The 57,056-nt window shown below is 39.7% G+C and carries 64 protein-coding genes, 1 tRNA gene, 1 pseudogene and 1 riboswitch (2 of these 67 running past the window's edge); of the genes and pseudogenes, 50 read left to right on the plus strand and 16 right to left on the minus strand.

The genetic code is table 11. The annotated features are described in order from the left end of the window. A protein-coding gene (gene prpE / locus J7E81_RS01300; RefSeq protein ID WP_215040255.1) for a bis(5'-nucleosyl)-tetraphosphatase PrpE crosses the window boundary here: on the minus strand, nucleotides 1-413 show its 5' portion. The gene continues 328 nt to the left of window position 1, outside the view; only the first 413 of its 741 coding nucleotides appear in the window; the start codon lies at nucleotides 411-413; its stop codon lies beyond the left edge, outside the window. A gap of 89 nt (nucleotides 414-502) precedes the next feature. Between prpE and J7E81_RS01305 the strand changes: the two genes are divergently transcribed. The 8 genes from J7E81_RS01305 to spoVIF all read left to right on the plus strand — a co-directional run bounded on the left by J7E81_RS01305 (nucleotide 503) and on the right by spoVIF (nucleotide 6,455). Next, the gene (locus tag J7E81_RS01305) at nucleotides 503-2,362 is read left to right on the plus strand and encodes a monovalent cation:proton antiporter family protein (RefSeq protein WP_215040257.1); all 1,860 of its coding nucleotides are present in this window, start codon (nucleotides 503-505) and stop codon (nucleotides 2,360-2,362) included. A gap of 108 nt (nucleotides 2,363-2,470) precedes the next feature. Continuing rightward, the gene (gene fabI, locus J7E81_RS01310; protein WP_215040259.1) at nucleotides 2,471-3,235 is read left to right on the plus strand and encodes an enoyl-ACP reductase FabI; all 765 of its coding nucleotides are present in this window, start codon (nucleotides 2,471-2,473) and stop codon (nucleotides 3,233-3,235) included. Between the two features lie 253 nt (nucleotides 3,236-3,488). Beyond that, on the plus strand, nucleotides 3,489-3,953 hold the full coding sequence (locus J7E81_RS01315) for a YhcN/YlaJ family sporulation lipoprotein (RefSeq protein WP_215040261.1): 465 nt from the start codon (nucleotides 3,489-3,491) through the stop codon (nucleotides 3,951-3,953). 16 nt (nucleotides 3,954-3,969) lie between these two features. Continuing rightward, nucleotides 3,970-4,446, plus strand: coding sequence for a stage V sporulation protein AC (gene spoVAC / locus J7E81_RS01320; protein WP_215040263.1), 477 nt, complete (start codon nucleotides 3,970-3,972; stop codon nucleotides 4,444-4,446). Continuing rightward, complete coding sequence (gene spoVAD, locus J7E81_RS01325) at nucleotides 4,447-5,472, plus strand: stage V sporulation protein AD (protein ID WP_215040264.1); 1,026 nt, start codon at nucleotides 4,447-4,449, stop codon at nucleotides 5,470-5,472. It abuts the gene before it with no gap. 4 nt (nucleotides 5,473-5,476) lie between these two features. Beyond that, nucleotides 5,477-5,833 (plus strand): stage V sporulation protein AE, encoded by a 357-nt coding sequence (gene spoVAE, locus J7E81_RS01330; protein ID WP_215040265.1) that lies wholly within the window; start codon nucleotides 5,477-5,479, stop codon nucleotides 5,831-5,833. Between the two features lie 108 nt (nucleotides 5,834-5,941). Further along, nucleotides 5,942-6,061, plus strand: a complete 120-nt coding sequence (locus J7E81_RS01335; RefSeq protein ID WP_215040266.1) for a YjcZ family sporulation protein — start codon at nucleotides 5,942-5,944, stop codon at nucleotides 6,059-6,061. 139 nt (nucleotides 6,062-6,200) lie between these two features. Further along, the gene (gene spoVIF / locus J7E81_RS01340) at nucleotides 6,201-6,455 is read left to right on the plus strand and encodes a sporulation-specific transcription regulator SpoVIF (protein ID WP_215040267.1); all 255 of its coding nucleotides are present in this window, start codon (nucleotides 6,201-6,203) and stop codon (nucleotides 6,453-6,455) included. A 302-nt stretch (nucleotides 6,456-6,757) separates the two neighbouring features. Here spoVIF and J7E81_RS01345 read toward each other — a convergent pair whose 3' ends face one another. The 5 genes from J7E81_RS01345 to J7E81_RS01365 all read right to left on the minus strand — a co-directional run bounded on the left by J7E81_RS01345 (nucleotide 6,758) and on the right by J7E81_RS01365 (nucleotide 11,287). Then, nucleotides 6,758-9,055, minus strand: coding sequence for a UvrD-helicase domain-containing protein (locus J7E81_RS01345; RefSeq protein WP_215040268.1), 2,298 nt, complete (start codon nucleotides 9,053-9,055; stop codon nucleotides 6,758-6,760). A gap of 108 nt (nucleotides 9,056-9,163) precedes the next feature. Next, nucleotides 9,164-9,610, minus strand: a complete 447-nt coding sequence (locus J7E81_RS01350) for a GNAT family N-acetyltransferase (RefSeq protein ID WP_215040269.1) — start codon at nucleotides 9,608-9,610, stop codon at nucleotides 9,164-9,166. Nucleotides 9,611-9,617: 7 nt separating this feature from the next. After that, nucleotides 9,618-10,130, minus strand: a complete 513-nt coding sequence (locus J7E81_RS01355) for a YjcG family protein (protein ID WP_215040271.1) — start codon at nucleotides 10,128-10,130, stop codon at nucleotides 9,618-9,620. Between the two features lie 111 nt (nucleotides 10,131-10,241). Beyond that, nucleotides 10,242-10,964: an alpha/beta hydrolase gene (locus tag J7E81_RS01360; RefSeq protein ID WP_215040273.1), complete on the minus strand. Its 723-nt coding sequence runs from the start codon at nucleotides 10,962-10,964 to the stop codon at nucleotides 10,242-10,244. 98 nt (nucleotides 10,965-11,062) lie between these two features. Continuing rightward, nucleotides 11,063-11,287, minus strand: a complete 225-nt coding sequence (locus J7E81_RS01365; protein ID WP_215040276.1) for a hypothetical protein — start codon at nucleotides 11,285-11,287, stop codon at nucleotides 11,063-11,065. A gap of 164 nt (nucleotides 11,288-11,451) precedes the next feature. Between J7E81_RS01365 and J7E81_RS01370 the strand changes: the two genes are divergently transcribed. The 4 genes from J7E81_RS01370 (at nucleotide 11,452) to J7E81_RS01385 (ending at nucleotide 13,698) form a co-directional block, all read left to right on the plus strand. Next, nucleotides 11,452-11,524 (plus strand) — tRNA-Val (locus tag J7E81_RS01370). 164 nt (nucleotides 11,525-11,688) lie between these two features. Then, a complete protein-coding gene (locus J7E81_RS01375) occupies nucleotides 11,689-12,732 on the plus strand; it encodes a tyrosine-type recombinase/integrase (RefSeq protein ID WP_251028388.1) in 1,044 nt (347 codons plus the stop codon). 99 nt (nucleotides 12,733-12,831) lie between these two features. After that, nucleotides 12,832-13,383 (plus strand): hypothetical protein, encoded by a 552-nt coding sequence (locus J7E81_RS01380; protein WP_215040277.1) that lies wholly within the window; start codon nucleotides 12,832-12,834, stop codon nucleotides 13,381-13,383. Between the two features lie 69 nt (nucleotides 13,384-13,452). Then, the gene (locus J7E81_RS01385; RefSeq protein ID WP_215040278.1) at nucleotides 13,453-13,698 is read left to right on the plus strand and encodes a hypothetical protein; all 246 of its coding nucleotides are present in this window, start codon (nucleotides 13,453-13,455) and stop codon (nucleotides 13,696-13,698) included. A 681-nt stretch (nucleotides 13,699-14,379) separates the two neighbouring features. Here J7E81_RS01385 and J7E81_RS01390 read toward each other — a convergent pair. Then, nucleotides 14,380-14,559, minus strand: coding sequence for a hypothetical protein (locus J7E81_RS01390; RefSeq protein ID WP_215040279.1), 180 nt, complete (start codon nucleotides 14,557-14,559; stop codon nucleotides 14,380-14,382). A gap of 71 nt (nucleotides 14,560-14,630) precedes the next feature. After that, nucleotides 14,631-14,831, plus strand: a riboswitch (cobalamin riboswitch). A gap of 186 nt (nucleotides 14,832-15,017) precedes the next feature. Next, entirely contained in the window at nucleotides 15,018-15,188 is a 171-nt protein-coding gene (locus J7E81_RS01395; RefSeq protein WP_215040280.1) for a hypothetical protein, read from the minus strand. Between the two features lie 277 nt (nucleotides 15,189-15,465). On the opposite strand from J7E81_RS01395, the gene J7E81_RS01400 reads away from it, so the two are divergent. Beyond that, a complete protein-coding gene (locus J7E81_RS01400) occupies nucleotides 15,466-15,753 on the plus strand; it encodes a hypothetical protein (RefSeq protein WP_215040281.1) in 288 nt (95 codons plus the stop codon). Between the two features lie 195 nt (nucleotides 15,754-15,948). Here the strand turns inward: J7E81_RS01400 and J7E81_RS01405 are convergent, their stop codons facing one another. Continuing rightward, nucleotides 15,949-16,215 (minus strand): hypothetical protein, encoded by a 267-nt coding sequence (locus J7E81_RS01405; protein WP_215040282.1) that lies wholly within the window; start codon nucleotides 16,213-16,215, stop codon nucleotides 15,949-15,951. 145 nt (nucleotides 16,216-16,360) lie between these two features. Beyond that, entirely contained in the window at nucleotides 16,361-16,621 is a 261-nt protein-coding gene (locus J7E81_RS01410; protein WP_215040284.1) for a helix-turn-helix domain-containing protein, read from the minus strand. Nucleotides 16,622-16,799: 178 nt separating this feature from the next. Between J7E81_RS01410 and J7E81_RS01415 the strand changes: the two genes are divergently transcribed. From J7E81_RS01415 to J7E81_RS01505, 20 genes are all read left to right on the plus strand, one after another. After that, nucleotides 16,800-17,102 carry a hypothetical protein gene (locus J7E81_RS01415; RefSeq protein WP_215040286.1) on the plus strand — a complete coding sequence of 101 codons (303 nt, stop codon included), beginning with the start codon at nucleotides 16,800-16,802 and terminating at the stop codon, nucleotides 17,100-17,102. Beyond that, complete coding sequence (locus J7E81_RS01420; protein WP_215040288.1) at nucleotides 17,087-17,305, plus strand: hypothetical protein; 219 nt, start codon at nucleotides 17,087-17,089, stop codon at nucleotides 17,303-17,305. The genes J7E81_RS01415 and J7E81_RS01420 overlap by 16 nt, the downstream gene beginning before the upstream one ends. A gap of 55 nt (nucleotides 17,306-17,360) precedes the next feature. Then, nucleotides 17,361-17,573 carry a hypothetical protein gene (locus J7E81_RS01425; RefSeq protein ID WP_215040290.1) on the plus strand — a complete coding sequence of 71 codons (213 nt, stop codon included), beginning with the start codon at nucleotides 17,361-17,363 and terminating at the stop codon, nucleotides 17,571-17,573. After that, nucleotides 17,573-17,860: a hypothetical protein gene (locus J7E81_RS01430; protein ID WP_215040292.1), complete on the plus strand. Its 288-nt coding sequence runs from the start codon at nucleotides 17,573-17,575 to the stop codon at nucleotides 17,858-17,860. The genes J7E81_RS01425 and J7E81_RS01430 overlap by 1 nt, the downstream gene beginning before the upstream one ends. 65 nt (nucleotides 17,861-17,925) lie before the next feature. Beyond that, entirely contained in the window at nucleotides 17,926-18,159 is a 234-nt protein-coding gene (locus tag J7E81_RS01435) for a hypothetical protein (protein ID WP_215040294.1), read from the plus strand. Nucleotides 18,160-18,554: 395 nt separating this feature from the next. Further along, nucleotides 18,555-19,106: a hypothetical protein gene (locus tag J7E81_RS01440; RefSeq protein ID WP_215040296.1), complete on the plus strand. Its 552-nt coding sequence runs from the start codon at nucleotides 18,555-18,557 to the stop codon at nucleotides 19,104-19,106. Nucleotides 19,107-19,440: 334 nt separating this feature from the next. Then, entirely contained in the window at nucleotides 19,441-19,914 is a 474-nt protein-coding gene (locus tag J7E81_RS01445) for a helix-turn-helix domain-containing protein (RefSeq protein ID WP_215040297.1), read from the plus strand. Nucleotides 19,915-20,178: 264 nt separating this feature from the next. After that, on the plus strand, nucleotides 20,179-21,033 hold the full coding sequence (locus tag J7E81_RS01450; RefSeq protein ID WP_215040299.1) for a hypothetical protein: 855 nt from the start codon (nucleotides 20,179-20,181) through the stop codon (nucleotides 21,031-21,033). An 89-nt stretch (nucleotides 21,034-21,122) separates the two neighbouring features. After that, nucleotides 21,123-21,338, plus strand: coding sequence for a helix-turn-helix domain-containing protein (locus tag J7E81_RS01455; protein ID WP_215040301.1), 216 nt, complete (start codon nucleotides 21,123-21,125; stop codon nucleotides 21,336-21,338). A 264-nt stretch (nucleotides 21,339-21,602) separates the two neighbouring features. After that, a complete protein-coding gene (locus J7E81_RS31225; protein ID WP_374103983.1) occupies nucleotides 21,603-21,941 on the plus strand; it encodes an HNH endonuclease in 339 nt (112 codons plus the stop codon). Continuing rightward, nucleotides 21,934-22,158: a hypothetical protein gene (locus J7E81_RS01465; protein ID WP_215040305.1), complete on the plus strand. Its 225-nt coding sequence runs from the start codon at nucleotides 21,934-21,936 to the stop codon at nucleotides 22,156-22,158. Before J7E81_RS31225 ends, J7E81_RS01465 begins: the two co-directional genes overlap by 8 nt. Before the next feature lie 114 nt (nucleotides 22,159-22,272). After that, nucleotides 22,273-22,407, plus strand: coding sequence for a hypothetical protein (locus J7E81_RS30800; RefSeq protein ID WP_285291979.1), 135 nt, complete (start codon nucleotides 22,273-22,275; stop codon nucleotides 22,405-22,407). Then, entirely contained in the window at nucleotides 22,408-22,575 is a 168-nt protein-coding gene (locus J7E81_RS01470) for a hypothetical protein (protein WP_215040307.1), read from the plus strand. It begins immediately after the preceding gene. Then, on the plus strand, nucleotides 22,562-22,921 hold the full coding sequence (locus J7E81_RS01475) for a hypothetical protein (RefSeq protein WP_215040309.1): 360 nt from the start codon (nucleotides 22,562-22,564) through the stop codon (nucleotides 22,919-22,921). The genes J7E81_RS01470 and J7E81_RS01475 overlap by 14 nt, the downstream gene beginning before the upstream one ends. A gap of 15 nt (nucleotides 22,922-22,936) precedes the next feature. Beyond that, nucleotides 22,937-23,794, plus strand: a complete 858-nt coding sequence (locus J7E81_RS01480) for a hypothetical protein (protein WP_215040311.1) — start codon at nucleotides 22,937-22,939, stop codon at nucleotides 23,792-23,794. Next, nucleotides 23,794-24,261, plus strand: coding sequence for a hypothetical protein (locus tag J7E81_RS01485; RefSeq protein ID WP_215040313.1), 468 nt, complete (start codon nucleotides 23,794-23,796; stop codon nucleotides 24,259-24,261). Before J7E81_RS01480 ends, J7E81_RS01485 begins: the two co-directional genes overlap by 1 nt. Nucleotides 24,262-24,327: 66 nt before the next feature. Further along, nucleotides 24,328-24,540 (plus strand): hypothetical protein, encoded by a 213-nt coding sequence (locus J7E81_RS01490; protein WP_215040316.1) that lies wholly within the window; start codon nucleotides 24,328-24,330, stop codon nucleotides 24,538-24,540. Between the two features lie 84 nt (nucleotides 24,541-24,624). Further along, nucleotides 24,625-27,318 carry a phage tail tape measure protein gene (locus J7E81_RS01495; protein ID WP_215040318.1) on the plus strand — a complete coding sequence of 898 codons (2,694 nt, stop codon included), beginning with the start codon at nucleotides 24,625-24,627 and terminating at the stop codon, nucleotides 27,316-27,318. A 294-nt stretch (nucleotides 27,319-27,612) separates the two neighbouring features. Then, entirely contained in the window at nucleotides 27,613-27,831 is a 219-nt protein-coding gene (locus J7E81_RS01500) for a hypothetical protein (protein WP_215040320.1), read from the plus strand. A 499-nt stretch (nucleotides 27,832-28,330) separates the two neighbouring features. After that, the gene (locus J7E81_RS01505) at nucleotides 28,331-28,549 is read left to right on the plus strand and encodes a hypothetical protein (protein ID WP_215040322.1); all 219 of its coding nucleotides are present in this window, start codon (nucleotides 28,331-28,333) and stop codon (nucleotides 28,547-28,549) included. A 245-nt stretch (nucleotides 28,550-28,794) separates the two neighbouring features. Here J7E81_RS01505 and J7E81_RS01510 read toward each other — a convergent pair whose 3' ends face one another. From J7E81_RS01510 to J7E81_RS01535, 6 genes are all read right to left on the minus strand, one after another. Next, nucleotides 28,795-29,934, minus strand: a complete 1,140-nt coding sequence (locus J7E81_RS01510) for a GerAB/ArcD/ProY family transporter (protein ID WP_215040323.1) — start codon at nucleotides 29,932-29,934, stop codon at nucleotides 28,795-28,797. Between the two features lies 1 nt (nucleotide 29,935). Then, nucleotides 29,936-31,057: a GerAB/ArcD/ProY family transporter gene (locus J7E81_RS01515; protein WP_215040324.1), complete on the minus strand. Its 1,122-nt coding sequence runs from the start codon at nucleotides 31,055-31,057 to the stop codon at nucleotides 29,936-29,938. A gap of 12 nt (nucleotides 31,058-31,069) precedes the next feature. Continuing rightward, nucleotides 31,070-31,303 (minus strand): hypothetical protein, encoded by a 234-nt coding sequence (locus J7E81_RS01520; protein ID WP_215040325.1) that lies wholly within the window; start codon nucleotides 31,301-31,303, stop codon nucleotides 31,070-31,072. Between the two features lie 6 nt (nucleotides 31,304-31,309). Continuing rightward, a complete protein-coding gene (locus tag J7E81_RS01525) occupies nucleotides 31,310-32,503 on the minus strand; it encodes a Ger(x)C family spore germination protein (protein ID WP_308162113.1) in 1,194 nt (397 codons plus the stop codon). 22 nt (nucleotides 32,504-32,525) lie between these two features. Further along, complete coding sequence (locus J7E81_RS01530) at nucleotides 32,526-34,106, minus strand: spore germination protein (RefSeq protein ID WP_215040327.1); 1,581 nt, start codon at nucleotides 34,104-34,106, stop codon at nucleotides 32,526-32,528. Between the two features lie 573 nt (nucleotides 34,107-34,679). Continuing rightward, on the minus strand, nucleotides 34,680-35,528 hold the full coding sequence (locus J7E81_RS01535) for a DNA-3-methyladenine glycosylase family protein (RefSeq protein ID WP_215041171.1): 849 nt from the start codon (nucleotides 35,526-35,528) through the stop codon (nucleotides 34,680-34,682). A 198-nt stretch (nucleotides 35,529-35,726) separates the two neighbouring features. Here J7E81_RS01535 and J7E81_RS01540 point away from each other — a divergent pair, with 198 nt between their 5' ends. The 17 genes and pseudogenes from J7E81_RS01540 to J7E81_RS01620 form a co-directional block, all read left to right on the plus strand. Next, entirely contained in the window at nucleotides 35,727-36,332 is a 606-nt protein-coding gene (locus J7E81_RS01540) for a bifunctional transcriptional activator/DNA repair enzyme AdaA (protein WP_215040329.1), read from the plus strand. Further along, the gene (locus J7E81_RS01545; RefSeq protein ID WP_215040331.1) at nucleotides 36,316-36,843 is read left to right on the plus strand and encodes a methylated-DNA--[protein]-cysteine S-methyltransferase; all 528 of its coding nucleotides are present in this window, start codon (nucleotides 36,316-36,318) and stop codon (nucleotides 36,841-36,843) included. Before J7E81_RS01540 ends, J7E81_RS01545 begins: the two co-directional genes overlap by 17 nt. Before the next feature lie 409 nt (nucleotides 36,844-37,252). Next, nucleotides 37,253-37,921, plus strand: coding sequence for a rhamnogalacturonan acetylesterase (locus tag J7E81_RS01550; RefSeq protein WP_251028389.1), 669 nt, complete (start codon nucleotides 37,253-37,255; stop codon nucleotides 37,919-37,921). Nucleotides 37,922-38,069: 148 nt separating this feature from the next. After that, nucleotides 38,070-39,155: a beta-galactosidase BglB gene (bglB, locus tag J7E81_RS01555; protein ID WP_251028390.1), complete on the plus strand. Its 1,086-nt coding sequence runs from the start codon at nucleotides 38,070-38,072 to the stop codon at nucleotides 39,153-39,155. 106 nt (nucleotides 39,156-39,261) lie between these two features. Next, the gene (kduI, locus tag J7E81_RS01560) at nucleotides 39,262-40,092 is read left to right on the plus strand and encodes a 5-dehydro-4-deoxy-D-glucuronate isomerase (protein ID WP_215040333.1); all 831 of its coding nucleotides are present in this window, start codon (nucleotides 39,262-39,264) and stop codon (nucleotides 40,090-40,092) included. 55 nt (nucleotides 40,093-40,147) lie between these two features. Next, the gene (locus J7E81_RS01565; RefSeq protein WP_215040335.1) at nucleotides 40,148-40,990 is read left to right on the plus strand and encodes a sugar phosphate isomerase/epimerase family protein; all 843 of its coding nucleotides are present in this window, start codon (nucleotides 40,148-40,150) and stop codon (nucleotides 40,988-40,990) included. A gap of 24 nt (nucleotides 40,991-41,014) precedes the next feature. Continuing rightward, nucleotides 41,015-41,770 (plus strand): 2-dehydro-3-deoxy-D-gluconate 5-dehydrogenase KduD, encoded by a 756-nt coding sequence (gene kduD / locus J7E81_RS01570; RefSeq protein ID WP_215040337.1) that lies wholly within the window; start codon nucleotides 41,015-41,017, stop codon nucleotides 41,768-41,770. A gap of 117 nt (nucleotides 41,771-41,887) precedes the next feature. Next, nucleotides 41,888-43,195 carry a Gfo/Idh/MocA family protein gene (locus tag J7E81_RS01575; RefSeq protein WP_215040339.1) on the plus strand — a complete coding sequence of 436 codons (1,308 nt, stop codon included), beginning with the start codon at nucleotides 41,888-41,890 and terminating at the stop codon, nucleotides 43,193-43,195. A gap of 202 nt (nucleotides 43,196-43,397) precedes the next feature. Then, nucleotides 43,398-44,426, plus strand: coding sequence for a glycoside hydrolase family 88/105 protein (locus J7E81_RS01580; protein WP_215040340.1), 1,029 nt, complete (start codon nucleotides 43,398-43,400; stop codon nucleotides 44,424-44,426). Nucleotides 44,427-44,500: 74 nt separating this feature from the next. Further along, nucleotides 44,501-46,588, plus strand: a complete 2,088-nt coding sequence (locus tag J7E81_RS01585; RefSeq protein ID WP_215040342.1) for a glycosyl hydrolase 115 family protein — start codon at nucleotides 44,501-44,503, stop codon at nucleotides 46,586-46,588. 170 nt (nucleotides 46,589-46,758) lie between these two features. Further along, nucleotides 46,759-48,621, plus strand: a complete 1,863-nt coding sequence (locus tag J7E81_RS01590) for a rhamnogalacturonan lyase (protein WP_251028391.1) — start codon at nucleotides 46,759-46,761, stop codon at nucleotides 48,619-48,621. A 16-nt stretch (nucleotides 48,622-48,637) separates the two neighbouring features. Continuing rightward, nucleotides 48,638-49,318 carry a rhamnogalacturonan acetylesterase gene (locus tag J7E81_RS01595; RefSeq protein WP_215040344.1) on the plus strand — a complete coding sequence of 227 codons (681 nt, stop codon included), beginning with the start codon at nucleotides 48,638-48,640 and terminating at the stop codon, nucleotides 49,316-49,318. 47 nt (nucleotides 49,319-49,365) lie between these two features. Further along, nucleotides 49,366-51,368: pseudogene (locus tag J7E81_RS01600) on the plus strand (beta-galactosidase). Then, on the plus strand, nucleotides 51,365-51,679 hold the full coding sequence (gene rhaM / locus J7E81_RS01605) for an L-rhamnose mutarotase (RefSeq protein ID WP_215040345.1): 315 nt from the start codon (nucleotides 51,365-51,367) through the stop codon (nucleotides 51,677-51,679). The pseudogene J7E81_RS01600 and the gene rhaM overlap by 4 nt, the downstream one beginning before the upstream one ends. Nucleotides 51,680-51,697: 18 nt before the next feature. Further along, nucleotides 51,698-52,894, plus strand: a complete 1,197-nt coding sequence (locus J7E81_RS01610) for an oligogalacturonate lyase family protein (protein WP_215040346.1) — start codon at nucleotides 51,698-51,700, stop codon at nucleotides 52,892-52,894. Nucleotides 52,895-53,076: 182 nt separating this feature from the next. Next, on the plus strand, nucleotides 53,077-55,659 hold the full coding sequence (locus J7E81_RS01615; protein ID WP_215040347.1) for an exo-rhamnogalacturonan lyase family protein: 2,583 nt from the start codon (nucleotides 53,077-53,079) through the stop codon (nucleotides 55,657-55,659). Between the two features lie 188 nt (nucleotides 55,660-55,847). Further along, nucleotides 55,848-57,056 carry the 5' portion of an extracellular solute-binding protein gene (locus tag J7E81_RS01620; protein ID WP_215040348.1) on the plus strand. The gene runs 312 nt beyond the window's last position, so 1,209 of the gene's 1,521 nt are visible here — the first part of the coding sequence; it begins with the start codon at nucleotides 55,848-55,850; its stop codon lies off the right edge, out of view.

Raw genomic sequence — 57,056 nt, forward strand, 5'->3', positions numbered from 1 at the left:
ATAACAAGCTTTCCATTGTCTAATACTAAATAAAGCGGGGCTTTTTCATACAGCTCGATAAATTTTTTACGAATGGAATGCTGATCTTTTTTATATAATGATTCATATTCTGCCACTGTTGTTTCAAGTCCGTGCGTCACCTGTACTTTATTGCCGAGAAAATAGCGATACAGTTTATTGCAATGATTACCTGGTGTGTAATGGGCGTTTTGCTGTTTTATTACGAGCTGCCAAATGGTGTCAATAACCTGAAGGGATTTTGGACCTCTGTCAGTTAAGTCGCCAACAAAGCCTAGCGTCCTCCCGTCGTAATGAACGGGCAGCCCAGTCTCCCAACTATAACCGAGCTGTGAAGTTAATTCTTTAAATTCATCTAAACAACCATGAATGTCACCGATTATATCAATTTTCATAGGATTTCCTCCTTTTAGTTGTATTTATCTTTAGTTTAATCGTTTGCTTTTATAAGAAAGAAATCTAAGTTTGAAAGGTGGTAAACACAATGGAACAACACGTTTCTGTTCTTTCACTGCTTGTTGTTGTGACAACCGCATTTTTAACGCCCATTATCTTACATCGATTTAAATTGAATGTTATCCCCGTTGTGGTGGCTGAAATTATTATGGGTCTGATTATTGGAAAATCTGGCTTTGATATAGTCCATCAAGATGTCTGGCTGTCCACTCTCTCGACCCTTGGCTTCATTTTCCTTATGTTTTTAAGCGGATTGGAAATTGATTTTACAGCCTTCAGCGGCAGCAAAAAAAGGGAAGTACTTGCGAATGGAAAAAAGGAGCCCAATACCTTTGTTGTTGCAACAACCATTTTTGCGGGAATTTTTATATTTTCCTTAATTCTCTCCTATTTATTTGTTTTGGCAGGATTTATTGACAATGCCTTCTTGATGACCTTAATTATCTCAACCATTTCGTTAGGAGTAGTGGTACCAACCTTAAAAGAGGCCCACTTGATGAAAACCGTCATCGGTCAAATTATCTTGCTTGTTGCAGTATTAGCCGATTTAGTGACGATGGTTTTATTAGCCGTTTTTGTTTCCCTAAATGAGGCGGGGCATGGAAATACATGGCTTCTCTTGATTTTATTTGGGGCTGGGATTGTTCTTTATTTTATTGGTAAGAAATTTAAAACACGTACCTTTATTGAAACATTATCGACCGGAACCGTGCAAATTGGGACTAGAGCGGTTTTTACACTGATCATTGTATTGGTAGGTTTATCGGAGACAGTAGGTGCGGAAAATATCCTGGGAGCCTTTTTAGCAGGTGTTTTAGTTTCCTTACTATCCCCCAATCAAGAACTGGTCCATAAGCTGGATTCCTTTGGCTATGGATTTTTAATCCCTATTTTTTTCGTGATGATCGGAGTAAATCTAGATGTTTGGTCACTTTTCAGCGAAAAGAAGCTCCTTCTGCTCATACCGCTTTTATTAATTGGGCTGCTGTTATCAAAGCTTGTTCCAGTTTATCTATTAAAAATTTGGTATGATACCAAAACGGTTCTATCTTCGGGCTTTTTGCTTACCTCTACCCTCTCACTCGTGATTGCTGCAGCAACGATTGGAGAAAGGATGGAAGTGATCACTTCACAAATGAGTGGTACTTTAATTTTGGTTGCTGTGATCACGTCAATTTTTACACCAATTGTGTTTAAGAAGCTCTTCCCAATGGAAGCAACAGCGAGTAAAAAGGTTAGTGTGGCATTTTTAGGGGCGACCCAGGTAACGCTATCTTTATCGCAAGAATTAAAGTCAGGCCTGTATGATCCGATTCTTTATCATACGAAAATGGAAAAATCAGATAACCAAATTGCTACTTCACTCTTTCAAATTGTAGAAATCATCGATTATTCGAGCGAGTCTATTTCCAAAACAAATGCTTTCGAATCAGATATTGTGGTCGTTTCTACTGGGGATGAGCAATTAAACGCAAGTTTGTCACTTGAAGCAAAGGAAAATGGAGTTTCCAGGGTCATAGCCCGGATTGAGAGCACAGAGCTGGAACAAACTCTTCGTGCTGAAAATATAGAAGTGTTCTCTTCATTCATGTCGACGAAAACACTGCTCCGTGCCTTAATTGAATCTCCAACAGTTATGAATATATTAACGAATCAAGAGACAGGATTATATGAAATCAGGATGTTAAACAGCCGTTTTAGTGGAATGTCATTGCGGCAATTTCCGTTTACAGGTGATGTGATCTTTGTTCGGATTTTTAGAGGAAAGGATTCTATTGTTCCACATGGTGATACAGAATTGGAACTAGATGATCGTTTAATTGTGACTGGGTCAAAGGAGTATGTAGTTGAATTGAAACGGGAATTGGAATTTTGTGAAACGTGCTAAAGAGTTTTGGAAAGAATAGTAACCGAACCTTTTCATTTATAGTGAATTAGTGTAAAATTAGTACCAAGTACTAATATCTTGTAATTATAGTAGGAGGACTATTTTAATATGAATCTTTCTGGAAAAACTTTTGTTGTAATGGGTGTAGCCAATAAACGCAGTATCGCTTGGGGAATTGCCCGATCGCTTCACAATGCAGGCGCACGATTAATTTTTACATATGCTGGAGAAAGAATTGAAAGCAGTGTTCGTGAATTAGCCAATTCACTAGAAGCAGAGGGAACCCTTGTGCTTCCTTGCGATGTAACAAGTGACGAAGCAATTGAAACCTGCTTTGCTGAAATTAAGGAAGCAGTGGGTACCATTCACGGTCTGGCACACTGTATTGCCTTTGCAAAGACAGAGGATTTAAAAGGTGAATTTGCTAATACTTCCAGAGATGGATTCCTGCTGGCCCAAAATATCAGTTCGTATTCGTTGACTGCTGTAGCGAAAGTAGCACGCGGATTAATGACTGAAGGGGGCAGTATTGTCACTCTAACATACTTAGGCGGAGAGCGCGCGATCCCAAATTACAATGTTATGGGTGTTGCAAAAGCTTCCTTGGATGCTAGTGTCCGCTACTTGGCTGCAGATTTAGGGAAAGATGGTATTCGTGTGAACTCCATCTCAGCGGGCCCGATTCGGACCTTATCCGCAAAGGCAATTGGAGAATTCAATTCCATTTTAAGTGAGATTGAAGCAAAAGCTCCATTACGGAGAACGACTACTCCAGAAGAAGTCGGTGACACGGCCGTATTCCTATTCAGTGATTTTTCACGCGGCATAACTGGTGAAAATATCCATGTTGACTCTGGGTACCATATTCTTTAGTAAGTCCAAGCCTGCTATCTTTTTAGCAGGCTTTTTTATCGTTTTGGAAATAAAAAATCTAGGAATGTCAAAGCGTCAGCCCCAACACATAAAGAAGTTTTAAGGTGACCAAATTTTAAAGTAATGGTAAACTGCTGGTAATTCTGGCAGTTTTTTTATTTATTGAGGCTTGGTATTCAGTCATAATTTTACTGGATATCGAAGAAACTAAAGTAGCATTCAACCACTTAATGAGACAAGGAAAGTGAACTAGATGAAAGCTGCCTATCAATTGTTTGTATGGACGAGTTTGTTATTCTTAACAGCTTGTACTCAAGATCAGCCTGTTAAAGAAAGCCAAATGGCGTTGGTGAAAACGACAAACCCGACCCCGCTTAGTACCGAGAGGAAAAATAACGACCGGGTAGAGGATATTAAAAGAGATGTAAGTTCTTTACCGGAACTGTATGATGTCGCGGTCGTCAAAGGTGATAAGGATACATTAGTGGTCTATAAAGTAAAGCATATGCACAGATTTAAGATGAAGACAATCGAAAAAAATCTAAATAAGAAATTGGAAAAAGAACATCCAAAGGAAAACTTTACGGTATCAAGCGATTACAAGATTTTCTTGGAAGCGGTCAGACTGAATGAAAAAATGAAATCAGGAAAGTTATCTCATTCTAAGGCTGAAAAACGTTTAGAGGAAATTGTGAAGATGACGGAAGATATGAAGTAAGAAAGGATGTATTGGAATGGCCAGCAAGCAGAAAAAAATGACCCCTCAGCAGAAAAACTATCAAACACTTCAACAAAAGCATGAACTGAAGCGTCCAGTTTTAAAAAATTGTATTAAGGCATTTTTAGTTGGCGGGCTAATTTGCCTGATTGGCCAAGCTGTTAGTTATTTTTACATATACTATTTTAACTTCACCGAGCAGAACGTAGGAAATCCCACCGTTGCAACCATGGTCTTTTTCTCGATGCTGTTAACAGGTTTTGGTGTATATGATCACATTGGCCAATTTGCTGGAGCAGGAAGTGCGGTACCGGTAACGGGTTTCGGTAATTCGGTTATCTCTGCAGCCATTGAACATCGGACTGAAGGGTTTGTACTTGGTGTAGGCGGAAATATGTTTAAACTTGCAGGATCCGTTATTTTATTCGGAGTATTTTCGGCATTTGTTGTTGCATTAATTAAGACGCTACTTGTGATTTGGGGGGTTTTGTAATTGTTAAAGGGGCAGCAATCATGGATTTTTGGCAATCGGCCAATGATTACAGCAACAGGTGTAACAGGGGGACCATTCGAAGCAAACGGTAACCTATCAAATGACTTTGACCTGCTGTATGACGATTTATGGATGGGACAAGAATCTTACGAAAAAGCCCACCGAATATTGCTTGAAGAAGCTATGAAGGTAGCTCTGAAAAAAGGTAAAATCCAAAAAGAACAAGTTCAGTTCCTATTTGCAGGCGACTTGATTAATCAAATAACTCCAACAAGCTTCGCTGCAAGAACGATGCAGATTCCCTACTTTGGTTTGTTTGGTGCCTGCTCCACTTCTATGGAGGGATTAGCCCTTTCATCCTTTGTGGTAAATTACCAGGGAGCAAACTATGTCTTAACTGGGGCATCAAGCCATAATTCCGCCGTTGAAAAGCAATTCCGTTATCCTACTGAATATGGCGGGCAGAAACCACCTACTGCACAATGGACAATAACCGGAGCAGGCGTGGCTCTTGTGGAACAAAATAAACCTGGAATGGATCATCCGGTAACAACATCGGCAACAATTGGAAAAGTCATTGATATGGGTTTATCTGATCCTTTTAATATGGGTGGGGCGATGGCGCCTGCAGCAGCGGATACCATTATCGCTCACTTTCGAGACCTCAAATTAGATCCATCTTATTATGATTTAATTGTGACTGGTGACCTAGGGAGAATAGGTCATAATACTACGGCTGAATTGTTGAATAAAAGTGGATTGAAATTGGAACAAGGACAGTTTCAGGACTGTGGTTTATTGATGTATAAGGAAGACCAGCCGGTAATGGCTGGTGGCAGCGGAGCCGGGTGTTCGGCAACTGTATTATACGGTCATTTACTAAATGAAATGAAAAAGGGGACATATAAACGAATATTAGTCGTCGCTACAGGAGCATTATTGTCCCCGCTTAGCTTTCAGCAAAAAGATTCCATTCCATGTATTGCCCATGCGGTCTCAATCGAGATGAATGGAGAAAAGGGGTGAGTCCATGCTCGCAATGTTCTTTTGGGCTTTTGTAGTAGGCGGGTTAATCTGTGTCGTAGGGCAATTATTATTCGATGTCGCTAAACTCACACCGGGTCATACGATGAGCTTGCTGGTGGTGATTGGTGCGGTTTTAGACGGATTGGGGTTATATGAGCCACTGGTTGATTTTGCCGGTGCAGGAGCGACCATTCCGATTACCAGCTTTGGAAATTCTTTGGTTCATGGGGCACTCCAGGATGCACAGGCACACGGGATTATCGGCGTTTTAACAGGGATGTTCCAAGTAACAAGCTCCGGGATTTCTGCAGCCATTATTTTTGGGTTTATTGGCGCATTAATTTTTAAGCCAAAAGGGTGAAATACTCATTTTTATAGCCAATTTTCCCATTAGGAGTCATGCCTAGTACACATGATTAAGTAATTTCATATGTTATTAATGAGATTACCGAAAGTGAGGTGACAGTCTATGTGCTTCGGATATGGCGGCGGCTACGGCTACGGCGGCGGTTATGGCTACGGTTCCACTTTCGTGCTTATCGTAGTATTATTCATTCTTTTAATCATTGTTGGCGCAAGCTTCTATTAATCAACAATGATGGAGGGGGTTTGACCTAAAAGGGGGCCAGCCCTTTCTGTTTACATAAATTTTTTAGCTGCAGGTTAGGGACCTTTTTTTTCCTCCTTCATAGAATAAAGTAGTTTATGAAGGAGCGTGACATTAAAACATGGATAATGGATTCTTTAAGAACATTGAAAAGAAAACTGGCGTTAATATGAAAGATATTTTTGATTTGGCTAATTCTTTACAAAATGCGAATTTCAAAGATGAAAAAACAGTCCGCAATGTTATTCAGCGAGTATCGCAAATTGCGAACAAACCGGTAAGTAAAGAGATGGAAGATCAAATTGTGAAATCAATTGTTAACGATGGCAAGCAGCTTGATTTTAATACAATTGCCCAAATGATGAATAAAAAATAAAGGGTATCCGCGTGGTCATTGGTAAGGGCGGCAGTTAGGAGTCAGGATAGACGTACGTGAAGTGCGGCTGTCTTTTTTTTGTGTTGCGGGGGATTTGTTAATATATCCTGAAATTTGTTAATATCTTCTCGAATTTTGTTAATATCACTTGAAATTTGTTAATATCCTCAAATTTTTGTTAATATGGCCCTAAAATTTGTTAATAAAGCATTAAAGAATTAAAGCAATAAAGTAAAAATGGTACAAGAGAATCCTTGTACCATCCAAAACGGCAAATGCCGAAGGAAAGGAGGACCAAAGTGTTAATTGGTCTTCCTCTTTTTATTAATAGGAGCTAAAAATCTGGAGCGATTTGCTTTCTTCCCTCGTCTATTATTTGGAGTGGAGATTAACAGCTCCTCTTTTGCTCTAGTCATTGCTACATAAAATAATCTTCTTTCTTCTTCAAGCGGGTCCTGATCGCCAGCACGGTAAGATTCAAGGGCAAAATCGTGCGGTAAACTGCCGTCTACTGCACTAATCAAATAAACGGTTTTATATTCCAGCCCTTTAGCGCGGTGAATGGTACTAAGCGTAATCGCATCAGTAAAATGTCTGCTCATATTCTTTATTTCTTTATTCATGGCCGACATATGCTGTGCGTGTTCTAACAAAGTTTCAATCGTTGTAAAGCTTTTTGCTGCAACTTTAAGATCCTTTAGATCATCAGAGCCTTTTTCAATCTTACTTGATTCATTCCCACGTTTCTTTAAAAAATCAAGGAATCCAATTTCTTTTTCGATTTGTTCAATCGCAACAGAAGGAGATAAATGCTTAAGCCCACGTATGAGAGTAACAGCCTTTTTTAATTTTTTCTCTTGAAACGCGTGAGCCGTTTTCAAATGTGAAAGTGCCTCTAGAAGGCTGCAATCCTTCAGAATGCTCTCAGCCTTTAAATCCTTTAGGACCGTTTGCTTTAAAAATAATAAAGGTAAAAGATCGCCTAAGGCATTAGGGTCGTCCTCATTTAAACTGACCTTCATAAAGGCAAGAGCACTTCTAACAATAAACCGGTCGTAAAATGCTTCGGCATCTAGGTCAATCCTAAAAGGCAAGTTTGAGGCTGCTAATCGCTCAAAGATTGCACGGGAGCTGACATTTGTCCGATAAAGGATGGCAAAATCACCGGGTTTTGCACCTTGTGAAATTCTCTCCTGGATATCGGTCACAATCATCGTGGCCTCTTCTTCCTCATCATATGGAAAAAATAATTGAGGAAGGATACCCGAGGTATATTGTGCCTCCATCCGTTTTAATCGGCGTTTTTTATTTAAAGCAATCATTTGATTCGCGGCAGCGACAATCTCATGTGAGGAGCGATAATTCTGCTCAAGGGTTACTAATTTGGCATGAGGAAAGTCTTTTTCAAAATCTAAAAGATAACTAGGGTCACTGCCTCTAAAGGAGTAGATGGCCTGGTCATCATCGCCGACCGCACAGACATTTTTATGTTTGCTAGATAACAGTTTAATTAACTCATATTGAACCCTGTTTATGTCTTGAAATTCATCAATTAGAAAGTATTGGAACTTATCCTGGTAATACTCTAAGAGGGAAGGAGACGAAAGAAATAATTGATAACAGCCAATTAACATATCGTCAAAATCAAATAATCCTTCTGTTTGTTTATATTCCTCATACTTTTTATATAAAAATAGCACGCTTTCTTCCCAATCAGATGTGGGTTTGACTTCGTTCGGCATGAGAAGGGAGTTTTTCCAAAAGCCTATTTGCTGAAGAGCTAAATCATAGGCAAATTCCTTTTCTGATATTTGGAGGGCTTTCCCTGCCTCCTTAAGAATTTTATCGCGCTGCCAATCCTTCTTAAGCAGATGATTAGAGGACCAATTGGCGGCATCATGGAACATTAAGATACGATAGAAGATACTGTGAAAGGTACCGGTTACAAGCTGATTGATCTTTCCTCGCTGCATATTTGGATAGGATAGAAGGCGATTTTTCATTTCTGCAGCGGCCTTGGAGGTGAAGGTTACAAGCATAATCGAACCAGGATCTGCCTGCTTCACCTCGAGCATGTAAGCCGTTCGTGCTGTTAATACACGTGTTTTGCCACTCCCAGCCCCCGCTAGGACTAGTAACGAGCCATCTATTTGTATGACAGCCTCTACTTGGCTTTTATCGAGGACCACACCTTTTTCAGCAAGCAATCGTAAATAGGGCGGCAGTTCCTGCTCAATATGTTTCATAGGTGGTGTATAAGGAACAGAGTATTCAATCGGTTTAGCAGGTTGAAATAATTCTAGGTTTGTGTTTGTCTCGGTAATGGTCCGTCCTTGGGGGATTTTAAAACCATTCCGTTCAATATAATGTGGAGTATCATCTGAAACAATAATGGGGTCAGGGTCAAGGCATTTTTTTTCAGGTGATTGGACGTGAAAAAAATGCGGCTCCATCCCAATGCCAAGAAATAATTTTACTTTTTCATGGCAGGTCGGACAGACAAGTTCTCCATTTTTTCCTGCTAAATATATTTTTTGGTACTGATCTCGAGCCAATTGTGAGAGTCGGATAAGCTGTTGTTGATAGAAAGCTGTTTTCATATATTAAAACCTCTATTTCGTGAAAATAACACATGTACTATCTTAACAAAACGAGCCTGCTTCGGAAAGTGTTTGATAATTTAACCAGTAAAAAGAAGCACCTGCCGGTTAATCGGCAAGTGCTTCTGTAGGAATTTGTTTGACCATCGTTTTATGAGGAATACCAGCATCCAAAAATTCCTCTGATACAACCTCGTAGCCAAGTCCAGCATAGAAGGGAATGGCATGGGTCTGGGCATTTAGTTTTAGTTTGTGTAAGCCTTGTTTCCGAGTGAAAGCTTCGATTGCGTTCATCATTTTTCTTCCGGCTCCAGTTTTACGGGCTTCTTTTAACACACAAATCCGTTCGACTTTACCATAACCATCAACGACACGGAATCTCCCTGCAGCAAGGGGATTGGATGTATCTCCATACATAACAAAATGTGTAGCGTCATCCTCATATTGGTCTATTTCCTCTTCGATTGGAACATTTTGCTCCTGTACAAATACAATTTTTCTGATCGAAAAAGCATCTTCAAGTTCTTTTTGATTTTCTACAACTTTAATTATCACGTTTCTACTATTCCTTTCCAAGACGAAATGTTTCATAAACGGTCCAAGAACCATTTTCTAATTGATAAAGCAGATGGAAACGGTCAATCGTTTCTTCATGATCAATTTTTGTCATCCGGAGTGCCCCATAAACATCAGAGTGTTCATCGTTTGACAGCTTTTGGCCAATCGTAATATGGGGGACAAAGGCATATTCTGTATTTTCATCATTTAATTCGCGATTGATTTCCGAATGTAGGATGGAGAGGTCGATTGATGGCTCCACCTTAAAATAGATTACATTATTTACTGGCTTGAAAGAACTAATTTTTGCCGTTTTTAAAGAAAAAGGGCTGGTCTTTTCAGCAATTTTACGTAGTTTATCAGCAAAATTGTTAGCATTTTCTTCTGTAGCTTCAAAAGCACTTTTTAATGTCAAGTGTGGAGGAATAAGAGCATAATGCGGATCGTAACGTTTTCGATAAGAGTTCACGATATCTTGAAGCTTTTTGGACGGGAAAATGACAACACCAAATTTCATGCGGTTACCTCCAATGATTGAAATTATTTTAGGAAAATATTCATAAAATCGCTTTCAGTTATTATAGCAAATTTTCAAAATATATTAAACAAATAAACAACTACAGATATTCTAAAAAAACAGTTTAAGAGCCCTCTTTAAATCAGGCTGCCAATAGGTCCATGTATGATTTCCGTTAAATTCTTCATAAAAGTATGTAATTGGTTTTGCTTTTATTTTTTTAGCCAATAACCTATTTGGACTTATAAAGTTTTGTATTTTCCCGTCTGTAGTTTGTACTTCCGTTTCCTGCGTACCGATCACATGGTAAATCTCAACATGATGACCTTCATTAAAGTCTTCTACCAGTTTAAAAATGTACTGGTCGACCAATGGTGACTGGAGTAATATCTTTCCGAATGTATGCGGGTATTGTAATGCCGTCATTAAAGAAACGGTGGCACCAAGAGAACTACCGATTAACGCCCTGGTGGAACCCATCTGATAGGTTGGAAATTCCTTGTCGAGAAAGGGAACTAATTCATGGGCAAGAAAACGAATATACTGCTGGTTTTGGTCCCCTTTAGGATGGTACTTCCGCCGTCGGTCGGCTACATCCTTATAGGGTACCCCAACAATGATAATATTTTCAATTTCTTGTTTAAAAAGTAACTCATCTGCTAATCGTCCAATTCGTCCAAGCTGAAAATAATCTCTGCCGTCCTGGGCAATTAGCAGTGAGTATTTGTACAATGGCGAGTAATTTGCGGGCAGATAGATAAGGAGCTGCATGGTTTCTTGTAGTTCGGAGCTATGAAAGCTATATTCTTTGATTGTGCCTTTTGGATACTGCATGAATTATCCCCCGTAGTTCATTTTTTACAACTGCATTTTATCATAAATAGAAAAAAGATGCTTTTAGGAAAGGGAGTGGTTGTGGGAGCTGGGATAGATTAATGGAGGTAGGATTTATGGGAACGAGTTTCCGGCATAATTGATAAGATGTTTTCTCGTTTAAAGGTACGCATTTGTTTGCGAAGCAGGCAATAGGCACGGATGTAGTCATCGTTTATTTCTTTTACAATTAGCTTTCTTTGGGATAGTTCTTGGTTTTCAGCAAGATAAATCATTTCAATTGGCATGTGTTCTTCAATTGAACGGATTAGCAGCCCATCCATGGTAATCACTCCTTTGGGTTTATAGGTATATTATATCCGAACGCTAGTTCTTTATTCAAGTTAAACGGGAACTAGTGTTCTATTTTTATTTTATGAACAAGAAGAAAAAAGGGTATTGACATTCTTAGTTTTTTTACTATAATTAGATTTGTAAGTTAATAAGAGATCTGTTAGCTCAGCTGGGAGAGCGCAACCTTGACAGGGTTGAGGTCGGGGGTTCGAACCCCTCACAGGTCATCCGGACGGTAGAAACGTTGATATAACGGTGTTCTACCGTTTTTTATTTGCGCTGACTTATGCGTTGACTTAATCGCAGGGTAGCGCTCCTATTTTAGACATGGTAGCGCTGGGTTTATGCGTCTTTTGTTCCGTTGACTTAACGAACAGGGGGCGCTTTTATATTGGCTGATAAACGGACTGGCAAACGTGTAAAAAACGTTAGGACAACAAGGAAAACTGCGTACAATCTCGATACTTTATTTCAATCGTTTAAGGCGATTAAACGTGCGGAGGGTAGAGCGGAAGGTACGCTGAATCAATACGAGGATAATTACGGATACTTTATTGAGTATCTCGACAGGCACGATATTAAGCGATCTGTAAAAGAAATTACCAAGGATACTATTCGAGATTATATCGTTTATATGCGTGATAAATGGATTAAATTCGAGGATCATAAGTTTAAGCCGGAGGAGTCTATGACGGTAGGATTATCGCCATCTACGATTAATACCAGGCTTAAGACACTCCGCGTTATGTTTAAGTGTTTACAAGAGGAAGGGCTTATGGACAGTAATCCGATGGAAGGAATTAAAAACGTAAGCGAGCCGGAAGAGGAAATCGTTGTACTTACTGCGGATGAAATGAAGCAACTGCTTAACGTACCTAATCAGCGACATTATGCAGAGTTTCGCGATTATGTATTAATGCACTACTTAATCGATTCAATGAGTCGTATAAGTGAAGCTCTAGGATTACGACATTCTGACGTTGATCTTGTCGCAAGAATAGTAACGATACCAGCTACTATCGCAAAGAGTAGAAAGTCTCGAACAATACCATTACAACCGGTGACTGCCCGTTTACTAAAGGAGTTAATAACGGAGAATAAAGAGGACTTTGACAGCGAGTATATCTTTCTAACAAACTACGGAGAGCCAATTACACGCGATCACTTCCGCAATAGACTAAATGAATACGCAAAAAAGGCCGGCATAACAAAGAATGTGCATCCGCATTTATTTCGCCATACAGCAGCGACAATTTTCCTGGAATCAGGCGGAGATATACGGCACTTGCAATTATTGCTCGGTCATGCGGATTTGAGAATGGTATTACGGTACACACATTTATCGAAGGAATCGTTAATTAATCAGCACGAAAAGTATTCTGCAATGAATCAGATAACAGGCAAACTAAATAAGCCGCGTAAGGTTAAACGATAGCTATTGCGTCACCTTAACCGGTGGCGTTTTCTAATTGCATGGAGAAATTTACTACATAAAACCATTGGTCTGATATAATTGACAAGGGAGGTTTAATCAATGAATATGTTGGATTTAATTAAAACGTTTGCTACACCAATCTTTGGAATAATTGGAGTTTTTGTAGGTAGTAAATTGAATGCAAAAAGGGATATTAAGTTTCAAAAAGAATTTTTATCTAGAAAATTAAGGATAGAAAAATACCAAGAATTTTCATTGGACTTGTCAGATTTTATAAGAGAAGGTGCATCTAGTATTTCACGAATGGTTAAGTTATTAAAAAGCGAAATTACGCATCAAGAATTTCGTCAATTAAATGATTCAAGTCAAGGTGAAGCAATACGAATACATCGCAGATTGATGGTAAATCAGTGGTTTATTCCTGATGAATACAGGGCTCGATATGAGAAGGTTTTTGATAATTATAATTTAATTTGTGATAGAATCTATGAAGGATTTCATGAACCGGATACTCAAAAAAGATATTATAAAGACCATGAAATTACATATGAAGCAATAAAAAGAGATATAGAATCGTTTTTAATAGCTGCTACGAAAGTGTATGAAGATTTAAATAAAGAATTAAATAAAGAGCTAGAAGGCCTAAAATAAAGGCCTTATTTTTATTATCTATATAAAGAACGCATGTTCGAGGATGATAATAGCGAGGAGCTGATAAATATGTCCGCAGTCAATATCGAAATTCATTATAGGTCCGCAAGCCGAATCATGCAGCGAGGGAGCTTTCCGTTGAAGGGGAGAAGACCGGAACAGGTTGCGCTGGCATTCTGGAAAGAGATACGCGAGGAAATGTACAATGCGCAATTAGAGCAAGTAATTGCGAATGGCGACCAGGATTTAACGGAGCTGGTGATCGAATTAGAACGGGAGGAGATTCGGAAAGCTACCGAGGGTCTTCCGTTTTAGTGCGGATGGGAAGTCGGACGATTCAGGACAAATAACGAACAAGAGGGCTCCGATAGAGACACCGCAGAAACTTTCCATTACGATATACCTACTGGGGTATATAATAGAAGAAAGTCGGAATAATTACGATTTATAGGGTAATATGCGGTAATGCTATCAGGATATATACTGTTCAAAACTTTACATATTTACGCTACCGTGTCCGATGGGAATAATGCCCAGCGCTTCCCGTTTCACCAACAAACAGCGCGGTTTAAGCGTCGACCTTCCGAACTTAGGGGGTTTGTCAAATAGTAGCCGGATCGTCTGGCGGAAGGGCTGCCGTATCATTAACTGAACGACTATTCATTATGCAAGATATACGGGAAATACTGGCGGATATGCCGAGGGTAAACCGCGGTATCATGCGGATGTATAAGATATGCATATCGCATATTATTTGCGTAACGATTGAGCGTTGATCTGGTGACGTTCGAATATTACATAATTACAGAAAAGATTTATTTTACGCACTTATGTTGTATATGTATTCATCGTTATACAATAGTAATGATTACGATTTAACTTTCGTAAAAATATAAAACGACATATTCCGACAAAGGTTCGAACCCCCAGGCCGCCTAGTTTCAAGCGCCAGATTCGGCCATCAGAGTTACTAAATATAGTTCAAATCTTTAGGGGTTATAACTGGATATCCTTAACGTTAACATCGTATGCCTCGATGAACTCAACAACGCCCAGCAGTCGCTTAATGGCGTAATCCTTTTCCGAACTCTGATCATCAACCAATTCCGCAGCTAAATTCAGCACTTCCGATTTAATCCGCGATATAGTCAACTTCGCTTCCAGTAACTCGTTCATATCTATTTATTCTCCCGTTCCTTATATAATTGGTTGCCAGATGGACAAATTTATTATAAAATATTCTTATAATTTAATAAAGTTCTTTAAGTGCCTTAGGCGAAATGAACACATCTATGGCTTAATAGGGAATTCGGTGTAAATCCGGAACTGTATACGCAACTGTAAATGCTGACGAAACGAGTAAACACTGTACAAAAATGCCTGTATGGGAAGCGCTCGGAGTAGGATAAAGCATAAGTCAGGAGACCTGCTTAAAACTTTGATTTTTTCGAAGTAAAGCGAGGTGAGCGTATTAGTTATGGATTTTTTTATTAAATTTATTAGTAATCCCTTTGTCCAAGGAGTAGCTACAATTATTGTTGCTAATATTTTATGGGATTTTATTTCTAAATACAAAATTACAAGACGATAATAAAACAGCCCTGGTAATTTAGTTTACCGGGGCTCTTATGTGTTTAATTCTTAATCTCTTCTCTCGCACTCTGCAACGCAGCCTCTTCGGTAAGCCCCTTTCGTTTTACCGTCTTCTTCTGCTTATGATCCGATAAAACAGCTTCATACATACCATCCGGTCTTTTATACGTTAGAGTCGTAATTTTTCCTTTTTGATTAATGGTAACGCCCATCAATATCACCTCGCTCTCTACCTTAGTAATTCGGTTTAATGGCGAAACTACCTTCGTGCAATTGCGGACATTCTGTGACATCATGCGAAAGCTGACGCAATAATGACGATTAACCACGCGAGTGTATTATTTTATATAATCGTATTTCAGCCGAATTTTAGGAGGAAGAGTATGGAAATAAAGAAGACGAGGTTTGTTCGGAAGGGTTTGCTTACTGATTATAAAACTTTTAAGCGATCTAGAGTTCGCAGCTCATACTAAGGAGTTTCAAGATGTCTTGTCCGCTCATAAACGCGCTGACGTCTCTACCCTCCCTTCCGCAAAGTGGAGGCCGGACCAAAGCGGACTATGGCGGGAGCAATCATATCCCGGAAGAGGGAAGAAGGAGGACGTCAATGCTGTCGATAGAGGAAAAGAAGATACTGGCGAAGCTACTGTTGGAGGAAACGACGGAGCAGCAACCGAGGGACGTCTCGCATCGGCAGAGAGACGAATTTGGCCGGTTTCTACCGGAGGACGAATTGAAGTCCGAAACCAGGGCGGACTCGTATTTACGATCAATTAGGCTCGTTAAGGTGCGAGACAGCTATGGAACATATCTCGTAAAGGATTGGGAGGCAATCGCCAGGGCGGTCGGGGCAATCTGCATCGTCGGGGCGGTTATAATAATAGCGATTATTACTTAAGGTTGATCCGTTAAACCACTTCTTTTTTGTTGAGGAAAAAGAGACGGGAACTTCCCGTCTCTTAGGATTTTAGCTTAATTCCACTCTAATATTTGGTTGTAAAGGTTTTGATAGTTATCAACTTTGGTTTTTAAATAGTTTTCAATTTCCGAAAACACTACACTTTGAGGCTCAGTTGATTGGTAAACATTGGAGCCGGCAGGAAACGGATACGTGTTAACCTCATTTAATACAGATGAGTTTGCAATTGCTGCAACTAAAACTGGTTCGACATTAAAAGTAATGTCAGTGATATTCCCATTTGTTGTACCTAGTTTTGATACTTTAATAAAATTTGTCATTTGATTATTCCTTTCATACTAAATTATTTTTGTTGTTTTTGACTTTGACTATATTTGACCTTATTTTAATATAAAATTTCTATTAGATGCAAATATTTACTACTATTAATTTTTTTAGCTTCCAATAAATAGAAAAGACGCCTTACTAGGCGCCTTCATATTCGTATGAAATTATATCTTCGATTCCGTATCTTTTCGGAGATCTATTATCCTTTTCTGCTTTTTCAATTTCAAAGCGGTTAAGGGCGTCTAATATATTCGTTAACGTTTCGACCTCAATCCGACTGACATCATTATTTACATATGTAGCAACGGTGGCTGGTCGTACCTTCGATTCAACCGCTAGAGCATTCTTCGTTATATCTAATTCTTTTAGTACGTCTCCTAGTTTAAAATTTAGCGCCATATTTACCTCTCCCGAACTAAAGTTTGTATATCATCATTATAACTTATTCTCCGAAAAAATTACGGATAAAATTTCTGAAAAAATTAAAAATAACTATTGACGTCATACTCCAGCGGTTATATACTGAAGTCAATCCAGTAGTCATACTACAAAAGTTAAACAACGGGGAGTGGTTGCATTGATACAAGAAGTTTATTTACGTGAACAACAGCTTTATGGTTCTGAGGTATTCGAAAGTTATCAAGCAATTCGACTTAACAACAACGCGGTGGTGATCTTTGACGAGGAAGGAATGTCAATTCTTCGTCTAAAGGAAGGTAGCGATAACATTGATATCAATAATTCGTTATTTTTCGCACACTTTTTCAAAGTTGGTGATCCACGGATGATTGACGTTAAAAAGGTAAGCAAAATGTCAGCTATTGAGTTTTTCGAATACTTAGGGACATTAAGGGAGGCTCCAAAATGTTTATCCCGATAATTACTAAGCCTGTATACGTCCGATTCATTCGTAATGCTGACGGCTCGTTCAATCTCCGCATTGTAGGAACTACTGGTAAACCGATTAATATTTGCATTAAGCAGTTCAAGCGTATTTTTCCAGGCGCTTCGACTAACTTCAAAGTAGGTCTTGAGAAAATGGATAAGGCGTTCGCAGAGGAGTTTTTCGAGGAGCACAAGTAAACTATGCGCCGGTGTGTCTTTCTGACATGCCGGCCATTAAAAGGGAGGAAATGTTATGTCAATTCAAGTTCGTTATGTAAAAACAATCGTAGGATGGTGGAATTTATATCCGGTTAATTGCGATCCTAGGCCGCCAGTAACAGTCTCACCGGCCAAAATGTCCGAGTTATTTGAGGAAGTGTCTCAGAAAGTAAAGTTCGGATGCGGTGAAATAAGCGCAGATCAGGCCGAGGCAATCTTTGGTGATTCTTTGAAGGAGGCAGCATAATGGTCCGTAGAGTAAAAGCGAAATTTACCGCAAGTGACGATCCTGATTTCGAAGTAGTGGAAGAACAGGCCGTTTTAATTGCTCCGGATATGATAATCGAAGCAAACGACGGTGAGTGGACGTTTCTCTTAATTCCGGCAGTGTCAGACGATCAAGATGTCGTCGAGGTGGATAGAGCAAAATGCGGTTACTTCGCGTTAGCAATGTCGCATGAGCCGGAACTTAATTACGACTTTCTTGCAGAAGTATCGTTGCTTGATTTTATCAGAAGCTACGCAAAAAAGTAAAAAGCCCGATGATATTCGCAGTATCACCGAGCCCAAAACAATATAACTTAGGAGTTGATTTTATCATGAAATTAAGAATAGTAACAGTACAATACAGTTTCGAAAACGAAATCCGTGAAGGTGAAAACGAAAAAGGTTTTCTTATCGGTAAAAAAGTGCTCGTGCTTCCAAGTGAAAAATGTGCCGAGCCTGGTCTTTATAACGCAATCATTTCGGACAATGATGACAAGACGGTACTTGTCGACCTAGACGCTGATTCTACTGATTTCTTACAAGTGCTTAACCTAAATATCGCATAAATGTGACAAATTTCCTTACCAATAGCGGCGGCAACCGTTAAAATAATTAAAGGGTACGGCATACCTATCGGTAATTGTGACGTTGGCGTGTCGCGGGCAAGGATACGCCAGCAAGCACTTTTAAATAACAGCGCGGCTCCAGGTGGAGCTCTTTCGATGGCACGAACGGATTGTGCTTGGAGCCGTCACAAGACTGTTGACCGAACCTCAGTGCGGAACGGCAATTCCAATAGGCAGCGCTGAGTTAATTACGGCTTGATTCGTTGGCAGCGGATCAGGCCTTTTTCAATTTTTATATTATCATAACGAACTAATGTTCGCAACTATTTATGATAAAATTAATATACTAGGTTATTACTGGGTTATTAATACTTTTTGGAAGGGAGAAATAAATTTTGGAGGATAAATATACAGATGAACTTTTTGAAAAAATCTTAAATCATCAAAGTTGGCCCAATTTTCCTGAAATAGTTAGTGAACTTCAAACTATTGCAATAACTTCATTTAAAAAGGATACGACTGAAGGGTATGTTGCATCAATACTTATTTTTCATCAAATTATTGAGGAAGCCTTGAAAACTCTTATAAAACTTTCGGAGTTATTGGTTAAAGCACATATTTGGCCGTCAGAAATAGAGTATCAATTTAATGAGGAAAGAAAAATGTTTGGTCAAGTTTTAGGGGAGTTCGAAAGATCGATTGATTTCAAAGAGAAAAAGGAATTAATTAACGTGGCTAGAGAAATGAACGGTATTCGAATCGGTATAGTACATAAATTAACATCTAGAGGAGTAGGAGACGTAAAGAATGAAGCTGATAAGTTTAGAATGTTATATTCCAAATTTATGGAGCTATACGGTAAGGGAGAAGACTCATACATTTGGATGTTAGACGACTTAAGAAGAAGTGTATATATGGGATTTCAAAACGATTTAACGGTGGACTGAGATACCACCGTTATTTTTTTTGTTTTTTTTCGGAAAAATTGTCCGAAACGAACATCTGACGCGGCATACGTAATAGAAAGCTGCGCGGATATGGATTCTAGCACGACATAAATAATGTGAGCTTTTTGTCCGAAAACAGGAACTGCCGGGTCAATCTAAATATACAAATAAAAAATTTTTCCGAAGAAAATGCCTGATCTTTAAGGGTTTTAAAGCTTTGTCGCTAAATTGACCTGCGCGGATTTGCCCGCAACATCCTATTATCTTTTGAGGAGTATTTTTCCCGCGGCACTGTCCGCGTTCACATAAATCAATATTAACGGAGGGATTCGAAATGGAATCGCAAAACAAGCCGTTACCAAATGACAAACGGCAGCTACTCGAAGCAAATAATTACGAAATGTACAATCTTGATTTATTACGAAAGGTTTTTCCGAGGATTTTTGCGGAACACGATCGCCAATTTGAGCGAAAGCAACGTAAGCCCCAGATTCGCGATATTGTAGCACTGTATTTTTACCTCTTATCGTATGTCGACGGAGTTCATACACGGGCAGACGGTACTAGGAGCGAACGATTCGGAGCCAGCTTTCCGTCGATAGCAAAAATAGCCGAGGATTTAGGTATCGCAGAAAAACGGATTAAGCCACTGGTCGATATCTTGGAGGCTAACGGCCTGATTCGGCAAAAGCAGGTATGGAACGGAAAATGGTACTTCGTTTCTTTTTGTCCACGGATAAGTGACGACGGTTATATCGTTAATGCTGATGGCGAAAAAGTGGTGCCAGAATACCGAGATAGTCATTAGATGCCGGTTACGAGACAGGCATTAGATATCCGTTTCCATTACGGCATTAGTTGCCTATCTAAACATACCAAGTTAAACATACCAAGTTAAACAGACCAACAAGTAATTGCGAGCATATTCGCAAGCTCATATGTCGCTACGCTTATAAGAATTAAAGATTATGCGGTAATAGATTAATACCTTTATTGCAAAGAAAAAAGAGTAATGAAGATAACAAGAATGGACCGGCATTAGATGTACGCCACCAAAAGAGGAGGAGAAAAAATGAAATCAAGCGAGGCTAAAATTTTAACAGTGGATAGCGCAGTAACCTGGGCGCAGGCTAGAAACGAACTCAATAAGACTATGCTAAAACTGCGGACGGCTTACGGATACGCACCGCCAAAAGATATAAGTAATAACGAAATGGACCAGCGCTGTAAGGATATCTCAAAAGCCGTGTATGATGCTTTGGAGACTTACGTTGAAACTACCGGTATGCTTCCCGATCGTATGCGTAATCTAAGCCTTTATAAAACTTCGAAAGATTTTCCGCAAAAGAAATACGATGGGCTGCAGGCATATACAAACGTACCGGATGATCGATTAAAAAAGGCGCCATTATACACTGTAGAGGCCGCGGGAAACCTACTAAACTTTAATGCGGATTACCTAGTCAGGGTTGCGCATCTGGAAGCTGTTTCGAATAAGACTAGAAAAGAATGGGCGCGGTTAGAGTACGAGTATGTGGAGCGTAACGATTATAATTTGCGAGATTTATATAATGATTTAATGGAGCGCTTAGATGCGGCAGAAAACTATATAACATACGAGGAGTACAGGGTGGAGCGCAAGAAGTGGAGACGCTGCAAATATTACGCATGTGACAATTACTTTCCGATAGCAAATAACCGTATTATACATCCGAATATTAAAGCACGCAGGCCAAATGCGGAGTATTGTTGCGATGAATGTAAGAAGGGACAGGAGAACGCACAGGCTCGATTTGAGAAGACGGGAACCTATTTGCCGGATCACGCTTACGAGTACATTTTAGAGGAAACACGGGAGAGAAAAGAGAAGCATCACATGGCAATAATCCCAGAAAATATTATAAAAATTATTGATAAACCAAGGTAAAACCGCCCTATTTGCACCAATTATTATAGAAGGGCTGAGATGCCCAATTATTTTTAACCGTTAAGCGGAATAAAAAGGAGGTTTTAAAATTGGATAGTATTAAAGCGAAGGCAATCCGATATTTTATGGGCGAGAGTATGGAGAGCTTTTCGAAGATAATCAATGTTGCTCCGTCGACTATTAGTGCAATTGAAAACGGACAACGTGAAGTTTCTGACTATGTACGAGCGAAATTAATTCGCCTAGAGGCTCAAATGCCGAATGATTTTTATATATTTTACGAGCGTTTCGGGGGAAAGCAGTAATCATCCAAAATAACATTATCACAAAACGTAGGAGGCGTCAATATTGTGGAAACCAAAATCTGCCGCATTTGTGGGATTGAAAAGGAATTAAATTTATTCGAGATAGACAGTCGCAAAAAATCTAAGTATACAAACCGATGTCGATCATGCAAACACGAGCTCGATGATAAGGCCAGTAGGTCGTTCCGAAGCCTGAAAAGTCGGTCGTTAAAACTAGGTATACCGGTAGAAGTGACTCCGAAGGAAATTCGGCAACTATTTGCTGTGTTTGATGGTTGCTGTTCATATTGCGGAAAGAGACCGAAAAAAGAGAGCCTATTACATCTCGAGCATATTGTCGCCTTGTCTGAGGGTGGAAGGAATACATTAGCAAATCTTTTACCCGCTTGTGTTAGTTGTAATTTATCAAAAAGTAATAAGCCAATAGTTACACACTTTTTGAATAATCGTGAAAAGTTCCCAGATGTCCATTTCAGGTTAGTGATTGATTACATGTCAGTATTATCCGGGTCGACTAAAGAGGACGTTGTTAAGGAATTAACTGACGATCACGTAATGTATGAACTAAAACAAATTGAGAAGGAATTGCGCTCCGATGTCTAATCAGATGTGGAAACTCGAAAAAGGATGGCTGGCCGGATACACGGAGGACAGAGACCTTATAAGGCGCATTCGTAGGTATAAGGACTGGAATGTTATGGCCGATTATTACAAATTTAATAGGTTTATTGGATGCCAATATAAAATTCCGATTGAACAAAGACGGTCAGCAGAGAGGATGTTTGGAGTGGCAGAAAATCGTGAAAATAACGCGATTTAAGGCGGTCGGCACCTTTACCCTTCCAATGATATTCGGTAGTAAAAACAACGGCTAAAATCGGCCATTATGCGTTGAAAATACGTCAAATACACACATTTTTACGGAGGGTTTGCGATGAAGACTTGCCAGCGGTGTGATGGGCCGCTCAAAACAAAAAGCAAATATTGCGAAGAATGCCAGGCGGAGAATGACCGCGAAAAGGATCGGGCAAAGGAACAAAAAGAACGAAGGACGCGAAAGAGGGATTAGATGGGACGTAGAAATAGTCAAAAAGTCCGCATGTCGAATATGTCACAGCGCCAACTTGACCGCATGCTGAGCAAAAAACAAAAGAGCGACCGAAGACACGATGCGAAAGATTGGACTACTAAATTATTTGAAAAGATTGCTGAGGCTGATAATGATGAAGGAGCGTAAACATTATCGGATGTATTATAAGCGGTGGGACGCAAATATCGGAGCTGGTATCGAGCAGTACATTCCAGGCCATACGCAAGAAATCACGATGTTCGCGAGCATATTTATTAAGGAAACCTTATCTGATTACGAACTGATTTGCAGATTAATAGATAAGTATGTCGACACGGACGGACCGGTAAAGCTGATGACTTCTCAGATAGTTGATCGCTATACATTGGACCATCTCCGTACAAGATATCCGAATATTACGTTTAGACGCATCCGTGGAAGTCAAATAAGCAACGTTAGGGATTTATCGAATGACGCTTTAAGGCGTCGTACAACGCTATACGAAACTTTATAAAAGGGAGAGATTATGATGAGTAAAGTAAACCAAGCGAAAGAATTAGTAATTAAAGCGCAAGAATTAAGGGGGAATCGTTCTGCATTTTTACGTGAAGTTGCGGAGCCTATTCGAAAGGAATTCAACAAAATTAAATTAGATAGCCAACTTTCCACTCCAGGGCAATTCAACAAAATTAAAGAGTTAAAGGAAAAAGAAACTAAAGTATTTATGCAAAAAATTTCACTAAGGAAACAGGCTTACCAGCACTATTTAAATAAAGCAAAGACATTAGCTAAGGAAACGGTTGATAAAAGTTTTGTTACTGCGGACGATTCAACAAGAGCTAAGTTTCAAAGGGAATTCGCGGAACTTAAGTTCAAGATGGCGCTAAAAGACGAAAAAAGCTCATTTGATGAAATGAAAACATTTGTAGGAAAGATTCCTGATGCAGCGTATGCAAGTTTAGTAATGGAAAACTTCCACGAGATAGCAGGAAAGTTCAATGCCGGTGAACTTAAGATCGGGCTCTCTAAGACTTTCGACCAACTAAAGTCGGAATTCACACCGCCTGAAGTAGTTGAGGCATTCGATATTATTGAAACTGTAGACGCTTCAATTAACAACAAAATGTTTACGATGACTATGCCGGGGGATCTCCCTAACATTGAGGAAAGTCTCATCCAAGAGTTATTTACGCCTGAAGCTTATCGCTACTACCAAGAACCGGAAGTATATTTCGAGAAAATGGACGAGAAAGCGCCTGTCTTTGTTGATCCGGAGGAAAAGGTCGAGAAGCAAAAGAGCAGGGTCGATCAGGCTTACGACAACCTTGATGCAATTATGAAAGAAAAAAGAGAATCTGGAGAACTAAATTTAGGAGGTAATCAATAATGGTAAAAATCACAAGAAAAGTTGTTGAAGGAGTAACCGGCGGGACAGTGGACACAACGGGCATGAGCTACGCAAAACTTGAGGGTAATGTTACTGCGGAGTACACGGTTAATGGAGTTACTTACTCAAATGAGCCCGGAAGATTATTACTGACCAATGTAAGTTCGTTGAAAATTATTGGAAACTCACCTTGGAAGGTATCTCTTTCGAATGTAATACCAGCGGTGAATCAGTCCGAACTTAAAATGGCTATTACTGGTGAGGGAAAGCTTATTATCGACGGAGATCAAGATTTGATATACCGTGGTCAAGACACGGATCCTGCAACCGTAAGTATTGCCGGAATTAAAGACGATTTGGAACAGCTAAGCAAGTTGTATATAACTGCCTTAGGAACCGGAACCGTAACAGACGCAGCGAAATATCTGAAGTTAAAAACCGCAGTATTAGCCAGATACGCCAACTAGGCGTTTTTATTTTGGCCGCCTTTTACCGGGCGGTCATTTTTTATTAATTACGGAAGGGTGAACGGAATGCAACGCTTATTAAATAAAAAAGAATCGGAAGATGTTGGATTTGCTGTAGGTACTATTATCGAGGTATCTAAACGCCTATTTACTGGCGATGTGAATTTTTCGCTTGAACAATACGAGCAGATCGGGATGGCTAGTGAGATTTTAAGCAAATATGACGAGAAGGAACTATCGGAATTAATAAATTTAGGCGTTTATTTGGGGGTGGAATAATTGGCTGATGTTGGGAGCATACGTGCGACGCTTGTTTTAAATTCCGACAACTTTAATAGGAATATGGATGCTGCGCGCCAGAGAATGGAAACTACGGGACGGTCGGCACGCAATATAGGAAAAGATGTAGATAAACTTTCGAAAGTTTTTATGGGCGTCGGAGGTGCAGTTGCGCTAGGCATGGGAGCGGCAGTCAAAACGGGGGCCGATTTTGAGGCTCAGATGAGTCGGGTTAAGGCGATTTCTGGGGCATCAGCGGAAGAATTTGATGCGCTAAAAAAGTCGGCAATGGATCTCGGAGCATCCACAAGTAAAAGTGCGTCTGAAGTTGCCGTAGGATTCGAGAATATGGCTGCGATGGGTATGAACGCTAACGATATTATTGCCGCAATGCCAGGCGTCATTAGTGCTGCCGAGGCATCAGGTTCGGATATGGCACAGACGGCCGACGTAATGGCTTCATCGCTAAATATTTTCGGCTTAAAGGCGTCAGAGGCCAGTCGAGTTGCAGATATTTTAGCCCAGGTCAGCAACCAATCAGCGGCCAACCTAACAGATATGCAGTACGCCCTTAAATATGCGGGACCTCCTGCGGCTGCTCTCGGGGTATCCCTGGAGGAGCTATCGGCCAGCATTGGGATTATGACGAATGCGGGGATGGCTGGTGAAATGGCAGGAACTTCCTTACGTGGGGCACTCCTCAGCCTATTGAATCCATCGGAAGAGAATTCGAAGCTCATGGGAAAAATGGGGATCGCAGTAGCCGATGCGAAAGGGAACTTTGTTGGGCTATCAAAACTTGTTCAAAATCTCTCCGATTCCATGGAAGGGCAAACCGAAACTCAAAAGGCAGCAACATTAGCGGCTCTAGTTGGAACGGAATCGGTTTCCGGAATGTTGTCATTGATGAAAGCCGGACCTGCTACGATTGATAAAATGACCGACTCTCTTAAAAACAGCGCTGGTGCTTCAAAGACAGCTGCTGCGATAATGAAGGATAACTTGAATGGAAGTATCGATAATCTAAAAGGAAGTCTTGAGACGATCGGCATTGAACTATCGGAGGACATTCTGCCATTGCTATCTGATCTCGCTAAAGAAATCGCTAACGTTCTATCATCGATGGATGACGTCGATATGGCGAATCTGAAGTCCGGTCTTGGCTTTGCCGGAGTCGCCTCTGCGGTCGGACTTACCGGAACATCTCTCGTAAAGTTAGGAATAGCGGCACGAGGATTATTCCTCGCGATGGGCGGTCCTGTTACTTTGACAATCGGTGCACTTGCGTTGCTTGGCGGGAGTATCGCGGCCGCTGTAATTAAGAACAAGGAAATGGAAAAGGCACGTCTTGATAATATTCAAGCCGGCTTTAAAGAGGTTGACGCTTTAGATAAATCCGTCCAAGCGTTTGACAGACTCCAGTCTAAATCGAAATTAACGACCGAGGAATTCGGGCGCTACCTCGACATTCAAGCCGAAATTAAACGGACTAGCGATCCGGATACTATTGCAAGGTTAAAAGACGAAATGCAGCGTCTCCAGGAACGTTCGGGGCTATCGAATAAAGAGCTTGGGGATATGGTCGGACTGAATAAGGAATTAACGGACAAAGTGCCTGAAGCAAGCCGGAAAATTAGTGAGCAAGGCAATGCGATTTTAGAAAATACTAAGGCGATCAAGGCGCGGAATGCGGCAGAACGCGAAGCTCTTTACGATAAGCTTAATCTTGAAAGGCTTGCTAAAGAGACAGAATATAAAGACCTATTAGAGAAAGAGAAAACTCTAATTAAAGAACGTAATGACGAAGAGAAAAAACTACAAGGACTCGTCGCTGAAAAGACTGCGAAACAACGAGAAGAAAATGATGCACAGAAGGAATTAAACAAAAGGAAGCAGGAAGGATCCGGATTTACTGAGGCTGAAATTCAGCAACAGCAAGTCAAGGTTAAACTAGCGAAAGATGACGTCAGTCTTGCTCAAGACAGAATCACGAAGCAAGCCGAACTTGTTCAGAGCACTGATAAAGAACTCTCATCCACACAGAAAAAATTAGGTAAACTAGAAGAAACTCGCATCAAGATGCAGCAATTAGTGCTTCAGCAGGTAGGACTAAACTCGGAAAAAGGCCAAGAGCTTGCTGCCATCGACAAGGCTATCGGTAAGCTCCAAGCACAAAAGGCTGAATTACAGAAAAATACGACGCCAGCGCAACGAATGACTGCTGAATACAAAGAATCAGTTTCGGCACTCGATACACAAATCGGCCGGTTACAGACCGCTAAGACTAAGGTCGAAGAGATTACCGGTAAAGCTACCGCAATGAACGCAGAGCTTAGCAGGGGCGTTACGAAAACCGTTACCATTCAGACAAGGGGCGATACTGGCGGCACTTGGATGCGAAATAAAATCGATCCTGATGCTCAACGTCATACAGGCGGAACATTGCCGAAGTTTCATGTCGGAGGCAGCCCGGCATTCCTTCAAAATTTACCGAATCATAACGAGATAGATGTTCGGTTACTGAGAAACGAGATGGTCTTAACTGAAGCGCAGCAAAGCAACCTATTTCGTATGATCGACGCTGGGACCGGCAATTCTGGAAATACCGTCACGTTCACTGATCCGGCTTTAGTGGCGGCAATTAAAGAGCTTGCTTCGCGTTCGGTGATCGTTGAAATGGACGGAGAAAAGATTGCTCGAGCTGCCTATCCGCATATCGATAGTAAAATGGCGGACGAGACTAAAAGGGCGAATAGGATGCTCGGATTTAAACGATAGGAATAACGCCTCAACGTTAACGCGTTGGGGCCTTCTTTTTTTGCATAAAAACGCAGAGTGGCGCGGTCTGACGCAAACGCACGCTGGAAAATATTTACTGAAATTATGAATCTTTCATAGTACAATAGGCGTATAGATTATTTATAGGGGGAGATCGAATATGTTGGCAAAGGTGAATGACTTAAATAAGAACGTTGTTGTTTTATTATCTGTACTAATTATCGCTGGTACGCCATTGTTATTACGTTAATTGCGACGAGTGACTCGAGTAAAGACAAAGGTAGTGCGGAATCATTGCGTCAATATCAGGAGTATTTCGTTGCTGAATACGGAGTTAAGCCGAAAATAACCGTAACGGTTAAGGATGTTACTGAAGATAAGGCGAAGGAGATTACAAAGGATTTATCGAAGGTGTACGATTTAGGCGGGACGATGCAGCTAGATACCGGGAGTGACCTTTTGTATACCACGAGGAAAGACGGAGACATTAGCGTATTTGCTTCATATAAATAGTTGGGTTTTCGCTTCAACTACTTGCAAGGTAGCGCACCTATTCGGTATAATTCGACATGACGGAACAAATTTATGCATGACTTAAGGCTGACTTATCGTTTACATATCAACGTTTGACTTATCCGATGACTTACCGTAGGGAATAACGGAAACCCATCCGCAACCTTGACAGGGTTGAGGTCGGGGGTTCGAACCCCTCACAGGTCATAACTAGTCCTAACATCTAAATGATGTTAGGACTTTTTTGTGCTTAAATTCATAGTCGTAATGGTAACCTAACAAACAATGTTATTTAGTGATAAAGTTTATATCTGGTTATGTATATCAGTTTTTTATGCTATGAAGAAACCATATATAAAATTAGAAAATCCTGCACTGATCTTCTGCCTATTTATTATTGATCTTAATCGTGGCTGGATAACCAATGATGAACTAAAATTTAGTTGGACATTTTGATTTAAACGAAATATCATTAATAATTTTTAAGTAGAGAAGTAACTTGTATAAGTGTCCTATCAGTTTAACAACAGATATGCTGTTTGATTTTACGATTGGTGGAGGTATCCTAGATTTTTACAGGCAGAATGATACTAATCACTATGAACTATTTGAACTGTTTTATTATTCATTATTTGCACCGTTTGGATATTTTTTTATGTACTTCTACAAAGTGTTACGTATTAATAAACTAACGTTTATTGTTTATATTACGGCCTAGTCTATTATTGGGATTACATTTCAATTGAGTGCTACACTTCTAAATATCTTACTTATCAAAATCATTACCAGTTATCGTATTCTTTTCCAATATTTTATTTATTCAAACACTGACAGGGATCTATTACGTATTCATTACTAGTAATAGTAGTAGTAGAAAGCAAACCAAAGATTTCAAATGAAATAATACCTCGCTTCAAAAAAACTTTGAATACACCATCCAAAGGTTTTTTTCTATAACAACAGCTATGATTGTACCTCAGGGGTATCGATTTTGTTTCTTCTTATTACTTTTTTAATCAAAGTTAAAATAAATAATAGGAGAGGGATACCGGTTTGTAGTGGTAAATGAAGATAAATCGGCACCCACTTTAATCCGACGGCAATATGTTCAGTAAAATTATCTGCCATTTTTACTGAAGCAATTAAAATTACACAACTAAGAAATAAAATACAATAAATTCTTGTCTTTTTCCTAGTAAGACGAAATATATCCTGAATACCTAAAAATCCCGCGTAATAAAAGATCGAAATTTTTATAAAGACCCCTAAGATTAATGTAGCTACAACGATAATGTCCAATCTCTGAATAAAGTTCGCAATATTTACCTTTGAAATGGTTTGCAATAAAGGAAATTGTGATTGTGCAGCAGTATTTGCTCCTAGAATCGATATTTCTAAGGCAATTGTAAGGCTTAAAACGCCCCCGCTTGCTAAAATCGCAAGGAGTCCAGTTCTCCAACCTAAATTTGGTTTATTTAAAAAGGGAAGAAGCATTGTAAAGCTAATCAATTCACCAAACGGAAAAGTATACGTCTGGGTATACACCGTAGTAATAATAGGTTTCAACCCATTCTCTAAAAATGGAGTTAAGTTCTCCGTCTTAATGATGTCAGAAAAAACAGTTGAAGAAATTCCAAGAATTCCAAGTAAAAGGATAATTAAAAATATCATTTCCCCCGTTCTTCCAATCACTTCAATTCCCAAAATTACCCCGTATGTAATTAATAGGATCATTAAACCATTTACGATGATTAAAGGAGTTTCTGATAAGGTAGTAGTGGTAAGCAAATCCCCGAAATCCCGCAAGACCCTTGCAGCAATATATATAAAATAACCAACATAAAAAAGTGAAAGAGGAATTCCGATGTATTTTCCTACAATAATTTTTATATAACCAATAAGAGTGTGGCCGGGATATTGATAAAAGAGATAACTGTAAATGAAAAATAAAGGTAAACTACTAGCCATCCCGAGTAATATCGTCAACCAAGCGTCTTGTTTTACATCTAGCCCAACCCCAACCACAATTGTGCTTCCAAGTTCAAACATAAACATGAGACTAAAGAGTTGAAAAGGGTTAATCTTCGCTGTCTCCATTTCCATGTTACCTACTTCCCGCTAGTTTATTCTTACGTTTGTAAAATCCAATTTTGAATGTATCAATCCCTAGTAATAAAAGTGGAAGAAGTAATCCATAGAGCAAAACGATTGGCGTCCATGTGGTGGTTAAGAATGTATGAAAGAATATTATATTTGGCGACATGATATTTGCAGAGATCACCACAATAATTCCAAAAGGAAAGGAGAGCATTTTAAATTCTTTTAAATTAAAGATTTGAGCAAAACTTAGCGTTAATGAATAAAAAGATATGGTTGTTTTAATAAATATGGTTATAAACACCATACCACCGGTTAACACTTCAATCCTTTGGATGAAATCCCCAATGTTTACCTTTTGGGCTAATACATAAATTGGATAGTTCAATTGTGCTGTTTGGGTAGGACCTAAAACAAGGATGGACATGATTACCACTACAAAAAGGATGAATCCTCCTGTTAAAGTACCAAGGACCAAAACTTTTCCCAACTTTTTAGAGGGAGCAACAGATGGAAGAATCATTAAAAAAATAATGAGATCAGCAAAAGGAATACCCAGTGATAAAAAGGCTGCCTTGATAACAGGCTTTACTCCAACTTCTAAATAAGGAGAAAGATTTTTAAATTGAATTTCAGGGAGAAGAAACATAATTAACAGAAAAAAAAACAAGAGTATCCATGGGAGAACCATCTCAGATGTTCGGGAAAATGTTTCGAGACCAAGACGGGTCCCATAAATTACGAGTAAGATAAAAATAATTTCAATTGCCTGAATTGGAGTCTCTGGCAAAATCTGGGCGCCAATGAAATCGCCGATAATTCGAAGCAGACCTGCTGTAACAATAAGAACATAGAAAAAAAATAGAATGGAAAGCCCTTTGCCAGCCCATTTCCCTAAGATACGTTCGTTCATTTCCACGACAGTTAAATGGGAGTAACGTTTTGAAAGGATTGCATATATACCTACTATTACTAACCCGATGCATATGCCGAGCAGTATGCCCATCCAAGCATCCTGCTTAGCTGTAGAAACGACTAAGTAAGGAACAAATAAGATGGAGGTACCAACTTCAAACATCAAGATTAAAATGAATAATTGGGATCGAGATATTTTCCCTTTTTCTAACATGATACCCTCCCCTTAAGTAAATAGGATGTCGATTAAGTCTGTTAAAGGTTTAATAAACGTAATAACCCAATTCAGAGGATTAGGTATATTAACTCCAAGGGTAATAAGGATAGTTAATAACGTCCCAGATGATAGAAGAAAACAAAAGATAATAGCTTCTTTAAATAGTTTTTCCCTCATCATTGGCCGTAACTCATAAATGGATATTAATATGGCAATCAGTATCATTCCAAAACTAGATAACATAAAATGTTACTCCTTTTCTTGTTCTAAAAAAGATTGATTGACAGCACCCGTTTGTCTGATTTTGAAATCTGAATGAATAGTAACAGGGATATTGACAAATTCTCTATCCCAATTTTTTTTAAATTTTTTCCATGCTTGTGGATCGGCACGATGAATTACTTCACCAAATCCAAAGATATCAACCCCAAATTTTTTTGCTTTATCAATGGAGGCTTTGAGAATATCCATATTCACTTTTTCAGTATTCTCTTCCAGTTTTTTAATTGTTTCTGGTTTTGTTAAATCTATGTGACAAGCAACTTCTCCAATATTGGCTTCTGCAGTTACCTGAATATCAATTTTTGGCTTTCCCTTTACAACCCTTCCTTTTATCTTCGATTTGGAACGAATAATTTCAATAATCAATTGTCCTTTTTTAGGACATGGTACATGGCCAACCGTACTTTTGACATTATCCCTTATATAGTTATAACCTTTGCTCTCCTTCTCATTGAACCAGCCAATTAATTTATCCTTTTTAAAAATAGCAATGTTTTTGTATTTAAGACGTGCAAAAGGATCAATTCTTTGGACGTTATCAACTGATTCCCCTTTAGCTGCTTTTCCACGTATCGATATTCCGGTAAGTACAGGATGAATTCCTTCACTCGTTAAGGACGAAATGAGTTCGTCTAATTGGATGGCGACAGTCGGTGCCCATGCTTTTTCCGATGTTTCGAGAGAGGAACGCATTTTATGGGCAGGTATTTTTTCAATCGATGTTAAGTTCCTAAGAATTTCTTTGGCCTGGGTACCTTTGGAGACAACGATGTAAAAATCCTTACGGAATTCGTTGTCTCTCGTAAAAAAATCTAAAATATTATTAATTCCGTCTTTGGCAACTGCCTCACTAATAACGAGCATTTGTAAATGAGACCAGTAAAGTTTTCTGGGTGAGATGGTTGTGATTCGGCGGACTGCTTCAAATATATGATTGCCTTTTTCATCATACGTTGTAACCGGTGCTCTGCCCCCGCCTCTTGCACTAGTGGATACTTCACCAGGGTCAACAACTTGAGCAGAGATTAAATATTGGTCTCCGGATTTATCAATCGACAAACCCACAACAAATGCAAGTTCATTTAATTCTCTCCTATTCCAGCATCCACTAAGAAGAGGGATGAGTAAAGCAGCAATAATCAATAAAGATAAGCTTTTCATTTTTTTCATCCTTTTTCTTTGACTACTTATCGGGTTCTGGTTTTAAGGCAGCTGGGCTTGCTTGTCGTTTCATATTTTTTCGGTTAATTAACCGTGGACGGGAAAGTAAAGCCCATCTTGGAAAACGAACAAGAGAATCTTTTAAGTCATTTGGTATTAGAGGACTAAATGGAGCCATGTAGGGAACTCCGAAGGAACGTAAAGAGTTCAAATGCATTATTAGAGCTAATGAACCTACGGTAATCCCATAAAGGCCAAAAGAAGCAGCAAAAAACATCATCCCAAAGCGGAGCATTCTGACTGAAATAGCCATATTATAGGCAGGAAAAACAAAATTTGCGATAGCTGTTAATGATACAACAATAACCATAGATGCAGAGACAATTCCGGCTTCTACTGCCGCTTGACCAAGGACTAACGCTCCAACAATTGACACGGCTTGACCAACTGCTCGCGGCATCCGAATTCCTGCCTCTCGAAGAATTTCAAAGGCAATTTCCATTAGCACAGCTTCAACAAAAGCGGGAAAGGGAACCCCTTCACGCTGGGCAGCTAAGCTTATTAATAGTGGAGTTGGGAGCATTTCTTGATGAAAGGTAGTTACTGCAATATAAAAGGATGGTCCAAATAATGCAATAATAAAACAAACTATACGCAGTAACCTTAGAAGACTACCTATATCTGACCGCTGGTAATAATCTTCAGCCACCTGGAAATTTTGTATAAATAATGATGGGACAACTAAAACAAATGGGGTGCCGTCGACCAGGATTGCTACCCTTCCTTCTAGAAGACAAGCAGCAATAACATCAGGCCTTTCTGAATTAAAAATAGTTGGAAAGGGGGTGAACGTTTCATCTTGGATTAATTCTTCGATATATCCGCTTTCCAATATCCCTTCGATATCAATTTTGTCTAGGCGATGATGTACTTCCCCGACCAATTTGTCATTTACGATTCCTTTGATATACATAACAGCGATGTTTGTTTTTGTTAGGGTTCCTATTTGTTTTTGTTCACAATATAGATTATGGTCTTTAATTTTCCTTCGAAGCAATGCCGTGTTGGTTCGCAGATTTTCCGTAAAACCCTCTCGGGGACCCCGCACAACGGTCTGGGTCGCCGGTTCAGACACTGCGCGGTCTTCCCAGCCTGCAGTTGAAGCAGAAATGGCTTCAGTAGAGCCATTTATTAAAATTACCGTATTCCCCGATAGAACGGTTGTGTACAAGCTTTCAAAATCTCTAATCTCTGTAATGTCCCCAACCGTTAAGATACTATTTTTGACTTGTTGAATTAGTTTATTTCGTGAAATCTGGCCTTTCTTTACATCAACCATTAATGATTCGAGGATAAAATTTTGGATCGCTGTTGAATCAGCCAAGCCGTCTGTAAAAATGATTGCAGCATTATTTGATTCATCATTGCCAATATTGAAAGTTCGAATAATAACGTCTGAGCTTTTTTGAAAGGTCCTCCTTATCCTTTGTATATCTTCATTGAAAGTTCCAGAGAGAGGTTCAACGGAATGATTGTGTTCATTTGAAACGTTCTGTTTATCCTTTTCTTGGTTACGGTTGTTTTTCCTGCGATGAAACATCATGGCATTTTCCTTCTCATCTTAGTCATTAAGGGGAATTTCGTTTCTTTTTTAATATTCTTCTTTTTAATGTTAATTATTACAGTCAAAGAAAAAATAGGCATGGATGAAAATTCTTAAAAGGGTATTTTTATGTTGGAAGGTATTCAACGCAGTTAAAAGCAGAAACTATACGTAATTTACACTTTGAAGCAAACTAACCCATATGAATAGGGAGAATCGATACAGGACTTGATGTAGTAAAAGGAACCTATATTCCACTTGGGATAAAGTTCGTCTTAGCAGATGGAAAAGAAAACCCAAAGCGGGGATAAGCTGTGCCCTTGTCACGCTGCAGTAAATGAAAAAGGGAATGTAATGGTTGGAATGCCAAATACTTTGGGGATGGGTTAAGAATTTCATAAAATTAGTATGTGCACAGAAATATTTAAAATGAAATTTTTTAACGTCAGCCCATCCTTCTGCACAACCATCCACTAATCTTCTTGCCTCCCCATACAGCATCCAATAGCTCAAATCATAATTGATTTTTATTCACTATAAAAAAATACCTAAGTACCTCATTCCTAATTTCGTTTAATAGAGAACCCGCCATAAGTAAAACGCAGCATAGGCCTGCCAGCCGGACCAGTTTAATGAAAGTTCCATTAGTTCTTCCTTCGAAGGCTTTTTCTCCGAACCCCTCAAGAACTTGATGGCGTTATGCAAACCCACATCATCAATTGGAAAAGCTGTGGAAAAGCGTAAGCAGCGCATTAACACGTAATGGGCTGTCCATGGACCAACCCCGCGAATCTTAATCAAACTTTTTTCAGCCTCTTTAAAATCCATGGCCAATAGTTTTTCTTTTGAAAGTTCATCACTGTTCATTAATTGGGCAATACCAATAATATATTCACTCTTTCTCACAGTCATTTTAATATCCGCTAAATCCTCCGGTGTTAATTTACCGATTTTTTTATAGGTAGGGAAGGTCCAATATTTTTTACCATTCCATTCTATGGACTCCCCAAATTTTTCAACAAACTGTCTTTTTAGTGTGTAGGCAAATGCTAAATTAATTTGTTGTCCTAAAACGCCCCAACAAAGAGCCTCGAACAAATCGGGTACTCCAATCACTCTTAATCCGCGGAATTCCTGGGCTGGTTTTTCGAGCAGCGGATCTCCTTTGGCCAATTCGTAAAATGGAGATAAGTCCCGCTCAAAGTCAAACCATTCCCAAATGAAACTAAAAACTTTTTTCCATTCTTTTTCGTCTGGTGTAGAATCTATAAACTGAACAATCATTTGGTTATTATCATTTACGTATATCTGAACAAGTCTGTTGGTTACCCCTGTATGAACTACTCTTGTAATGACATTATCTTCAATGTCAAACATGCATTCATTCTTATTCCGTCCTAAATACCCAAGATTTGCAGCCATATTAAAGTCTAGCGGTAATTTAATATAAAGCTTATCGTTATCAACAAACCACTGATTTTCATTTCCGTTTGTCAAAATTATCACCTGTATTCATTTTCTATTATTATCACAAAAAGTGATTTCGTAATCTTGCTTTTCTATTTTGAAAACAGGCTATTTAAATATAATATGCGTTATAATACAGATTGAGGTGGGAAAATGAGTGGACAAAAATGTCTTGATAACGAAATGATAACAGATGAAAATTGGAAGGCAATTATCGAGAACGACCCAGCATATAATGATTTATTTTTTTATGCTGTAAAGTCCACAGGGATATTCTGTAAGCCATCTTGCAAGTCACGTGTTCCCAAAAAAGAGAATGTTCGAATCTTTCAAAGTTCTGAACAAGCCATGTTAGCCAATTTCCGTCCGTGCAAACGCTGCAAGCCCACTGAACCAAACCTGCCCGACCAGGAATGGATTCATTCGATTACTAATTTTATACAAGAAAATTATCATTGCAAATTGACGCTAGAAACGCTGGCGGAGATTAGTCATGGAAGTCCATACCATTTACAGAGAACCTTTAAAAAAGTAAAAGGGATGACACCTGTTGAATATATTCATGATGTCAGAATAATAAAGGCCAAAGAACTCTTAATAAAGTCTGACAGAGCAGTTGCTGAAATATCTAGAATGGTAGGTATGCCTAATACACCTTATTTTATTACACTTTTTAAAAAGAAGGCGGGAGAAACACCTGCACAATACCGTCAGTCAAAATGCAGCAGGGAGGAATCGAAAAGTGAAATCACAGACTAAGCCGACTATTTATTGGTCATTCTTAGATTATAAGAATTGGAAGATATACCTTGCAGCATCCTCAAAAGGACTTTGTTTTGTAGGTTCTCAGAATCTGCCATTTGAAGAATTAACCGAATGGGCAAAGAAACGCTTTCCCGGAAGTCCTATTGTTGAAAGTCGGGAAGAACTCAAGCAATATGAAATTGAACTTGCTGAATACCTAGATGGCAAACGAAAGTTCTTTACCATTCCGTTTGATTACAATGGAACAAACTTTCAACTATCGGTGTGGACCGCTTTGAGTGAGATCCCCTACGGAGAAACTAGATCTTATTCTGAAATAGCCAATGCTATAAACAAACCCGCTGCCGTTCGGGCTGTTGGTACTGCAATTGGCGCTAACCCCATATTAATAACAGTTCCTTGCCATCGGGTTGTAGGAAAGAACGGAGCGTTGACTGGTTATCGGGGTGGTTTAGAGATGAAAACCCGGCTTCTAGAATTGGAACGAAAAGGGTTATCACAATAAAAAAGGTGTCAAACAACTTATAATCATCAGTTGTTTGGCACCTTTTACATGTTTAAGTTTCTTTTTTAGTTAATGATTTGCTTTTACGTAAATTGAAATACACTGTTTTGCAAGTTGGGGTAGTCTATCCGCAAATTGAAGCACGCTATCCGCAAGTAGGAGTAGAACATCCGCAAATTGAGTTACTTTATCTGCAAGTAGGAGGAGCTTACCAGTGTGCTCTAAGTCGCAAAAGAACAATTTATACAAAAGGACCGATTTGCTGCTGTTTCAAAAAGGTGCTAACGAGGCAAAAAAGTACAATTAAGTATTTGGCTGGTGCAAAAATGTCTAATGGTAAGCAGGTCTAGGTTATGTTATTTATTAAAAGACCGACAGTAAACTAGTGGAAGTGAGAGGAGGTTTATTCTTGACGATAAACAAAATAAATATTTTTCTAGCTGCGGATTCGACTGTCCAATCCTATGGTCTAGACGAAAAAATTCAAGGTGGCTGGGGAGAGTTTCTCCAAGACTATCTAACAGATGATGTTCAGATAATCAATCATGCAATTGGTGGGAGAAGCTCTAAAACCTTTGTAGAGGAAGGGCGACTACATAAAATCGTAGAGGAAATGAAGGAAGGCGACTATTTGTTAATCCAAATGGGGCATAATGACGCCACTGCAAACAAACCTGAACGCTATACGGATCCTTCAACTACTTATAAAGACTATTTAAAGATGTATGTGGAGGGTGCTAGGAAATGCCAGGCAGAACCGGTATTCATTACACCTGTTGCCAGGCTTCATTGTGAAAAGGACCAGTTTATTAATGATTTCCCGGAATACTGCCAAGCGATGAAAGATATAGCCAAAGAAGAAAACGTGGTTTTAATTGATTTAATGGAAAAAAGTTTAGCCGCTTTTGAAACCATTGGTTATGAAGAAGCTTTTACTTTTTTTATGGCATCTGTCAATGAAACGGATTTTACCCATTTTACAAAAAAAGGGGCCAAACAAATGGCTAAGCTTGTTGCGGAAGGCATGAGTGCGGCAAAGCTGCCTATTTCAAAGTTTGTAAATTTGCTTGAAAAATAATCTTAAGAAAACACTGTTTTTTAATAAAAGAAAACGGAATTTTAAATTTATTTAAAAAAAGGGTTTCCATATAATAAAAATGAATGCTTAACACTAAGATTTCATTTAATCACACGCTCTTGCCATAACATTAGTGGAGGTAATCAAATTGCACAGAAATGAAATTGAAAAGAAAATTGAATTACTGATTGATAACCTAGTTAACCTAAATGATCCAGACGGGAAGTATGCGATTCCGCTTGCCGATGGCAGAAAAATTGATAATAAGAGCTTTAACTATTGGGAATGGACAGCAGGTGTTGGACTGTACGGAATGATGAAGTATTATAAACTGACAAAAAATGAAAACGTATTAACTATCATCGTAAAATGGTTCGACGATCAGTTTAAAGAACCGCCGGTCGAAAAGAACGTTAACACAATGGTGCAAATGCTAACACTCGCCTATTTGTATGAAGAAACCAACAATCCTACTTATCTTCCATACTTAGAAACTTGGGGCGATTGGCTCTATCATGATATGCCAAGAACGAAGGATGGCGGAATCCAGCATGTCGTGTTTGGATCTGAGAATTATCAACAATTATGGGATGACACCTTAATGATGAGTGTTTTACCGTTAACCAAAATCGGTTTATTACTGAACAAGCCCGAGTATATTGAAGAAGCAAAAAAGCAATTCTTGGTACATATTAAATATCTGTTCGATAAGAAAACGGGATTATGGTTCCACGGTTGGACATTTGAAGGAAATCACAACTTTGCAGAAGCGTTATGGGGTCGCGGAAATTCCTGGATAACGATTGCGATTCCAGAGTTTTTAGATTTAGTAGATTTACCGGATAATGATCCTGTCCGTCAAATCCTAATTGACACGCTTAACAGACAAATTGAAGCGCTTGAAACATACCAAAATGAAAGCGGTTTATGGCATACGGTGCTAAACGATCCAACCTCATATGTAGAGGCATCATGTACAGCTGGCTTTGCTTTCGGGACCTTAAAGGCCGTACGGAAGCGTTATACCGATAAAAAGTATTTAAATATAGGACTAAAAGCGATTCAGGCAGTGGTTGAGAATATCGACGAAAAAGGTGAATTACAGCATGTCTCGGCAGGAACAGCAATGGGAGAGACGCAAGAATTTTACAAGCAAATCCCTGTTACAGGCATGCCTTATGGACAATCTATGGCTATTCTTGCTTTAGTAGAATACTTGTATTACAGAATTTAAGTGTAAGGGATCTTGTGTTTTTGGTTGCTAAGAAGGCCAAAGAAGCAGGGGAAATCATCCGCTAAGGTCTAAATCAAAATAGAAACATAGAAAAGGAGAATGAAGAATGGAAACTCGTTATGCCCATCATCCGGAGGATATGAAGAAATATAATACGGAGGAGCTAAGAAGAGAATTTTTAGTAGAAACACTCTTCGAAGCGGACCAAGTCCATCTAACTTATACCCATGTGGACCGAATGATTTTCGGAGGCGTTACACCGGCAGAAAAGGAATTGACCATTAAGCTTGATAAAGAGCTAGGGGTAAGTTATTTCTTAGAGCGCCGTGAGATGGGGATTATCAATATTGGCGGAGACGGCCTAGTCATTCTTGACGGTGAAGAATATGATATGCAGCGCTATGACGGCTTATATGTAGGAAAAGGAACCAAAGAGGTTTTATTTAGATCCAATGATTCTAAAAATCCAGCTAAATTTTATATCAATTCCACTCCAGCACACCATAAATATCCTACAGTAAAAATTGATATTAATGAAATTAAACCACTGGAAGCAGGCAGCCCTGGAACGTTAAATGAGCGGAAAATTCACCAATATATTCATCCGAATGTATGTGAGTCCTGCCAGCTTCAAATGGGCTTAACCATGTTATCACCTGGAAGCGTGTGGAATACCATGCCTTGTCATACACATGAACGCCGTATGGAAGTTTATTTATATTTTGATATGGAACCAGAGACTCGTGTCTTCCACTTCATGGGTAAACCGGATGAAACAAGACATTTGGTTATGAAAAACGAACAAGCGGCCATCTCTCCTAGCTGGTCCATTCATACAGGAACTGCTACAAGCAATTACACCTTCATTTGGGGGATGTGCGGCGAAAACATCACGTATGATGACATGGATCATGTCAAAATGGAAGACTTAAGGTAGTCGCTTCCAGGGATCAGGGATAAGATGGTTTTTTTAAAAAAATTGAATGTAGGTGATGGAGTTGAACATTGGCATACGAGCACATGATTTGGAAAATCGTCCCCTAGAAGAGTTAGTAGAAGGAATAGCAGGGAAAGGGCTCACATCTGTTCAATTAGCCTTAGGTAAATCCTTTGATTATATGAAGCTCGGACCAGGGACATTAAGTCCTGGTTTGGCCCATCATATTGGGACAGCGTTCGCGCGAAAAAATGTTCAAATTGCAGTATTAGGCTGTTACTTCAACATGATTCATCCCGACAAGAAAGAACGGAGAAAAGGGATCGAGCGTTTTAAAGAGCATATCCGCTTTGCAAGGGATTTTGGCTGCAGTATCGTGGCGACCGAAACGGGTAACGTCAATCCCGAAATTGTTTATACAGTTGAAAATTTTAAGGAAGAATCGTTTCTGGAAGTGGTTGAAAGTGTTCGGGAACTAGTGCGGGAAGCGGAGAAATTTGGAGTGATTGTAGGGATTGAAGCGGGTGTGAATCATCCAATATATTCTTCGGAAGTGATGAAACGACTATTGGACATGGTCAATTCCAATAATCTTCAAGTAATTCTTGATCCAGTCAATCTATTAACGATTGATACTTATCAAGATCAAGAAAAAATTATCCAAGAATCGTTTGACCTGCTTGGTGACAGAATTGTCATTCTCCATGCCAAAGATTTTGTTGTAGAGGATAACCAATTGAAGACAGTGGCAGTTGGCCAGGGACTATTAAATTATGATGTTGTGTTGAAACAGGTTAAACAGAAAAAGCCGTATCTCAATATTTTAATGGAAGAAACGACAGAACCTTTTATTAATGAAAGTCTCGTGTTCTTAAAAAATAAGTACGAACAAGCCTAAAAAGACTTGTAAGGAGGAAGTAACATGAAATCTTTATTTTCATTAGAAGGGAAAGTGGCCCTTATCACTGGTGCAAGCCGGGGACTTGGCCAAGGCATGGCAATTGGCTTAGCCGAAGCGGGGGCAGCGGTCATTGGTGCAGGCATGAGCGATATGTCCGCAACCCGTGAGCAGATTGAAGCAATCGGCGGAACTTTTCATGACCTTAAAATAGATTTGTCCAAGCAAGGGGCTCCAAGTGAGCTTGTTGTTGAAGCTTTATCCGTTGCCGGACAAATTGATATTTTAGTAAACAATGCCGGCATCATTCGCCGGGCACAAGCGGAGAATTTCTCAGATGAGGATTGGTATGAAGTCATTAATGTCAATCAACATGCTGTTTTCCAATTATGCCGTGAAGTGGGAAAACATATGATCGAAAAAGGCTCAGGAAAAATCATTAATATTGCCTCTATGTTATCTTTTCAAGGTGGATTACGTGTACCTGCTTATACAGCCAGCAAACATGCAGTAGCTGGTTTGACAAAGTCATTTGCAAATGAGTGGGCAGGTAAAGGTGTAAATGTCAACGCAATCGCACCAGGTTATATGGTAACAGATAATACTGCACCTATCCGTGGAGATGAAGAGCGGAAGGCATCGATTACATCGAGAATACCACAAGGGCGCTGGGGCACTCCGGAAGATTTAAAAGGAGCGGTTATTTTCCTAGCTTCTGATGCCTCCAATTACGTTAACGGCCACATCTTACCGGTAGACGGCGGCTGGTTAAGCTCCTAATTGAAAAATAAATTGTGATGCCCATTATAATTTTGTTTTCTACAGAATTACAATGGGGTTTTTTATAAGTAAATAAGAATAAGGAAAACATAGCATGGGGAAATGGAGGTAACGAAAATGAAGAGAATCGTAGTTTGCGGGCTTAGCAATCGTGCACTTGGAATGTTTATTCAGCCAGTCTTAACACACTTTTCGCAGCAAAATGAAATTGTCGGGTTACTCGATCCAGATGAACGCAGAATCGAAATCGCCAAGGAAAGTTTTCCGTCCATAAGTTCGATTCCTGCTTATCATCCAAATCAATTTCAACAAATGATTAAAGAAACGAATGCAGATACGGTTGTGGTGACGAGCCGGGATGACACTCATATTGATTATATTTTACAAGGTTTAGAGAATGATTTAACGGTTATCACGGAAAAGCCGATGGTGACTAATGCCCACGATGCCAAAAGAGTCATGGAGGCGGAGACAAGAAGTAATGGAAAAGTCATTGTAGCTTTCAATTACCGCTATAATCCTTTCCATCGAAAAATTAAAGAGATGATTTTAGAAGGAAAGATTGGCAGAATTACTTCTGTTGATTTGAACTGGTATATAGATACCTATCATGGGGCCAGTTACTTTAAGCGTTGGAATCGCGATCGAAATCGTTCAGGCGGATTATCGATTCATAAATCGACCCATCATTTCGATTTGGTCAATTGGTGGATTGATCAAAAGCCGGAGCAGGTCTTTGCTTATGGGGCCTTAAATTATTATGGCAAGGATGGAGAATTGAATCCAAGTCCTACCGATCATCGTTACTGCAGTACTTGTCAGGAAAAACAAAATTGCCAATATTATATGCGCTGGTCCAATCGCCGCAATAACTTGGCGGTAAAAGATGATCATATCAAATCCGAAGGTATTGAAAAGTCAGCGCACAACTATACGAATTATCGTCCGGATTCTTGTATTTTCGATCATGATATTGAAATTGAAGATACGTATGCGGTGACAGTTAAATATGATAAAGGTGCTTTTTTAAGCTACTCCGTTAATTTTTCCCTTCCATATGAAGGTTATCGCCTAGCTATAAATGGGACAAAAGGGAGAATTGAAACAACGGAATTTCATGAACCAAGCAGAATTCCTTTCCCATTCCCGGAACAGACGATTGAATATTATCCGCTATTTGGTTCAAAAGAAATCATTCATGTTTTGCTAAATGAAGGGGGACATGGCGGCGGTGACCCATTGCTTCAGGAAGATCTCTTCATGGGAGTTGACCCAAGCCGTCCTTATCAAATTTTAGCAGGTGCCGAAGCGGGGGCCTATTCTATTGCAGTTGGTGAAGGGGTTTGGCGGTCAAGTAAGGAAAATCGTCCATTTAGTATAAAAGAATTATTAAAGCAGACGAGTGATTCTTCTCAATTAGTCTAGTGAACTATTAGGGGACAAACGGTGTTTTTTGAATCCGCCGATAAAATGGGAAAAAGCGCCGATAAGTTATTAAAAAGCGCCGATAAAATTCAAAAAACCGCCGATATGACTCAAAAAACCGCCGATAAAGTTTCATTTTAAGCACAATTGAATCAATAAGTTATGCCAACTATCATAATTATTAATTTTGGGTGGGATAAAGATGCCTCAACTTGTATTTGATGAAGAAAAAGTAAAAGAAGCTATAGAATGCGTCGTCGATAGGACCTCAAAAATGGATTTCAGCTGGGACTGGCCAGGCGGTGTTGCCTTTTTCGGAGTTGCAGAGGCATATGAAGCAACTGGCGAGAAAAAATATTTGGAGTTTATTAAGAATTGGGTCGATGAAGAATTAGAAGATGGACTGCCCAAGCTAACCGTGAATGCCTCTTCCATTGGTCATACCCTCATTACATTGTATAAAGCAACAGACGAGGAAAAATATTTGGAATATGCCATTCAAATGGCAGACTTCTTATTAAGTGATGCAGAGAAATTTGCAGATGGTGTTTTGCAGCATACTGTAAACGGTGTCAATAACGTGTTCCCCGAGCAGGCATGGGTCGATACGATGTTTATGGCAGGCTATTTCCTCTTACGCATGGGACATATGCTCGATCGGAAGGATTACATTGATTTCGGCCTAAAACAATATCACGGTCATGAGCAGTTTCTCCAGGATGACATGACCAACTTATACTATCATGGCTGGGACAACATCGCCCAAAACCATATGTCCGGGATTTTTTGGGCCCGTGGCAACAGCTGGGCCGCCTACACTATGGCTAGGGCATTGGAGCTTGTAAAGGTGCAGCATCCATCCTTTATGATTATAGAAGGGTCGCTCCGTGATCAGCTTAGTGCATTGGTGCGATTACAAGATGAATCCGGACTTTGGCATACGATTGTAACAGATCCTGAATCCTATTTAGAAACGTCAGGTTCGGCAGGGATTGCAGCAGCGTTACTAACCAGAGGAAAGCTTTACAACAAATATGTTCAAAAATCAATTGACGGTATCTTGAAGCAAGTCAAAGAGGACGGGTCGATCATGAATGTTTCAGCCGGAACCGCGGTCATGGATGACGCTGAAGGGTATAAGGGGGTTCCTTATAAAAGAGTCCAGGGCTGGGGTCAGGGCCTTGTCCTTGCCTTTTTATCCTTATTATTAAAACACTCAAAAAAAAGTTAAGGTAAACAGATCTAAACCTGCGGAGGGGATTTCCTTCCACAGGTATTTTTATAATCCAAAATTAGGGGAGCCTTATGTTTAATCATTCGTATGTTCTAATAAATGAAAGTTCAGTTATTTTTCCTCCAGAAAACATTACAACTCCAGTTCAATATGCTCTCGACATGATTGTCAGGGATCATAAAAAGGTTTTTGGAAAGCCGCCTAAATTAACATCCTTACTTGATGGAGCACCTGATCTCATCATTCGATATGCCTCGAAGGAGGATGATAGTCCGGAGTGGCCGGAGGGGTATTGTTTCCGGTTCAAACTGCAAAATGGGAAACCAGTCATGCACATCATTGGGAACGATGATCTCGGGATTATATATGGACTTCTCCATTACAGTAAGGATTATTTAGGCATTGATCCTTTTTGGTTTTGGGCTGATTTACCAATTCAACAAAAGAAGGAAATAAAGATCCCTTTTAAAAATTTTAATTCGCACAAATCCAAGGTTAAGTATCGTGGCTGGTTTGTGAATGATGAGGTTTGTTTAATAGGTTGGAAGGAAGAGTATCCACCTACAAAAGAAGTATGGTATCCCGTGTTTGAAGCTCTATTACGCTGTGGGGGGAATATGGTAATTCCGGGAACAGATCTTCCAAAACATGGGGTTCATACCGATTTAGCGTCAGAAATGGGGCTATGGATTACCCACCACCATGCAGAACCTTTGGGAGCTGAAATGTTTTTACGGGCCTATCCTGGCGAAAAACCAAACTATCAAGAAAATCCAGAACTCTTTGAGAATCTTTGGAAAGAAGCGATAGAAAAACAAAAAAATCAAAAAATCATTTGGGTCCTCTCCTTCCGCGGACAAGGAGATGCACCCTTTTGGCAGTATGCCCCGGAATTTGACACGCCAGAAAAACGGGGTGACATGATTTCAAAGGTTGTCGAAAGACAATTTGAATTGATTATGCAATCTGTCAAACAGCCGGTTTGTTCAATGGCTCTATATGGTGAAATTGCAGAGTTGTATAAAGAAGGGTATATCAAAGTGCCAGCGGGTGTCATCTACATTTGGGCTGATAATGGGTACGGGAAAATGGTGTCACGCAGACAAGGAAATGAAAACCTTAGGATTCCTTCCTTGCCAACTGCGGATGATCCAGGTGAACATGGAATTTACTATCATATTACGTTTCATGACTTGCAGGCCTCCAATCATCTAACAATGTTCCCCTCACCACCAGAGATAATTATCGAGGAAGTGGAGAAAGCTTTTGAAGCGGGAGCTGATTCGTATCTTTTATTGAACAGCGGAAATATTCGGCCCCATCTCTATCCATTAGATTTAGTTAGTGAATTATGGAGCAAAGGAACTGTCAATCAAGAAAAACACTTAGAGGGTTTTATAAAGCGTTTGTATCAAACGGGCAATAAACAAATCGAACAGCTATATCAAAGCTACTTCAACCAATCCATCCGATATGGTGTACATGAAGATGATAGAGCCGGAGAGGAATTTTACCATCATCCTGCCAGGAAAATCATCGGTCACTGGCTTCAGGGAAAAGCCGATACCTCTTTATCCAAACTTTTTTGGGCAACAGGTGAAATTCCCTTTGATGAGCAGGTTCTTTGGTTTAAGAACAAATGCGAAGAGGGGCTGAAGGGCTGGGAGGGATTAGCAGACCAATGCGAAAACTTGAGTGCTGAACTTAGTGAAGTCGATCAGCAGCGATTTTTTGATCAGTTTACATTGCACGTTGAATTACACGTTTCTGGATGTAAAGGTTTTATAGCCTTATGTAATGCATATTTCCATTATAAAAAGCAAGAATACGCTGTTGCATTTGTTCGGGTGTCACAATCGATACGTCATTATAACGATAGTATTCTGGCATTAAAACGGGCGGAACATGGAAAATGGGAAAATTTTTATCGTGCAGATTGGTTAACCAATGTAAAAAGTACCCTTTATTCACTCGATGCTTTACGCAAATTTATTAGAATGCAAGGAGACAGTCCTGATTTCTTCTTATGGTATAAAGAGTATTTGATGCCAGAAACAGAGAAATATATTTATTTGGAAAATACTCATCGAAATCCTTTATCAGATGATGAGCTTTCTAATAGATTGGAAGAATTGTTTATTGAGAGACAAGTCTTATGATTGACTTATTTATAATTAGAAATTAACAAAAAAGTACAAAGAAACAAGAAAGTCCAAGTTTTAAAACGTGTCCTAAACGCTACTAATCAAAAAAATGTAATTGATGGGCTAATCCTATTTCTATTACCCTTATGGTGTCCAACGATAAATAATTCAGGAGGATCAAATGGATGGCAGATAACCGTAATAAACAATCCGTACCTTTACGTCAAATGGAGAGGTTAAATAGGGGGCTAATTGCAGTCAAGGTTAAGAATGGTGTTTATGTAGGGTGGCGCTTGTTTGGAACTGATCCAGAAGATATTTCCTTTAATCTCTACTGCAATGGTATGAGGGTGAACCCTTCGCCCATTATCAACAGTACCAATTACTTGGACCCTAACGGTGAAAGCAGTGCAATCTATACGGTTTGTCCCGTAATGAATGATGTGGAACATCCGCCTTCAGAGCAAGCAGAGGTGTGGGATACAAATTATTTGACCATTCCACTAAATAAACCCGAAGGAGGTATATCCCCGGATGGTGTCTTCTATACGTACAATGCAAATGACGCAAGTGTGGGGGATGTAGACGGAGATGGGGAATATGAAATCATCTTAAAATGGGACCCGACGAATTCTCATGACAACGCCCATAAGGGGTATACAGGAAACGTCTACTTAGATGCTTATAAATTAAATGGTTCCCATTTATGGAGAATAGATTTAGGGAAAAACATCCGTGCCGGAGCCCATTATACGCAATTTCTCGTCTATGACCTTGATGGTGATGGGAAAGCGGAAATCGCCTGTAAAACAGCTGATGGAACGATAGACGGTAGAGGAAACGTAATTGGAGATGCTGACGCCGATTATCGGAATAAAGAAGGTTTCATTCTTGAAGGCCCAGAGTATTTAACGATATTTGAGGGAGCCACAGGTAAAGAGCTAGTAACAACAGATTATGACCCGCCAAGAGGAAGAGGTTCTGATTGGGGGGATGATGAAGGGAACCGTGTCGACCGGTTTCTTGCTTGCATTGCCTATCTTGACGGTGAAAGACCAAGTTTAGTAATGTGCCGTGGCTATTATACCAGAGCAGTATTAGTCGCGTATAATTGGCGCGACTCACAACTGAAGAAAATATGGAAGTTTGATAGTCTTGAACCTGGCAACGAGGAATATTCGGGTCAAGGAAACCATAGTGTAAGCGTTGCTGACGTGGATGATGATGGGAAAGATGAAATCATCTATGGCTCCTGTGTGATTGACCATGACGGAACAGGACTCTATACCACTGGTCTAGGACATGGCGATGCCATCCATGTTGGTAATCTTATCCCTAGCAGACCAGGTTTAGAAATTTTCCAAGTCCATGAGACTCCGCAAGAAAATGGCACAGAAATTCATGATGCGAGGACGGGAGAAATATTATGGGGAATTCCATCAGTTGAGGATGTGGGCAGAGGAATGGCTGCCGATATTGATCCAAGGTACGAGGGAGTCGAGGTTTGGTCATCCACCCATTGGAAGAACGGTGGAGCAGGACTATATAGCAGCTCGGGGGAAAAGATATCGGATGTGAACCCTCAGTCTTTTAATTTTGCGATCTGGTGGGATGGAGATTTGTTAAGGGAACTTCTCGACCATGATTATGATATCGAAACTGGTATTGGAGTAGGGAAAATTGATAAATGGGACTATGAAAATGGCAGGCTAGTGAATTTACTAACTGCGGACGGAACTAGATCGAATAACGGAACAAAGGGGAATCCTTGTATACAGGCGGATATTCTCGGGGACTGGCGCGAGGAAGTCATTTGGCGGACTGATGATAGTACAGCACTTAGAATCTATACAACAACTGATATAACAGATCATCGGATTTACACGCTTATGCACGACCCCAATTATCGATTAGCCATTGCTTGGCAAAATGTGGCCTATAATCAGCCGCCCCATCCTGGGTTCTTTCTCGGACACAATATGGAAAAGCAGCCGGTACCAAATATTTATGAGGTAAAACCTGTACAAAAATCAAAGGTGAAAAAGTAAATAGGAGGGGTCCAAAATGGATTCAAAGAGGCCAGTCCAAATTTTTTTAGCAGGAGATTCAACAGTAGCCAACTGCCCGCCTCACGAAGCACCTATGGCGGGATGGGGGCAGGTCCTTCAATCCTTTTTCACGGATGAGGTAAAAGTCCATAATCATGCAAAAGGTGGAGCCAGTACAAACAGTTTTATTGAAGAAGGACGGTTAGAAACGATCCTGGAATCGATTTTACCGGGAGATTATTTGTTCATTCAATTTGGACATAATGACCAAAAACCATATGGGACAGAAGCCTTTACAACGTATCAGTCATACCTGACAGAATATATTAATGGTGCTAGGGAAAAAGGAGCTACTCCCATTTTGATTACGTCCGTAAATCGAAGACAGTTTGATGAGAAGGCTGTATTAGTCCACTCACTAGGGGACTATCCCCAATCAATGATTCAGTTAGCTGAAAAGCTAGAAGTACAGTTAATTGATTTATTAACCAAGACAAGAAAGCTATATGAATCATTAGGCGTAGAAGGTTCAAAGCAATTATTTACATGGTTTGAACCCAATGTACATCCAAATTATCCGGAGGGGATACAGGATAACACCCATTTTTGTGAACACGGAGCAAGTGAAATAGCAAAGTTAGTCATCGAAGGAATAAGGGAGTTACAATTACCCATCACTGATTTTATTAAAGAATAGATTGATAGATTCATTAAGCCTAAATATAAATACTGAGGTGAAGTCAATTGGGCAAAAAGCTATATCACGGGGCAGCGTATTATCCTGAGCTATGGGATGAAAAGGTAATAAATGAAGACATTGAAATGATGAAACAAACCGGGATTAATGCAGTAAGAATAGGTGAGTTTGCTTGTCCAACATGGAGCCGGAAGAAGGCCAGTTTGATTTATCCTTCTTTATTACTGTAATTAATAAACTCTATGAAAATGGAATTGAGACCATCATGTGTACACCAACACCGACACCGCCCATCTGGTTTACGGACGGCCATCCGGAACGAATGTATGTCGAGCGGGACGGTCGAGTGATGGGACATGGCTCAAGACAGCATGCCTGCACCAACCATCCCTATTTCCGCGAAAGAGCAGCTCTGATTACCGAACATATTGCAAAAGCAGTGGGAAGTCTGCCAGGTGTGATTGGCTGGCAGATTGATAATGAATTTAAATGCCATGTTAGTGAATGTATGTGCGCTTCATGTAAAGAATTGTGGCATCAGTGGTTAAAGGGGCGTTATGGGACAGTTGAAGAGCTAAATGAAGCATGGGGTACACAAATATGGAGTGAATATTACCACAGCTTTGAACAAGTACCGCAGCCAGGGAATGCACCATTTTTACACAACTCATCATTGAGTACGTTGTACCAATTATTCTCAATGGAAAAAATTGCGGAGTTCTGCGATGAGCAAGCAGCGATTATTAGAAAATATTCAGGCGCACCGATTACCCATAATAGTTCCGTTATGTTTAGTGTAGATAATGAGAGACTCTTTAAAAATCTTGACTTTGCTTCTTTTGATACTTATGCAACGATTGATAATTTCCCTGCTTATCTTATTAACAGCGATTTGTGGCGGAACTTCAAGAAAGGCAAAGACTTTTGGGTAATGGAAACCAGTACTTCCTATGCAGCATCGCTCGAAAGCTATGCAAGTCCTCATCCAAATGGATACCTAAAAGCCGAGGCAGCTGCAGCATATGCATTAGGGGCCGAAGGATTTTCGTATTGGCTGTGGAGACAGCAGCGTGCAGGCTGCGAACAGCCGCATGGTTCTGTTATTAGTGCATGGGGACAACCAACAGTGGGTTATGCCAATGTGCTGGAAGTAGAGAAGATGAGAAAGGAAATCGAACTGATTATCCTAGCAACTAGACCGAGTCAAGCTGAATTGGCCATCACCTATTCTGACCGGGCAAAGGCATTTTTGAAAACGGAACCACATCGTGGGTTAAATCATCGCTCTTTAGTAACAGATTTTTATGAAAAAGTATTATCCATGGGGATACACCGCGACCTTATTCCTGAAGGGGCAAGCCTTGAGGGATATAAAGTATTATTGACACCGTTTATCCCTTATGTGTCATCAGAGTTTCTAGCTCGTGCGAAGCAATTTGTTGAAAAAGGCGGGGTCTGGATTGCAGGTCCTTTAACAGGAGGAAGGACTGAGTCCCATACGGTCCATACCGATCGGGCTTTGGGAGAACTTGAGAATACCGCTGGTGTGGAGGTTTTATTTACTTACCCTATGGATAACAGGGGAACCATCGGCCGTGCCTTCGATGTATCTGCACCGCTTGGAATGTGGAGCTCAGTATTCGAATACGACCAAGAAACGTCGGTTGGCTTGATTGAAGAGGGACTTTCTGAAGGAAAATCCTTTATTACCGAGCACCGCCTAGGGGCGGGCAAAATGGTCATGCTTGGTTCCATGCCACAAGGGGCAGAAGGATCCTTAATGTTACAGAAACTCGTGGATCATTATTCCCGAGAAGCGAATTTATCACTTAGAACAGATGTAACAAAAGGAACCATTGTGGCTCCGAGACAAGGTGAAGGATATTCTGTTTGGTTTGTGATCAACATGGACGGTAATGGTGGAAGCGTTACCCTGCCATTCGAAGGAATTGATTTACAGACGAATCGCAAAGTAAGCCCGGGAAAACTTGAAATCGGCAAATTTGAATATAGAATGATTCGTATAAATGATAAGGAGTGTACTAGATGATTAGAAAAGCGACAGTCATGAAGGTGTTTGAAGGATATCACGAGGAATACAAGAAACGCCATGATGAAATATGGCCTGAACTGGCCCAAGAATTAAAAAATCACGGAGCCCATCATTACTCGATTTTCATTGATGAAAAAACAAATAATCTGTTTGCTTATGTTGAAATCGAAAGTGAAGAAAAGTGGGATGCCATGGCGCAAACTGAAGTGTGCCAGAAATGGTGGGCCTATATGAAAGATATTATGGAAACCAACCCAGATAATAGTCCAGTAGCAATTGAATTAAAGCAGGTATTTTATTTAGATTAATAGAAACGAGGTATAAGTATGGGAAAAGGAACAAAATGGCCATCCGAACTGAAGGAATTTCGAGATCCGATTACGGGAGCAGCCATTACACAATTAACAGATTACTTAGCTCATAGTTATCATCTGTATTTTACCAATGACGGCTGGTATGATAACGGTTCTAAACTTTTAATTTGTTCGGACCGTGGAAACGCCACTAACCTTTTTAGTCTGAATCTGAAAAACGGAGAATTAACACAATTAACAGACCTAGATAAAAATGTTTCCAAGGGAATACAAGGAACCTATATCAACCCTGCCAAAAATGAAGCGTACTTTACCTATGGGAAATCAATTATCGCGATCGATCTAGATTCATATGAAGAAAAAGTGATTTTTACGTTGCCACAAGGATATCACTTTAGTAATCTAAGCTGCACTGCTGACGGAAAACACTTATGTTTTGGTCTCTCTGAGGACTTGTCCCAAACCATTGCGAGCAATTTATCAGGCGGGTATGTTGGTTTTGAAGAAACCGAAGCAGCACGACCGCACTGTCAAATCTGTTTACTATCTTTTGAAACAGGAGAAACAAAAGTAATTCATGAAGAAAAACGGTGGATTGGCCATGTCAATGCTTCACCAACACAGCCGCATTTAATTACCTTCTGTCATGAAGGACCATGGGAAAAAGTGGACCATCGAATATGGGTATTGAATATTAATACCGGTGATGTCTGGAAAATAAGAGAGGGAGAACCAAACCAATATGCGGGACATGAGTACTGGTATGCGGACGGTCTGCGTATTGGCTATCATGGTTTTACCGAGTCATTGGACCGTAAAGACGGAAAATTTCTTGGGTTTGCCAAATATGATAATTCAGTTTGCGAAGAATTTGAATTTCCCTACCAAAATATGCACATCCATTCCAATGATTCCACTATCATTGTTGGGGATGGACAACAATCAAGTGCCTACCATGGTGAAAGGTATCAGGATTGTATTTTCTTATGGAAAAAAACAAATAAGGGAATGGAAGGTCCGCGGATTTTATGTAAGCATCGGGGAAGCTTTCAAATACAGCAAGTCCATGTCCATCCTCGGTATACTCCTGATGGAACAAAAATATTATTTACAAGTGATCGCACCGGATACGGGAATATCTATCTGGCAGACGTTCCTGAATTTGATAGTCTGCCAGAGCTAGTAGAAGGCCAATTGATAAAAAAATAATAAACATGATGAAACAGGCAAAGAATAAATGCCTGTTTTTTTTTCTTATAAGTGCAAAAATGTCTTAGGTGATCAAAAAAAGTCAAATCCTATTGCATGCAAAAATTGAGCGTTGAAGGAAAGGAAAGGACTGAAAATAATAGAATTGTAGCAAATAAAACAGCCAGTGGGAGAGTGGAACTGTGAAATTACATTGGTTAAACAAAAGGCCGAAGAATCTGACAGGAATTTCTTGGGGAATTCCTTGGGAAAGAGGGGCATTAAATAGGGAAGATACCATCTGTCTCCAAAGTAGCAGCGGTAAAAAAAGTCCGTTGCAAACTTGGCCAATGGCTTTTTGGCCAGATGGGAGTGTGAAGTGGACAGGGCATGCCGCTGTACTTCAGGGTGATGAAGATATATATGAAGTGTCGCTAAGTGAACATGTAAATTCTGACAGTATCTTGCAGGTTAGGGAAAATAAACATACTATTGAAATCGATACTTGTAAACTATTATTCTCCATTAATAAACAGGGAAACAAGATTATTAATTTTGTAAAAAGAGGCACAAAAACAGTTGCGTTTGAAGGTAAGTTAAACTCGACTAAAGAGACTCGTACTAGGGAAAACGGGATTACAGTCATCCGCGAAGAACCATTTGAAGGCATTATCAACCATGTGGAAATTGAACAAAAAGGTCCATTAAGAGTTGTTATTAAAATGGAAGGAACCCATCAGGCAAAATCGGGAACAGGTACATTACTTCCGTTTGAATTAAGGCTTTACTTTTATGCAAACACTGAATCCGTGCGTACGGTCCATACCCTGTTTTACGATGGCGATCCCGAAAAGGATTTTATCAAAGGTGTAGGCTTAGAATTATCAGTTCCACTAGAAGGGCAAGCGTGGAATCGTAATGTCCGTTTTTTAGGAGATGAGGGGATCTATTCGGAAGCATCCCAGCTTCTACTAACGAGAAGACACAGAAATGTGGATGGCTTGTTTCAAAAACAAATAGCGGGTGAAATTGTTAGCCTAACAGAAGAAAAACACTCGCAATTATTAGACCATGCCAAACAAAATGCCATTTGGAATGATTTCAAACTTCAGCAGGATTCAGCAGACCATTATCGAATCATCAAACGGACACAAGAGTCCTCTGCCTGGGTGGAATCCACTCACGGTACTAGAGCAAAGGGTTTGCTTTATATTGGTGGAGAGGATCATGGAATCGCAGTCGGGATAAAGAATTTTTGGCAAAAGTTCCCCTCAGCATTGGAAGTTAATGATTTAAATAAGTCCGAAGCAAAGCTGAAAGCCTGGTTTTGGTCACCAGATGCCGAAGCAATGGACCTGCGGCATTATAATAATGAAACACATGTGGTCAGTGCTTATGAGGGTTTTGATGAAATGCGTTCCACTCCGGTTGGAATTGCTAATACCAGTGAGATCTTTTTACAATTTTATTCTGATTCACCTTCAAATGAAGAGTTAGTAAGTCAAATAGAAGAATGGCAAGCACCTATGTTATTAGTATGTGAACCAGAATACTACCATCATACAAAAGCATCAGGTGTATGGAGCCTAGAGGATCGAAGCACTCCAATGAAAGCCCATTTAGAAGAACAGCTTGATAGGGCCTTTGATTTTTATAAGAAGGAAATCGAACAGCGAAGATGGTATGGTTATTGGAATTATGGTGACGTCATGCATACCTACGATCCCGTCCGTCATCAATGGATGTATGATATCGGAGGCTTTGCTTGGCAAAATACCGAGCTCGTGCCGAATATTTGGCTCTGGTATTCATTTTTACGGTCAGGACGAGAAGACGTGTTTATCATGGCAGAGGCAATGACACGACATACCAGTGAGGTGGATTGCTACCACTTTGGTGAATATGCCGGGTTAGGTTCCCGCCATAATGTCGTCCATTGGGGCTGTGGCTGTAAAGAAGCGCGAGTTAGTATGGCGGGATTACATAAATACTATTATTTCTTAACAACTGATGAAAGAGTAAGAGATTTACTAACAGAAGTAAAAGATGCTGATCAAGCATTAGCCAATCTTGATCCTATGAGAGAATTTTATTCAACCGAACAATTCTCGACACACGCCCGTGTTGGTCCAGATTGGGCTGCCTTTTGTTCCAATTGGTTATCAGAATGGGAACGAACAGAAAATCAAACGTACAAAGAAAAAATTATGACTGGCATCAATACATTAAAAAATTTGCCGTTCCGGTTGTTATCGGGTCCGACTTTCGGATATGACCCAAAAACAAGCAATCTTCTTCATATGGGTGATGGAAATGAAGGAGGCTATCACATGGTGATTGCTTTCGGGGGTCCTCAGGCGTGGATGGAACTCGCACAGGTCCTCGGCGATTCAGAGTGGCAGGATATGTTGGCCGAATTTGGCGAATTTTATGTTCAAAGTAATGAAGAAAAATTAGCTAGAAGTAATGGGATCCTTCACAATAAATTATTTAGTCTGCCAATGCTTGCTTCTGGAATGGTTGCTTATGCTGCGGCAAGGAAAAAAGATAAAAACCTGGCCGAAAAAGCTTGGAATCTACTATTAAATGAAGAAATCAGTCAAATGGTGCTGCCAATCATAGAGGAAGAGGTCCAAAGTTGGAGGAAGATTACTGAAGTTCCAAGTATAACGACGAATACTACATCTCAATGGTGTCTAAATACGATTGTAGCTTTGGAGTTAATTGGTGAATACCTGCCAAATGATAAATCCAAGAAAGTATTAGTCCAACAAGAAAGTGTTTAAAGGTGAAAAAACCTTATTAAATCAAGGTTTTTATTAAGACAAAAAAATGTAGTTGTCTGAAAAATGAAAGCGGTTTAAATTCAATGTATAGCACGACACAATTATTGGACTACTTATTAAAATAGTATGAACGGTAATTGGAAAAGGCAAATAGGAAAACTAATAAATTTATTATTGGGGGTACCAAAATGAAAAAGGGTAAAAAGCTTAGTAAAAAGGTAGCAATTCCAGCACTTTCAGCCATGCTGCTTTCTTCGCTTGTAGCATGCAGTAATACTGATAAGACATCGAGTGAAGCTAGTAATAATAAAGACGGTAAATTAAATATTTCCATTATGACGACAGCGTTTTCGGCTACGCCGCCTACTAGTAACAGTCCGGCCCTTAAGGCGCTTGAAAAGTATACGAAATCAAATATTACTATAAATTATGTTCTGAATTCTGTTTATTCAGATAAGTTAAATGTAACTTTAGCCTCCGGCAAGCTTCCGACTATCATGATGATTCCTGATAAAATCCCAAGTTTTGTTAGCGCTGTCCGTAATGGAGCATTTTGGGACCTAACCCCTTATTTAAAAGATTATCCAAATTTAAGTAAGGCCAATGAAGTTACCTTACAAAATAGTGAAATTGATGGGAAGGTATATGGGGTTTATCGGGCCCGCCCACTTGGAAGAAACGGAATCTATTTCCGCCAGGATTGGTTGAAAAAGTTGGGATTACAAGAGCCTAAAACAATAGACGATTTTTATAATGTTTTAAAAGCATTCACAAACAATGATCCAGATGGGGATGGTAAAAAAGATACGTACGGTATGGTTATTTCAAAATTTACCGGTCCGTTCGATGTAATGCAAACATGGTTTGGTGCTCCAAATAAATTTGGCTTGACAGATGATGGCAAGCTTCAACCAGATTTTATGACACCAGAATATATGAATGCATTAAAATTCTTTAAGAAATTGTATGATGAAAAATTGATCAACCAGGATTTTGCGGTAATGGATTCTGGACAATGGGATGTTCCATTCCAGAAAGGACAAGCCGGAGCCATTGTTAACGTATTAGACCAAGCTCATCGTAATCAGACTGCTATGGAAAAAATTGATCCAAATTTAAAAGATGCTGTTGGTGTAATGGGAGCAGTCTCAGGACCGGAAGGACTTCATAATCTGCCTACTGCGGGTTATAGCGGCATGCTGGCAATTCCAAAATCTAGTGTAAAAACGGAAGCACAATTAAAACAAGTATTATCTTTTATTGATAAGCTGAATAATGAACCGGCTCAAACAATCGCCTATGCAGGTGTTGAGGGGCGTCATTATAAGATGGAAAATAACAATATCGTACCTCTTTTTACAGCACAAGACCCAGAGGCTACTGAATATACAGACTTA

It is taken from the genome of Bacillus sp. ISL-18, assembly GCF_018613415.1.
Lineage (GTDB): Bacteria > Bacillota > Bacilli > Bacillales > Cytobacillaceae > Neobacillus.

What these genes read in the sequence shown, in the direction of transcription:
- spoVAC (WP_215040263.1), top strand. Translation starts at nt 3,970, where the DNA reads ATGGCCAGCAAGCAGAAAAAAATGACCCCTCAGCAGAAAAACTATCAA.
- J7E81_RS01390 (WP_215040279.1), bottom strand. Translation starts at nt 14,559, where the DNA reads ATGAACGAGTTACTGGAAGCGAAGTTGACTATATCGCGGATTAAATCG.
- rhaM (WP_215040345.1), top strand. Translation starts at nt 51,365, where the DNA reads ATGATTAGAAAAGCGACAGTCATGAAGGTGTTTGAAGGATATCACGAG.
- J7E81_RS01420 (WP_215040288.1), top strand. Translation starts at nt 17,087, where the DNA reads ATGTTTATCCCGATAATTACTAAGCCTGTATACGTCCGATTCATTCGT.
- J7E81_RS01590 (WP_251028391.1), top strand. Translation starts at nt 46,759, where the DNA reads ATGGCAGATAACCGTAATAAACAATCCGTACCTTTACGTCAAATGGAG.
- J7E81_RS01315 (WP_215040261.1), top strand. Translation starts at nt 3,489, where the DNA reads ATGAAAGCTGCCTATCAATTGTTTGTATGGACGAGTTTGTTATTCTTA.
- J7E81_RS01530 (WP_215040327.1), bottom strand. Translation starts at nt 34,106, where the DNA reads ATGATGTTTCATCGCAGGAAAAACAACCGTAACCAAGAAAAGGATAAA.
- J7E81_RS01335 (WP_215040266.1), top strand. Translation starts at nt 5,942, where the DNA reads ATGTGCTTCGGATATGGCGGCGGCTACGGCTACGGCGGCGGTTATGGC.
- J7E81_RS01535 (WP_215041171.1), bottom strand. Translation starts at nt 35,528, where the DNA reads ATGGCTGCAAATCTTGGGTATTTAGGACGGAATAAGAATGAATGCATG.
- J7E81_RS01580 (WP_215040340.1), top strand. Translation starts at nt 43,398, where the DNA reads ATGCCTCAACTTGTATTTGATGAAGAAAAAGTAAAAGAAGCTATAGAA.
- spoVIF (WP_215040267.1), top strand. Translation starts at nt 6,201, where the DNA reads ATGGATAATGGATTCTTTAAGAACATTGAAAAGAAAACTGGCGTTAAT.
- J7E81_RS01450 (WP_215040299.1), top strand. Translation starts at nt 20,179, where the DNA reads ATGAAATCAAGCGAGGCTAAAATTTTAACAGTGGATAGCGCAGTAACC.
- J7E81_RS01435 (WP_215040294.1), top strand. Translation starts at nt 17,926, where the DNA reads ATGAAATTAAGAATAGTAACAGTACAATACAGTTTCGAAAACGAAATC.
- J7E81_RS01565 (WP_215040335.1), top strand. Translation starts at nt 40,148, where the DNA reads ATGGAGTTGAACATTGGCATACGAGCACATGATTTGGAAAATCGTCCC.
- J7E81_RS30800 (WP_285291979.1), top strand. Translation starts at nt 22,273, where the DNA reads ATGAAGACTTGCCAGCGGTGTGATGGGCCGCTCAAAACAAAAAGCAAA.
- J7E81_RS01515 (WP_215040324.1), bottom strand. Translation starts at nt 31,057, where the DNA reads ATGTTAGAAAAAGGGAAAATATCTCGATCCCAATTATTCATTTTAATC.
- J7E81_RS01475 (WP_215040309.1), top strand. Translation starts at nt 22,562, where the DNA reads ATGAAGGAGCGTAAACATTATCGGATGTATTATAAGCGGTGGGACGCA.
- J7E81_RS01490 (WP_215040316.1), top strand. Translation starts at nt 24,328, where the DNA reads ATGCAACGCTTATTAAATAAAAAAGAATCGGAAGATGTTGGATTTGCT.
- kduD (WP_215040337.1), top strand. Translation starts at nt 41,015, where the DNA reads ATGAAATCTTTATTTTCATTAGAAGGGAAAGTGGCCCTTATCACTGGT.
- J7E81_RS01480 (WP_215040311.1), top strand. Translation starts at nt 22,937, where the DNA reads ATGAGTAAAGTAAACCAAGCGAAAGAATTAGTAATTAAAGCGCAAGAA.
- J7E81_RS01540 (WP_215040329.1), top strand. Translation starts at nt 35,727, where the DNA reads ATGAGTGGACAAAAATGTCTTGATAACGAAATGATAACAGATGAAAAT.
- J7E81_RS01355 (WP_215040271.1), bottom strand. Translation starts at nt 10,130, where the DNA reads ATGAAATTTGGTGTTGTCATTTTCCCGTCCAAAAAGCTTCAAGATATC.
- J7E81_RS01305 (WP_215040257.1), top strand. Translation starts at nt 503, where the DNA reads ATGGAACAACACGTTTCTGTTCTTTCACTGCTTGTTGTTGTGACAACC.
- J7E81_RS01360 (WP_215040273.1), bottom strand. Translation starts at nt 10,964, where the DNA reads ATGCAGTATCCAAAAGGCACAATCAAAGAATATAGCTTTCATAGCTCC.
- J7E81_RS01385 (WP_215040278.1), top strand. Translation starts at nt 13,453, where the DNA reads ATGTCCGCAGTCAATATCGAAATTCATTATAGGTCCGCAAGCCGAATC.
- J7E81_RS01410 (WP_215040284.1), bottom strand. Translation starts at nt 16,621, where the DNA reads ATGGCGCTAAATTTTAAACTAGGAGACGTACTAAAAGAATTAGATATA.
- kduI (WP_215040333.1), top strand. Translation starts at nt 39,262, where the DNA reads ATGGAAACTCGTTATGCCCATCATCCGGAGGATATGAAGAAATATAAT.
- J7E81_RS01405 (WP_215040282.1), bottom strand. Translation starts at nt 16,215, where the DNA reads ATGACAAATTTTATTAAAGTATCAAAACTAGGTACAACAAATGGGAAT.
- J7E81_RS01585 (WP_215040342.1), top strand. Translation starts at nt 44,501, where the DNA reads ATGTTTAATCATTCGTATGTTCTAATAAATGAAAGTTCAGTTATTTTT.
- J7E81_RS01365 (WP_215040276.1), bottom strand. Translation starts at nt 11,287, where the DNA reads ATGGATGGGCTGCTAATCCGTTCAATTGAAGAACACATGCCAATTGAA.
- J7E81_RS01380 (WP_215040277.1), top strand. Translation starts at nt 12,832, where the DNA reads ATGAATATGTTGGATTTAATTAAAACGTTTGCTACACCAATCTTTGGA.
- J7E81_RS01430 (WP_215040292.1), top strand. Translation starts at nt 17,573, where the DNA reads ATGGTCCGTAGAGTAAAAGCGAAATTTACCGCAAGTGACGATCCTGAT.
- J7E81_RS01610 (WP_215040346.1), top strand. Translation starts at nt 51,698, where the DNA reads ATGGGAAAAGGAACAAAATGGCCATCCGAACTGAAGGAATTTCGAGAT.
- J7E81_RS01575 (WP_215040339.1), top strand. Translation starts at nt 41,888, where the DNA reads ATGAAGAGAATCGTAGTTTGCGGGCTTAGCAATCGTGCACTTGGAATG.
- spoVAE (WP_215040265.1), top strand. Translation starts at nt 5,477, where the DNA reads ATGCTCGCAATGTTCTTTTGGGCTTTTGTAGTAGGCGGGTTAATCTGT.
- J7E81_RS01395 (WP_215040280.1), bottom strand. Translation starts at nt 15,188, where the DNA reads ATGGGCGTTACCATTAATCAAAAAGGAAAAATTACGACTCTAACGTAT.
- J7E81_RS01345 (WP_215040268.1), bottom strand. Translation starts at nt 9,055, where the DNA reads ATGAAAACAGCTTTCTATCAACAACAGCTTATCCGACTCTCACAATTG.
- J7E81_RS01470 (WP_215040307.1), top strand. Translation starts at nt 22,408, where the DNA reads ATGGGACGTAGAAATAGTCAAAAAGTCCGCATGTCGAATATGTCACAG.
- J7E81_RS01510 (WP_215040323.1), bottom strand. Translation starts at nt 29,934, where the DNA reads ATGGAAATGGAGACAGCGAAGATTAACCCTTTTCAACTCTTTAGTCTC.
- J7E81_RS01425 (WP_215040290.1), top strand. Translation starts at nt 17,361, where the DNA reads ATGTCAATTCAAGTTCGTTATGTAAAAACAATCGTAGGATGGTGGAAT.
- J7E81_RS01485 (WP_215040313.1), top strand. Translation starts at nt 23,794, where the DNA reads ATGGTAAAAATCACAAGAAAAGTTGTTGAAGGAGTAACCGGCGGGACA.
- J7E81_RS01495 (WP_215040318.1), top strand. Translation starts at nt 24,625, where the DNA reads ATGGAAACTACGGGACGGTCGGCACGCAATATAGGAAAAGATGTAGAT.
- J7E81_RS01525 (WP_308162113.1), bottom strand. Translation starts at nt 32,503, where the DNA reads ATGAAAAGCTTATCTTTATTGATTATTGCTGCTTTACTCATCCCTCTT.
- J7E81_RS01520 (WP_215040325.1), bottom strand. Translation starts at nt 31,303, where the DNA reads ATGTTATCTAGTTTTGGAATGATACTGATTGCCATATTAATATCCATT.
- J7E81_RS01595 (WP_215040344.1), top strand. Translation starts at nt 48,638, where the DNA reads ATGGATTCAAAGAGGCCAGTCCAAATTTTTTTAGCAGGAGATTCAACA.
- J7E81_RS01465 (WP_215040305.1), top strand. Translation starts at nt 21,934, where the DNA reads ATGTCTAATCAGATGTGGAAACTCGAAAAAGGATGGCTGGCCGGATAC.
- J7E81_RS01445 (WP_215040297.1), top strand. Translation starts at nt 19,441, where the DNA reads ATGGAATCGCAAAACAAGCCGTTACCAAATGACAAACGGCAGCTACTC.
- fabI (WP_215040259.1), top strand. Translation starts at nt 2,471, where the DNA reads ATGAATCTTTCTGGAAAAACTTTTGTTGTAATGGGTGTAGCCAATAAA.